General features: G+C 69.0%; 57 protein-coding genes, 1 tRNA gene and 1 riboswitch (2 of these 59 cut by a window edge). Of the genes, 38 read left to right on the forward strand and 20 right to left on the reverse strand.

What is annotated here, in order from left to right; genetic code table 11:
* The 4 genes from ACYBYQ_RS01565 to ACYBYQ_RS01580 form a co-directional block, all read left to right on the forward strand.
* Positions 1 to 581, forward strand: the 3' portion of a protein-coding gene (locus ACYBYQ_RS01565; RefSeq protein WP_459616646.1) for a TetR/AcrR family transcriptional regulator. The gene continues 100 nt to the left of window position 1, outside the view; only the last 581 of its 681 coding nucleotides appear in the window; its start codon lies beyond the left edge, outside the window; its stop codon occupies positions 579 to 581.
* Positions 565 to 1,713, forward strand: coding sequence for an acyl-CoA dehydrogenase family protein (locus ACYBYQ_RS01570; protein WP_459616647.1), 1,149 nt, complete (start codon positions 565 to 567; stop codon positions 1,711 to 1,713). Before ACYBYQ_RS01565 ends, ACYBYQ_RS01570 begins: the two co-directional genes overlap by 17 nt.
* 111 nt (positions 1,714 to 1,824) lie before the next feature.
* Positions 1,825 to 3,051, forward strand: a complete 1,227-nt coding sequence (locus tag ACYBYQ_RS01575; protein ID WP_459616648.1) for a CaiB/BaiF CoA transferase family protein — start codon at positions 1,825 to 1,827, stop codon at positions 3,049 to 3,051.
* Positions 3,052 to 3,100: 49 nt separating this feature from the next.
* Complete coding sequence (locus tag ACYBYQ_RS01580) at positions 3,101 to 4,627, forward strand: 3-hydroxyacyl-CoA dehydrogenase (RefSeq protein ID WP_459616649.1); 1,527 nt, start codon at positions 3,101 to 3,103, stop codon at positions 4,625 to 4,627.
* Positions 4,628 to 4,818: 191 nt separating this feature from the next.
* Here ACYBYQ_RS01580 and ACYBYQ_RS01585 read toward each other — a convergent pair whose 3' ends face one another.
* The gene (locus ACYBYQ_RS01585; RefSeq protein WP_459616650.1) at positions 4,819 to 5,598 is read right to left on the reverse strand and encodes an AraC family transcriptional regulator; all 780 of its coding nucleotides are present in this window, start codon (positions 5,596 to 5,598) and stop codon (positions 4,819 to 4,821) included.
* 119 nt (positions 5,599 to 5,717) lie between these two features.
* Between ACYBYQ_RS01585 and ACYBYQ_RS01590 the strand changes: the two genes are divergently transcribed.
* On the forward strand, positions 5,718 to 6,935 hold the full coding sequence (locus ACYBYQ_RS01590) for an MFS transporter (protein WP_459616651.1): 1,218 nt from the start codon (positions 5,718 to 5,720) through the stop codon (positions 6,933 to 6,935).
* Between the two features lie 7 nt (positions 6,936 to 6,942).
* Here the strand turns inward: ACYBYQ_RS01590 and ACYBYQ_RS01595 are convergent, their stop codons facing one another.
* The gene (locus ACYBYQ_RS01595) at positions 6,943 to 7,866 is read right to left on the reverse strand and encodes a c-type cytochrome (protein WP_459616652.1); all 924 of its coding nucleotides are present in this window, start codon (positions 7,864 to 7,866) and stop codon (positions 6,943 to 6,945) included.
* Positions 7,867 to 8,072: 206 nt separating this feature from the next.
* Between ACYBYQ_RS01595 and ACYBYQ_RS01600 the strand changes: the two genes are divergently transcribed.
* Positions 8,073 to 8,147 (forward strand) — tRNA-Arg (locus tag ACYBYQ_RS01600).
* Between the two features lie 138 nt (positions 8,148 to 8,285).
* Entirely contained in the window at positions 8,286 to 8,930 is a 645-nt protein-coding gene (locus ACYBYQ_RS01605; protein WP_459616653.1) for a tetratricopeptide repeat protein, read from the forward strand.
* Positions 8,931 to 9,194: 264 nt separating this feature from the next.
* Here the strand turns inward: ACYBYQ_RS01605 and ACYBYQ_RS01610 are convergent, their stop codons facing one another.
* Positions 9,195 to 10,103, reverse strand: coding sequence for a LysR family transcriptional regulator (locus ACYBYQ_RS01610; protein WP_459616654.1), 909 nt, complete (start codon positions 10,101 to 10,103; stop codon positions 9,195 to 9,197).
* A gap of 156 nt (positions 10,104 to 10,259) precedes the next feature.
* Between ACYBYQ_RS01610 and ACYBYQ_RS01615 the strand changes: the two genes are divergently transcribed.
* The 7 genes from ACYBYQ_RS01615 to ACYBYQ_RS01645 all read left to right on the forward strand — a co-directional run bounded on the left by ACYBYQ_RS01615 (position 10,260) and on the right by ACYBYQ_RS01645 (position 16,392).
* A complete protein-coding gene (locus ACYBYQ_RS01615) occupies positions 10,260 to 11,360 on the forward strand; it encodes a hypothetical protein (protein ID WP_459616655.1) in 1,101 nt (366 codons plus the stop codon).
* 13 nt (positions 11,361 to 11,373) lie between these two features.
* Entirely contained in the window at positions 11,374 to 11,970 is a 597-nt protein-coding gene (locus tag ACYBYQ_RS01620) for a UGSC family (seleno)protein (RefSeq protein WP_231501732.1), read from the forward strand.
* 94 nt (positions 11,971 to 12,064) lie between these two features.
* Positions 12,065 to 13,291, forward strand: a complete 1,227-nt coding sequence (locus ACYBYQ_RS01625; RefSeq protein ID WP_028354610.1) for a CaiB/BaiF CoA transferase family protein — start codon at positions 12,065 to 12,067, stop codon at positions 13,289 to 13,291.
* A 53-nt stretch (positions 13,292 to 13,344) separates the two neighbouring features.
* Entirely contained in the window at positions 13,345 to 14,325 is a 981-nt protein-coding gene (locus ACYBYQ_RS01630) for a Bug family tripartite tricarboxylate transporter substrate binding protein (protein ID WP_028354611.1), read from the forward strand.
* A 13-nt stretch (positions 14,326 to 14,338) separates the two neighbouring features.
* Complete coding sequence (trxB, locus tag ACYBYQ_RS01635; protein ID WP_459616656.1) at positions 14,339 to 15,304, forward strand: thioredoxin-disulfide reductase; 966 nt, start codon at positions 14,339 to 14,341, stop codon at positions 15,302 to 15,304.
* A 345-nt stretch (positions 15,305 to 15,649) separates the two neighbouring features.
* On the forward strand, positions 15,650 to 16,243 hold the full coding sequence (locus ACYBYQ_RS01640; RefSeq protein ID WP_459616657.1) for a fused MFS/spermidine synthase: 594 nt from the start codon (positions 15,650 to 15,652) through the stop codon (positions 16,241 to 16,243).
* The gene (locus tag ACYBYQ_RS01645; RefSeq protein WP_459616658.1) at positions 16,240 to 16,392 is read left to right on the forward strand and encodes a hypothetical protein; all 153 of its coding nucleotides are present in this window, start codon (positions 16,240 to 16,242) and stop codon (positions 16,390 to 16,392) included. The genes ACYBYQ_RS01640 and ACYBYQ_RS01645 overlap by 4 nt, the downstream gene beginning before the upstream one ends.
* A gap of 55 nt (positions 16,393 to 16,447) precedes the next feature.
* On the opposite strand, the gene ACYBYQ_RS01650 is transcribed toward ACYBYQ_RS01645, so the two are convergent.
* Entirely contained in the window at positions 16,448 to 17,278 is an 831-nt protein-coding gene (locus ACYBYQ_RS01650) for a class I SAM-dependent methyltransferase (RefSeq protein WP_459616659.1), read from the reverse strand.
* A 93-nt stretch (positions 17,279 to 17,371) separates the two neighbouring features.
* Positions 17,372 to 17,995: an FMN-binding negative transcriptional regulator gene (locus ACYBYQ_RS01655; protein ID WP_459616660.1), complete on the reverse strand. Its 624-nt coding sequence runs from the start codon at positions 17,993 to 17,995 to the stop codon at positions 17,372 to 17,374.
* 83 nt (positions 17,996 to 18,078) lie between these two features.
* Here ACYBYQ_RS01655 and pdxR (ACYBYQ_RS01660) point away from each other — a divergent pair, with 83 nt between their 5' ends.
* A complete protein-coding gene (gene pdxR, locus ACYBYQ_RS01660) occupies positions 18,079 to 19,560 on the forward strand; it encodes a MocR-like pyridoxine biosynthesis transcription factor PdxR (protein WP_459616661.1) in 1,482 nt (493 codons plus the stop codon).
* A gap of 21 nt (positions 19,561 to 19,581) precedes the next feature.
* Here pdxR (ACYBYQ_RS01660) and ACYBYQ_RS01665 read toward each other — a convergent pair whose 3' ends face one another.
* Positions 19,582 to 20,217, reverse strand: a complete 636-nt coding sequence (locus ACYBYQ_RS01665; RefSeq protein ID WP_459616662.1) for a helix-turn-helix domain-containing protein — start codon at positions 20,215 to 20,217, stop codon at positions 19,582 to 19,584.
* Between the two features lie 167 nt (positions 20,218 to 20,384).
* On the opposite strand from ACYBYQ_RS01665, the gene ACYBYQ_RS01670 reads away from it, so the two are divergent.
* Together ACYBYQ_RS01670 and ACYBYQ_RS01675 are read left to right on the forward strand one after the other, a co-directional pair.
* Positions 20,385 to 21,173, forward strand: coding sequence for an aldolase (locus tag ACYBYQ_RS01670; RefSeq protein WP_459616663.1), 789 nt, complete (start codon positions 20,385 to 20,387; stop codon positions 21,171 to 21,173).
* Positions 21,174 to 21,186: 13 nt separating this feature from the next.
* Entirely contained in the window at positions 21,187 to 22,272 is a 1,086-nt protein-coding gene (locus tag ACYBYQ_RS01675; RefSeq protein ID WP_459616664.1) for a TRAP transporter substrate-binding protein, read from the forward strand.
* 70 nt (positions 22,273 to 22,342) lie between these two features.
* Here the strand turns inward: ACYBYQ_RS01675 and ACYBYQ_RS01680 are convergent, their stop codons facing one another.
* On the reverse strand, positions 22,343 to 22,762 hold the full coding sequence (locus tag ACYBYQ_RS01680; RefSeq protein ID WP_459616665.1) for a GreA/GreB family elongation factor: 420 nt from the start codon (positions 22,760 to 22,762) through the stop codon (positions 22,343 to 22,345).
* A 269-nt stretch (positions 22,763 to 23,031) separates the two neighbouring features.
* Positions 23,032 to 24,501: a MocR-like pyridoxine biosynthesis transcription factor PdxR gene (gene pdxR, locus ACYBYQ_RS01685; protein WP_459616666.1), complete on the reverse strand. Its 1,470-nt coding sequence runs from the start codon at positions 24,499 to 24,501 to the stop codon at positions 23,032 to 23,034.
* Positions 24,502 to 24,664: 163 nt separating this feature from the next.
* Between pdxR (ACYBYQ_RS01685) and ACYBYQ_RS01690 the strand changes: the two genes are divergently transcribed.
* Positions 24,665 to 25,144 carry a carboxymuconolactone decarboxylase family protein gene (locus tag ACYBYQ_RS01690; RefSeq protein ID WP_459616667.1) on the forward strand — a complete coding sequence of 160 codons (480 nt, stop codon included), beginning with the start codon at positions 24,665 to 24,667 and terminating at the stop codon, positions 25,142 to 25,144.
* A gap of 58 nt (positions 25,145 to 25,202) precedes the next feature.
* Here ACYBYQ_RS01690 and ACYBYQ_RS01695 read toward each other — a convergent pair whose 3' ends face one another.
* Positions 25,203 to 26,216, reverse strand: a complete 1,014-nt coding sequence (locus ACYBYQ_RS01695; protein ID WP_459616668.1) for a zinc-binding alcohol dehydrogenase family protein — start codon at positions 26,214 to 26,216, stop codon at positions 25,203 to 25,205.
* A gap of 105 nt (positions 26,217 to 26,321) precedes the next feature.
* Between ACYBYQ_RS01695 and ACYBYQ_RS01700 the strand changes: the two genes are divergently transcribed.
* The 13 genes from ACYBYQ_RS01700 (at position 26,322) to ACYBYQ_RS01760 (ending at position 37,238) form a co-directional block, all read left to right on the forward strand.
* On the forward strand, positions 26,322 to 27,233 hold the full coding sequence (locus ACYBYQ_RS01700) for a LysR family transcriptional regulator (protein ID WP_459616669.1): 912 nt from the start codon (positions 26,322 to 26,324) through the stop codon (positions 27,231 to 27,233).
* Between the two features lie 317 nt (positions 27,234 to 27,550).
* On the forward strand, positions 27,551 to 27,898 hold the full coding sequence (locus ACYBYQ_RS01705; RefSeq protein WP_459616670.1) for a RidA family protein: 348 nt from the start codon (positions 27,551 to 27,553) through the stop codon (positions 27,896 to 27,898).
* A gap of 16 nt (positions 27,899 to 27,914) precedes the next feature.
* Complete coding sequence (locus ACYBYQ_RS01710; RefSeq protein WP_459616671.1) at positions 27,915 to 29,159, forward strand: D-amino acid dehydrogenase; 1,245 nt, start codon at positions 27,915 to 27,917, stop codon at positions 29,157 to 29,159.
* Complete coding sequence (locus tag ACYBYQ_RS01715) at positions 29,156 to 29,944, forward strand: maleate cis-trans isomerase family protein (protein ID WP_459616672.1); 789 nt, start codon at positions 29,156 to 29,158, stop codon at positions 29,942 to 29,944. The genes ACYBYQ_RS01710 and ACYBYQ_RS01715 overlap by 4 nt, the downstream gene beginning before the upstream one ends.
* Positions 29,945 to 29,954: 10 nt before the next feature.
* Complete coding sequence (locus ACYBYQ_RS01720) at positions 29,955 to 30,659, forward strand: GntR family transcriptional regulator (RefSeq protein ID WP_459616673.1); 705 nt, start codon at positions 29,955 to 29,957, stop codon at positions 30,657 to 30,659.
* 33 nt (positions 30,660 to 30,692) lie between these two features.
* A complete protein-coding gene (locus ACYBYQ_RS01725) occupies positions 30,693 to 31,820 on the forward strand; it encodes an ABC transporter substrate-binding protein (RefSeq protein ID WP_459616674.1) in 1,128 nt (375 codons plus the stop codon).
* A gap of 59 nt (positions 31,821 to 31,879) precedes the next feature.
* A complete protein-coding gene (locus ACYBYQ_RS01730; protein ID WP_459616675.1) occupies positions 31,880 to 32,773 on the forward strand; it encodes a branched-chain amino acid ABC transporter permease in 894 nt (297 codons plus the stop codon).
* Positions 32,766 to 33,653 carry a branched-chain amino acid ABC transporter permease gene (locus ACYBYQ_RS01735; RefSeq protein WP_459616676.1) on the forward strand — a complete coding sequence of 296 codons (888 nt, stop codon included), beginning with the start codon at positions 32,766 to 32,768 and terminating at the stop codon, positions 33,651 to 33,653. Before ACYBYQ_RS01730 ends, ACYBYQ_RS01735 begins: the two co-directional genes overlap by 8 nt.
* On the forward strand, positions 33,650 to 34,492 hold the full coding sequence (locus ACYBYQ_RS01740; RefSeq protein WP_459616677.1) for an ABC transporter ATP-binding protein: 843 nt from the start codon (positions 33,650 to 33,652) through the stop codon (positions 34,490 to 34,492). Before ACYBYQ_RS01735 ends, ACYBYQ_RS01740 begins: the two co-directional genes overlap by 4 nt.
* Entirely contained in the window at positions 34,492 to 35,211 is a 720-nt protein-coding gene (locus ACYBYQ_RS01745; RefSeq protein ID WP_459618679.1) for an ABC transporter ATP-binding protein, read from the forward strand. Before ACYBYQ_RS01740 ends, ACYBYQ_RS01745 begins: the two co-directional genes overlap by 1 nt.
* Positions 35,208 to 35,498 carry a helix-turn-helix domain-containing protein gene (locus ACYBYQ_RS01750; protein WP_459616678.1) on the forward strand — a complete coding sequence of 97 codons (291 nt, stop codon included), beginning with the start codon at positions 35,208 to 35,210 and terminating at the stop codon, positions 35,496 to 35,498. The genes ACYBYQ_RS01745 and ACYBYQ_RS01750 overlap by 4 nt, the downstream gene beginning before the upstream one ends.
* A complete protein-coding gene (locus ACYBYQ_RS01755; RefSeq protein WP_459616679.1) occupies positions 35,495 to 36,433 on the forward strand; it encodes a DMT family transporter in 939 nt (312 codons plus the stop codon). The genes ACYBYQ_RS01750 and ACYBYQ_RS01755 overlap by 4 nt, the downstream gene beginning before the upstream one ends.
* Before the next feature lie 274 nt (positions 36,434 to 36,707).
* A complete protein-coding gene (locus ACYBYQ_RS01760; RefSeq protein WP_459616680.1) occupies positions 36,708 to 37,238 on the forward strand; it encodes a hypothetical protein in 531 nt (176 codons plus the stop codon).
* 18 nt (positions 37,239 to 37,256) lie between these two features.
* Here ACYBYQ_RS01760 and ACYBYQ_RS01765 read toward each other — a convergent pair whose 3' ends face one another.
* From ACYBYQ_RS01765 to ACYBYQ_RS01775, 3 genes are all read right to left on the reverse strand, one after another.
* A complete protein-coding gene (locus ACYBYQ_RS01765) occupies positions 37,257 to 37,775 on the reverse strand; it encodes a lipocalin family protein (RefSeq protein WP_459616681.1) in 519 nt (172 codons plus the stop codon).
* Positions 37,776 to 37,874: 99 nt separating this feature from the next.
* A complete protein-coding gene (gshA, locus tag ACYBYQ_RS01770) occupies positions 37,875 to 39,452 on the reverse strand; it encodes a glutamate--cysteine ligase (RefSeq protein ID WP_459616682.1) in 1,578 nt (525 codons plus the stop codon).
* Positions 39,453 to 39,485: 33 nt separating this feature from the next.
* The gene (locus ACYBYQ_RS01775; RefSeq protein WP_459616683.1) at positions 39,486 to 40,394 is read right to left on the reverse strand and encodes an alpha/beta hydrolase; all 909 of its coding nucleotides are present in this window, start codon (positions 40,392 to 40,394) and stop codon (positions 39,486 to 39,488) included.
* Between the two features lie 45 nt (positions 40,395 to 40,439).
* Here ACYBYQ_RS01775 and ACYBYQ_RS01780 point away from each other — a divergent pair, with 45 nt between their 5' ends.
* The gene (locus ACYBYQ_RS01780) at positions 40,440 to 40,979 is read left to right on the forward strand and encodes a hypothetical protein (protein WP_459616684.1); all 540 of its coding nucleotides are present in this window, start codon (positions 40,440 to 40,442) and stop codon (positions 40,977 to 40,979) included.
* On the opposite strand, the gene ACYBYQ_RS01785 is transcribed toward ACYBYQ_RS01780, so the two are convergent.
* Complete coding sequence (locus ACYBYQ_RS01785; RefSeq protein ID WP_459618680.1) at positions 40,963 to 41,184, reverse strand: response regulator transcription factor; 222 nt, start codon at positions 41,182 to 41,184, stop codon at positions 40,963 to 40,965. The genes ACYBYQ_RS01780 and ACYBYQ_RS01785 overlap by 17 nt on opposite strands.
* A gap of 119 nt (positions 41,185 to 41,303) precedes the next feature.
* Here ACYBYQ_RS01785 and ACYBYQ_RS01790 point away from each other — a divergent pair, with 119 nt between their 5' ends.
* Positions 41,304 to 42,197, forward strand: a complete 894-nt coding sequence (locus ACYBYQ_RS01790; RefSeq protein WP_459616685.1) for an AEC family transporter — start codon at positions 41,304 to 41,306, stop codon at positions 42,195 to 42,197.
* Between the two features lie 94 nt (positions 42,198 to 42,291).
* A complete protein-coding gene (locus ACYBYQ_RS01795) occupies positions 42,292 to 43,920 on the forward strand; it encodes a thiamine pyrophosphate-binding protein (RefSeq protein WP_459616686.1) in 1,629 nt (542 codons plus the stop codon).
* A gap of 24 nt (positions 43,921 to 43,944) precedes the next feature.
* On the opposite strand, the gene ACYBYQ_RS01800 is transcribed toward ACYBYQ_RS01795, so the two are convergent.
* From ACYBYQ_RS01800 to ACYBYQ_RS01820, 5 genes are all read right to left on the reverse strand, one after another.
* Positions 43,945 to 44,949, reverse strand: a complete 1,005-nt coding sequence (locus ACYBYQ_RS01800; protein ID WP_459616687.1) for an Ldh family oxidoreductase — start codon at positions 44,947 to 44,949, stop codon at positions 43,945 to 43,947.
* A 58-nt stretch (positions 44,950 to 45,007) separates the two neighbouring features.
* On the reverse strand, positions 45,008 to 45,940 hold the full coding sequence (locus ACYBYQ_RS01805) for a hydroxyacid dehydrogenase (RefSeq protein WP_459616688.1): 933 nt from the start codon (positions 45,938 to 45,940) through the stop codon (positions 45,008 to 45,010).
* 16 nt (positions 45,941 to 45,956) lie between these two features.
* Positions 45,957 to 46,973: a Bug family tripartite tricarboxylate transporter substrate binding protein gene (locus ACYBYQ_RS01810; RefSeq protein ID WP_459616689.1), complete on the reverse strand. Its 1,017-nt coding sequence runs from the start codon at positions 46,971 to 46,973 to the stop codon at positions 45,957 to 45,959.
* Between the two features lie 163 nt (positions 46,974 to 47,136).
* The gene (locus ACYBYQ_RS01815) at positions 47,137 to 48,312 is read right to left on the reverse strand and encodes a UxaA family hydrolase (RefSeq protein WP_459616690.1); all 1,176 of its coding nucleotides are present in this window, start codon (positions 48,310 to 48,312) and stop codon (positions 47,137 to 47,139) included.
* Positions 48,313 to 48,341: 29 nt separating this feature from the next.
* Complete coding sequence (locus tag ACYBYQ_RS01820) at positions 48,342 to 48,623, reverse strand: UxaA family hydrolase (RefSeq protein WP_459616691.1); 282 nt, start codon at positions 48,621 to 48,623, stop codon at positions 48,342 to 48,344.
* A 195-nt stretch (positions 48,624 to 48,818) separates the two neighbouring features.
* On the opposite strand from ACYBYQ_RS01820, the gene ACYBYQ_RS01825 reads away from it, so the two are divergent.
* From ACYBYQ_RS01825 to ACYBYQ_RS01840, 4 genes are all read left to right on the forward strand, one after another.
* Positions 48,819 to 49,568, forward strand: coding sequence for a GntR family transcriptional regulator (locus tag ACYBYQ_RS01825; RefSeq protein WP_459616692.1), 750 nt, complete (start codon positions 48,819 to 48,821; stop codon positions 49,566 to 49,568).
* 38 nt (positions 49,569 to 49,606) lie between these two features.
* Positions 49,607 to 49,686, forward strand: a riboswitch (SAM riboswitch).
* Positions 49,676 to 50,962 (forward strand): homoserine O-succinyltransferase MetX, encoded by a 1,287-nt coding sequence (gene metX / locus ACYBYQ_RS01830; RefSeq protein WP_459616693.1) that lies wholly within the window; start codon positions 49,676 to 49,678, stop codon positions 50,960 to 50,962. Its footprint overlaps the riboswitch before it by 11 nt.
* Positions 50,959 to 51,573 carry a methionine biosynthesis protein MetW gene (gene metW, locus ACYBYQ_RS01835; RefSeq protein ID WP_459616694.1) on the forward strand — a complete coding sequence of 205 codons (615 nt, stop codon included), beginning with the start codon at positions 50,959 to 50,961 and terminating at the stop codon, positions 51,571 to 51,573. The genes metX and metW overlap by 4 nt, the downstream gene beginning before the upstream one ends.
* A 116-nt stretch (positions 51,574 to 51,689) precedes the next feature.
* Entirely contained in the window at positions 51,690 to 52,910 is a 1,221-nt protein-coding gene (locus ACYBYQ_RS01840) for a muropeptide transporter (RefSeq protein WP_459616695.1), read from the forward strand.
* Positions 52,911 to 52,945: 35 nt separating this feature from the next.
* Here ACYBYQ_RS01840 and ACYBYQ_RS01845 read toward each other — a convergent pair whose 3' ends face one another.
* Both ACYBYQ_RS01845 and ACYBYQ_RS01850 read right to left on the reverse strand, forming a co-directional pair.
* Complete coding sequence (locus ACYBYQ_RS01845; RefSeq protein WP_459616696.1) at positions 52,946 to 53,728, reverse strand: enoyl-CoA hydratase/isomerase family protein; 783 nt, start codon at positions 53,726 to 53,728, stop codon at positions 52,946 to 52,948.
* Between the two features lie 15 nt (positions 53,729 to 53,743).
* Positions 53,744 to 53,785, reverse strand: the 3' portion of a protein-coding gene (locus ACYBYQ_RS01850; protein ID WP_459616697.1) for a CaiB/BaiF CoA transferase family protein. The gene runs 1,191 nt beyond the window's last position; 42 of the gene's 1,233 nt are visible here — the last part of the coding sequence; its start codon lies beyond the right edge, outside the window — the gene reads right to left on this strand; the stop codon is at positions 53,744 to 53,746.

Below are 53,785 nucleotides of genomic sequence, written 5' to 3' on the forward strand. Positions count from 1 at the left end.
ATTTCGCGCACAGCGGCTACGAAAACAGTTCGGTGGCCGACCTGGCCACGGCGGTAGGCGTGTCCAAGGCCGCCATCTATCACTACTACCCCACCAAGCAGGACATCTACGACGCCATCATCCTGGACGTGCTGCAGGGCCTGTACGACGCCGTGGGCGCGCAGGTGGCGCAGGCCGCGCCCGGCCTGCCGCGCCTGCGTGCATTCATGCTGGCGCATGCGCGCTATTTCGCCGCGCACCACGACAAGTTCGTCACCATGCTGGTGGGCTATTCCGGCATGCGCCTGCCCGAGCGCGAGGATGCCTCGCGGCTGCGCGACGCCTATGAAGGCCTGCTGCGCGGACTGCTCGCCGAAGGCATGGCCCAAGGCCATTTCCGGAAGCTGGACCCGGCGGCCACGGGCCGCGCGGTGCTCTCGATGCTGAACTGGATGGTGCGCTGGTACAAGCCCGGGCAAGGCGCCAGCGCGGAGCAGGTGGCCGACGATTATTTCCAATTGATCACCCAGGGCGTGCGCCCCGCCGATGCGGGCGCTTCCCCGTCTATTTCACAGGATATTCCCCATGGCTCTGGACAATGAAACCCTCACCCTGCTGGTCGACGCGGTGCGCCGCTTCGTTACCGAACGCCTGGTGCCGTCCGAAGACGAACTGGCCCAGACCGGCGAAATGCCGGCCGGCATCGTCGAGGAAATGCGCGAGCTGGGCCTGTTCGGCCTTTCCATCGCCCCGGAGTACGGCGGGCTGGGCCTGAACATGGAAGAGGAGGTCCGGGTGGTGTTCGAGCTGGGCCAGACCTCGCCGGCCTTCCGTTCGCTGGCCGGCACCAACATCGGGATAGGCTCGCAATCCATCGTGCTGGCCGGCACCGACGCCCAGCGCCAGGCCTACCTGCCGCGCCTGGCCAGCGGCGAGCTGGTCGGCTCCTTCGCCCTCACCGAGCCCGATGCCGGCTCCGACGCCATGGCGCTGCGCACGTTGGCCGTGCGCGACGGCGATCATTACGTGATCAACGGCACCAAGCGCTTCATCACCAATGCCCCCATCGCGGGCCTGTTCTCGGTGATGGCGCGCACGGCGCCCGAGCGCCGCGCCGACTCGATCTCGTGCTTCCTGGTGGAGGCCGGCACCCCGGGGCTGGTCATCGGCAAGCCCGACAAGAAGATGGGCCAGACCGGCGCGCTCACCAGCGACGTGGTGTTCGACAACTGCCGCGTGCCCGCCTCGGCCCTGCTGGGCGGGCAGGAAGGCAACGGCTTTCGCACCGCCATGCGCGTGCTGGACAAGGGCCGGCTGCACATCGCGGCGCTGTGCGTGGGCATCGCCGAGCGGCTGCTGCGCGACGCCGTGCGCTACGCGCTCGAGCGCAGGCAGTTCGGCCAGCCCATTGCCGAGTTCCAGCTGGTGCAGGCCATGCTGGCCGACAGCCAGGCCGAGCTCTATGCCGCGCGCTGCATGGTGCTGGATGCCGCGCGCAAGCGCGACCGCGGCGAGAACACCACGATGGAGGCCGCCTGCTGCAAGATGTACGCCACCGAGATGGTGGGCCGGGTGGCCGACCGGGCGGTGCAGATCCACGGCGGGGCGGGCTACATGGCCGAGTATGCGGTCGAGCGTTTCTATCGCGACGTGCGCCTGTTCCGCATCTTCGAGGGCACCACGCAGATCCAGCAGCTGGTCATCGCCCGCGAAACGCTCAAGGCCTATGGTTGAGCCGCGCGGGCCTTGTGCCCGCCGCGCACAAGATCGTGCGCAAAACGGAAAATCCCGCGCCATGCGCGCGGCTAATATGCCGGATTGTCCTTTTCTTTTCACGACCCCGACATGTCGCAACGTCCCGCTCCCCTGACCGGCATACGCGTGCTGGATCTCACCCGCGTGCTCGCGGGGCCCTGGTGCACCCAGAACCTGGCCGACCTCGGCGCCGAGGTGGTCAAGATCGAGCGCCCGGGCGCCGGCGACGACACCCGGGCCTGGGGGCCGCCGTACCTGCGCGACGCCGAGGGCAACGAGACCACCGAAGCGGCCTACTACCTGTCGGCCAACCGCAACAAGCTGTCCGTGGCGCTCGACATCGCCACCCCGCGCGGTGCCGAACTGGTGCGCGAGCTCGCGGCGCAGAGCGACATCCTGGTGGAGAACTTCAAGGTCGGGGGCCTGCGCAAGTATGGGCTCGACTACGAAAGCCTGCGCGAGGTCAATCCCGGCCTGATCTACTGCTCGATCACGGGCTTCGGCCAGACCGGCCCGTATGCCAGCCGGCCCGGCTACGACTTCATGATCCAGGGCATGGGCGGGCTGATGAGCATCACCGGCGAACGCGACGACCTGCCCGGCGGCGGCCCGCAGAAGGCCGGCGTGGCCGTGGCCGACCTCATGACCGGCATGTACGCCACGGTGGGCATCCTGGCCGCATTGCACGAGCGCGCCCGCAGCGGACTGGGCCAGCATGTCGACATGGCCCTGCTCGACTGCCAGGTGGCGATGCTGGCGAACCAGAACCTCAACTACATGACTTCCGGCAAGGCGCCCCGGCGTGCCGGCAACGCGCACCAGAACCTGGTGCCGTACCAGGTGTTCGCCGCCAGCGACGGGCACCTCATCGTGGCCGTGGGCAACGACAGCCAGTTCCGCAATTACTGCAGGGTCATCGGCATGCCCGAGCTGTCGCAGGACCCGCGTTTCGCCACCAATCCGCAGCGCGTGCAGAACCGCGACGCGCTGGTGCCGCTGCTGGCCGAACGCATGGCCACCGGCGAGCGCGACATGTGGCTGGCCCGGCTCGAAGAGGCCGGCGTGCCGGCGGGCCCCATCAATACGCTGGACCAGGTCTATCAGGATCCGCACGTGCTGGCGCGCGGGATGCGCCGCGAACTGCCGCATCCCGCGGCGGGCACCGTGCCCATCGCCGCCAGCCCCCTGAAGCTGTCCGGCAGCCCGGTCGAATACCGGCGCGCGCCGCCCATGCTGGGGGAACACACGCGCCAGGTGCTCGCCGAGCGCCTCGGGCTGTCGGACGACGAGATCGACGCGCTGGCGCAGGGAGGCTGAGCCCGCCGGCTGCGCCGCTTCATTCCATCAGAACCAGGCAGGAGGACAGATGAAAGACATCCAGACCCTAGGCGTCGTAGGCGCCGGTGCGATGGGCCGCGGCATCGCGCAGATCGCTGCGCAGGCCGGCCTGACGGTGCGCCTGTACGACACGCGCCCCGAGGCCGTGACGGCGGCCCGTGATTCGCTGCAGCAGATCTGGGACAAGCTGGCGGCCAAGGGCCGGATGAGCGCGGCCGAGATGCAGGCCGCGCTGGCCTGCGTGCAGCCGGCCGACGGGCTCGAGGCGCTGGCCGACTGCCAGCTCGTGATCGAGGCCGTGGTGGAACGGCTGGACGTCAAGCGCGAGCTGTTCACCACGCTGGAGGGCATCGTCGCCGACGACTGCATCCTGGCTTCGAACACCTCCTCGCTGTCCATCACCGCCATCGCCGCCGCCTGCGCGCGCCCGCAGCGGGTGGCCGGCTACCACTTCTTCAATCCGGTGCCGCTGATGAAGGTCGTCGAAGTGATCGACGGGCTGCGCAGCGATCCCGCCGCCGGCGACGCGCTGGTGGCGCTGGCCCGCCGCATGGGCCACACGCCGGTGCGCGCCAAAGACATGCCGGGCTTCATCGTGAACCATGCCGGGCGCGGCATGAACATCGAGGGCCTGCGCACGGCCCAGGAAGGCGTGGCGGCGTTCAGCCAGATCGATGCCATCATGCGCGAGCAGGCCGGTTTCCGCATGGGTCCGTTCGAGCTGCTGGACCTCACCGCGCTGGACGTCTCGCATCCGGTGATGGAGTCCATCTACCGCCAGTTCTACGACGAGCCGCGCTTCCGTCCTTCGCCCATCACCGCGGTGCGCCTGGCCGGCGGCCTGCTCGGCCGCAAGGCGGGGGCGGGGTTCTATGTGTACGAGAACGGCGAGAAGCAGGTGCCCGACGAGGCGCCGGTGCCGGCGGCCCGCCCGGGCCTGTCGGTGTGGGTGAGCCCCGCGCACCCCGAGGGCCATGCGCGCGCCGTGGCGTGCCTGCGGCAGCTCGGCGCCGCGCTGGTCGAAGGCGAGGTGGCGCCGGCGGATGCGCTCCTCATCGTCACGCCGTACGGGCAGGACGTCTCGAGCTGCGTGGCCGAGCATGGCCTGGACGCCGCCCGCACCGTCGGGCTCGACACGCTCCATGGCCTGGAGGCGGAGCGCCGTCGCACGCTGATGGTGTCGCCCGCCACGCAGCCCGCCTGGCGCGACGCCGCGCACGCGCTGCTTGCGGCCGACGGCGCGCGCGTGAGCGTGATCCAGGATTCCGCGGGCTTCGTGGCCCAGCGCATCGTGGCGGCCATCATCAACGTGGCCTGCGACATCGCGCAGCAGCGCATCGCCACGCCGCAGGACATCGATCTCGCCGTGCGGCTGGGCCTGGGCTATCCGGCGGGGCCGCTGGCCATGGGCGATGCCCTGGGCGGCGCGCGCATCCTCGAGATCCTGCGCAACATGCAGCGCGTCACCGGCGACATGCGGTACCGGCCCAGCCCCTGGCTGCAACGGCGGGTGCAGCTGGGGATGTCGCTGCTGGACGACGACGCCAGCCGCTGATCCGGCCGAGGCGTCAGCCTGCCGCAAGGCGAGGGGCGCCGCGCCGGCCACGTCGGTCGGCTCGGGCGCGCCATCCGGCGCCCTCGGCCTTCGGCTTCCCTCCCGCCGGACTGGCCGGCGCGGCGCCCCTCGCCTTGCGGCAGGCCGGCATCTGGCGGCGCGATGCCAGGGCGCGCCGTGTGCCCGCGGGCTCAGCCTGGCCGGAAGAACCGGCTGGGCGGGCAGCCGAACTGCCGGCGGAACATGGCCGTGAAGGCGCTGGGGCTCTCATAGCCCAGGTCCAGCGCCACGTCGATGATGCGCTCGCCCGCGGCCAGGCGCTCCAGGCTGCGCAGCAGCCGCACCTGCTGCCGCCATTGCCCGAAAGTCATGCCCAGTTCGCGGCGGAACAGGCGCTGGATGGTCTTCACGTCCAGGCCCAGCCGTGCCGACCAGTCTCCCAGCGTGGCTGGATCCGCAGGCTCATCCTGCAGCGCGCGGCAGATGCGCTGCAGGCGCGGGTCCGAAGGTTCGGGCAGGTGCAGCGGCAATGCCGGCAGGGCACGCAATTCGTCCAGGATGAGGCGCATCAGCCGTCCGTCGCGCGAATCGGGCCCATAGCTCCACGGAATCTGCGCGGCGTGCCGGATCAGTTCGGACAGCAACGGCTCGACTTCCACCACGGCCACTTCCGCCGGCATGTGCTCTATGGTGTCGGGCAGGATGTAGAGGCTGCGCATGCGCACGGCGCCGACGCATTGCACCGCATGCACGGTGCCGGCGGGCATCCATAGCGCGCGCGTGCTGGGCACGACCCAGCGTCCCTGGCCGGTCATCACCACCATCAGGCCCTGCATCGCATAGACCAGCTGGTGCCGCATGTGGCGATGCGGCGCGATCAGGCTTTGCGGCGGGTAGTCCACCGGCCGGCAGACTACGCCGGCGGCGGCCTGGTCCACGTCCAGGGTGGTCGGCGCAGAAGAAGGGGGCATGTCCGTTTTTCGATGGTTGTTGGGCATATCGCGCAGGAAGGCCCGGCGGGTACAGCCTACCATGGCGCATTTCCGGCCTGGCCGGACACGCCGATCCGCTGTCATCCTCCCCCGCTGCCATGTCCCATACCGCTACAGCCTCCACGCCGGCCATCGCCACGCGTCCGTTCGCCCCGGGCGTCCTGTCGGCGCTCACCGCCTCGCATCTGGTCAACGACATGATGCAGTCGCTCATCCTGGCGCTGTACCCGGTGCTCAAGGGCCAGTTCGCGCTCAGCTTCGCCCAGGTCGGCCTGATCACGCTGACCTACCAGCTTACGGCCTCGCTGTTCCAGCCGCTGGTGGGGCTGCGCACCGACCGCCGGCCCGCGCCCTATTCGCTGCCTGCCGGCATGGCCTGCACGCTGTGCGGCCTGCTCCTGCTGGGCTACGCGCCCACCTTCGGACTGGTGCTGGCCGCGGCGGCGCTGGTGGGCGTGGGCTCGGCGATCTTCCATCCCGAGTCCTCGCGCATCGCACGCCTGGCTTCCGGCGGGCGGCATGGGCTGGCGCAATCCGTCTTCCAGGTGGGCGGCAATGCCGGCACGGCCCTCGGCCCGCTGATCGCCGCGCTCGTCATCGTGCCCAATGGCCGCCACAGCGTGGCGTGGTTCGCCGGCGCCGCACTGGCGGGCATCGTGCTGCTGGCGTGCGTGGGACGCTGGTATGCGCAACACCTGGCTCAGGCCCGCAGCGCCCGCCGCGCGGCCCCGCCTGCGCCGCCCCTGCGCCGCGCCCATGTGGCCGGCGTCATCGGCGTGCTGCTGGTGCTGATCTTCTCCAAGTACTTCTACATCGCCGGGCTCAGCAGCTTCTACACCTTCTATCTGATCCAGCGCTTCGGCGTCTCGGTGCAGGCGGCGCAGATGCACCTGTTCGCCTTCCTGCTGGCATCGGCGGCGGGCACGCTGATCGGCGGCCCCGTGGGCGACCGCATCGGACGCAAGCCGGTGATCTGGGCGTCGATCCTGGGCGTGGCCCCGTTTGCCCTGGCGCTGCCCCACGTCGGCCTGCACGCCTCGGTTGCCCTCACCGTGCTGATCGGCTTCATGCTGTCGTCGGCGTTCTCGGCCATCCTGGTCTACGCGCAGGAACTGATGCCGGGCCGGGTGGGCATGGTGTCCGGCCTGTTCTTCGGCTTCGCGTTCGGGATGGGCGGCCTGGGCGCGGCCGTGCTGGGCCTGCTGGCAGATCACATCGGCATCGTGGGCGTGTACCGCGCGATTGCCTACCTGCCGCTGCTGGGCATCGTGGCGGCCCTGCTGCCGCCCGGGCGACGGGGCGCCCAGGCGTCGTGAGGGCAGCCTACTTGGCCGCGTTCACCATGTATTCGACCGCCGCGCGGATGTCGGCCTCGGACGCCGTGGCGGCGCCGCCCTTGGGCGGCATGGCGCCCTTGCCCTGCATGGCGACCTGCACCATGGCATCCATGCCGGTGGCGATGTAGGGGGCCCAGGCGGCCTTGTCGCCGAACTTCGGCGCGTTGGCCACGCCGGTGCCGTGGCAGGCAAAGCAGGTGCTCTTGTAGAGCTTCTCGCCGGCCGGATTGACGGCGGCCTGCTGCTGCGGGGCCGCAGCCCGGGGCTGCTGCTGTTGTTGTGGCTGCGGCTGTTGCTGGGCTTGCTGCGCGGGAGCGGGGGCAGGAGCGGGTGCGGCGGCAGGCGCTGCCGGCGTGGCGGCCGGGGCCGCCGCAACCTGGGCCTGTCCGCCCTGCTCTTCGGGCGCGGCCGGCTCGGGCAGGTCGCCGCCCGACTGGTTGGCCATGTACACCACGGCGCGGGCCACTTCGTAGTCGGACAAGGCAGGATTGCCGCCCTTGGCCGGCATCGCGCCCTTGCCATGCAGGGCCACCTGCATCATGGATTCGAATCCCGCCTTGATGAACGGCGCCCAGGCCGCCTTGTCGCCCACCTTGGGGGCGCCGGCGACGCCCGCGGCGTGGCAGGACGTACAGACTTGCTGGAACACTTGTTCGCCGGTCTTGAAGACCTTGGGCGCATTGGCATCGACCAGTTCGAAACCGGCCACCGGCGCGATGCGCTTGCTCACCGCCTCGGCGGAGAACGCGTCGGACCCCGCGGCGGGCTTGGTCGCCGTGCTGACGACGTGCACCAGCAGGAGGATGACAACGATGGGAATCAGGAACGCCAGCACGATCGTGACGATCAATTGCTTGGGCGTCTTGATGGGCGACGCATGTTCTTCGTGTTGTGCCTGCTCGTTGCTCATATCCTTTTATCCTGCAAGTCGGGTACCAGGGGCGCCTGACGGCGGCAACAGAACTACAACTTCAGGGACAGGCCTGTCTCCCAGAACTACAAGTGGCCTCCCCTCCACATGTAAACATCTGATTATATACAGGAGCCCCCGGCGCGCTCGCCGTGTTGCGCCGCGCCGGGGCAAAGTCATGAAAGTCCGGTACAATCTATGGCTTCGCGCCCGTAGTTCAATGGATAGAATGAGAGTTTCCGAAGCTCTTGATACAGGTTCGATTCCTGTCGGGCGCGCCAGAAAATCAATGGGTTGCGTGGGCTTCGTGCCCGCGTTGCACCCCAGGCGCGCAGATCTGCGCGCTGTCTTGCGGGCGGCTTCGTAGGCGGCTTCGGAGCCGCTGCCCCCACGCTGCAGCCGCCACCGAAGAGGCCCTTGTGCTCACCCTCGTCAAGGCCCATGCGGGCGCAATGCTGTTGTGCATGGCGGCCTGGGCGCAGGCCGCGCAGGCGCCCGCCGATCCCCCGAAAGCTGAAATCGACGCGCTGGGCCGCGGGTTTGCGGCGCTGGAGGCGGAGAAACCGGATGCCGCCCTGGATGCGTTCCATGGCCTGTCGGCTTCGGCCAATCCGGATATGGCAGCGCTGGCCCTCGAGGGCATGGCGAGTGCCTACAGGCAAAAGCTGGAATTCGCCAAGACGGTCGCAGCATACGAGCAGTCGCTGGCCTTGCCGACGACGATGCCCAGGGACCTGCCGGCGATCCACCGGCAGATCGGCATGGCCGCTGTCCTGGCAGGAAGCTACGACACCGCCGTCAAGCACCTGACGATCTGGAAGAACGCCTGGGCATCCGGCCAGGGCAGCAAGCCTGACGAGCACACGCCGACCGTTCTGCTGTACATGGCGGTTGCGCTTGCCGAGCAACGCCGGTATCCGGAGGCGATGGAAGCCATAGGGCAGTCCGCCGCATTGAAACCCAGGCCAAGCGCCGATGCGGTCCGGGCGGCCATAGATTCCGCGGCGAAATCCGGAAACGCCAGGCCCGGGGCGATCGGGGCCTTGCTGAAGTCCGGGCGCTGAACCGCCCCGGCCCTCTGCAGCGGAACATGGGCCCGTGTTGCCCGGCTGCGCGCCGCATCGTCCTTTCGTCCAGAGCACCGGCATGCGCCGCTCGCTGCATTTCATGTCGCAGGAAATCCAGAGCAGCATGTCGCTGCATCAATCCCGATGCGCTCGAGATCGAGTACACCCCCATGATGATGGGCTCCTGCTCTTCAAGTGATCCCGATTTCGATCAGATTGAACAGTCGTCGAGGACGTCCATCGGGGGGAACCTGGGAGCCATTATCGCCGCCACTCCCGCTCAACTTGCTCTACCATCGCCCCAGCCGCCGGCGTTTGCTCCCTGGCCTTCAAGGTGACCATCCCCAATACCCGACTCACTCTGGGCTTCACCAGCGGTCTGATCACCAACCCCAAACTCAATGCATCCGCCAGCGTTCCCTCTGGCACGATGGCTATTCCCACGCCTTTCGCCACAAACTGCATCATCGTGGTGAACTGCGTCACGGTAATTGTGTGCGCCAGGTTCAACCCTGCCGTTACCGCTGTTGCATCGATCAACCGCCTGGTACGCGAATCGGACGGTAGCGACACCATCTGTTCGTTCTGAACCGCGCTCCAGGGCACCTGCTTGCGCTTTTCCAGCGCATGTCCCTTGGGCAGCACCACATGAAAGTACTGCGTGCTTAATGGTTTTTGCGTGAAGATCGAAGCAATATCGTCCAGGTAGGTCAGTCCGATATCCGCCACCCCTGACCTGACGCTTTCAATGACATTGCCGTGCACGCCTTCGTAGACGTGGATATTCACCCCGGGATGTTCGCGCTTGTAGCGCGCCACGATGGACGGCAGCACCGTGCAGGCTACCGACATCACGGACGCAATCACTACCTGCCCCCGCTGCTCGGTAGACCGCCCTTGTACGGCTTTCAGGTAGATCTGCATATCGTTCAACACCCGTTCGGCTAAGGCGACGAATTCTTTGCCGGCCTCGGTGATTTCCACGCTGCGGGTGGTGCGGTTGAACAGGGTCAGGCCGACCAGGCGTTCCACGCGCTGTACCGTGCGCGTCAGCACGGGTTGGGAGATTTCCAGTGCAATGGCGGCGGCGTTGAAGCTGCCGTAGTCGGCCACGGTTTTAACGGCTAGCAGTTCCTTGGCGCTAAGGTCGAGCTGGTCGGGATGGATCATGGCGGTCACTCGCAAGGCAGATGTCGACGAGCAAGGCAGCGCCTGCCGCATTTCCTATTTATGCTGATTCGACAATTATCATAGTCAATAGATTCCAATGGGAAATAATAAGCGCAATCTCTAAGATCAGCTCATCCCCTTCACGGAGCAGAAGAGATGAGCGCAGCCATGCAGGAAGATCGGGTCGATGCGGGCGTTGACCTGGTGGAGTACTACTACGAAAAGGGCTTTAGCGACGGTCTGCCGGTAGTGCCGCCGACGCAGGAAAAAATCGACGCCGTGGTGCGGGCGTTGGGCGGGGATCCGGAATTCGTTGAATGCAAAGTGGCGCCGCGTTGGGGAGAACTGACGCGCGAGGTGCTGGCCATCAATATGGTGATGGCGGGCTGCAAGCCGGAATACGCGCCGGTGGTGCGGGCGGCCATGCTGGCGTTGACGGATGCGGCATTCAACCTGAATGGCGTACAGGCCACCACGCATGTGGCTTCGCCGCTGATCGTGGTGAATGGGCCGCTGGCGCAGGCGCTGGGCATGAACGGCGGGGCAAATGCGTTTGGGTCGGGCAACCGGGCCAATGCGACGATCGGGCGGGCGGTGCGCCTGGTCATGCTGAATGTGGGCGGCGCCTGGCCGGGAGACTTGGACAAGAGCACGTTGGGGCATCCGGGCAAATACACATATTGCGTGGCCGAGAACGAGGCGCAGAGCCCGCTGGCGCCGTATCACGTGGAACACGGCTATCGGCCGGAAGATTCCACCGTGTTCGCCATTGCGGCCGAGGCGCCGCATAGCGCGACCAACCACGTGTCGAATGATCCGGAAGGTATCCTGGACACGATCTGTTCCGCCATGAGCACGATCGCATCGAATACGGCGGTGCTGGGCGGTCATATGGCGGTGGCGCTGGGACTGGAGCACGCGCGCACGATTGCGCAGCATGGCTGGAACCGGGCGGATATCCGCAATTACATCTTCATGAATCACGGCAATCGGTTCATCGATCTGGCGTACGGCCATCGCTACGGCAAGGTCTACAACCGCAATTTACCCAAGTGGTACAAGCGCCGGGACGACACGCGCATTCCGATTATCCACAGCCCGGACAACATCCATTTGTTTGTGATGGGCGGCGAGGCGGGGCGGTTTTCGGCCGTGATTCCGGGGTGGGGACACATGAGTACGCCGGTGTTGCGGCCGGTGGATGTGGCGGCCGCGCCGGAAGGGCCGGATTGTTCCAGCGGCACTTGCACGCTGTAATCGGGAGACCACGATGTTGATGAAAGCAGAAAATGGCCAGGTCCGCGTCTATGATCCACGCGGCGCGATTCGGTCCGTGGCGCTGCCCACGGCGCCGCGGCGGCAACGTCTGGATGGCTTGCGCCTGGGCGTTCTGGACAACTCCAAATGGAATGCCAACAAACTGTTGCGCGGTTCGATCGAGGCACTGCGCAAAGAGATCGATTTTGCCGCGGTGAATTATTACGTGAAGCACAGCTTCTCGAAGGACGCGGCGCCAGAACTGATCGAACAGATCATCGCCGAGAACGATATTGTGCTGACCGCAATAGGCGATTGCGGCTCGTGCACCTCCGGTTGCTTGCGCGACGCGATTGCGTTGGAGCAGCAGGGTGTGCCGACCGCGGTGATCGTGACGACCGAGTTCGTGAAGGAAACGGTGCTGACGCGCCAGGCGCTGGGTATGCACGAACTGGAGCCCATCATCATTGCGCATCCGGTCAGCTCGATCACGATGGAAGAGGTGGCGCACCGGGTGTCGCAGATTCTGCCGCAGGCGCAGGCAGTTTGGCAGGGTTTGCAAAGCGGTGCGGCACAGGAATACCTGAAATCCCATAGAACGCCCGACTGATTGCCGGGTTGCGGCGGCGGTGCCGCCAGGCTGCGTATGCGGCCTGGCTGGACCGGCGGGTTTATTGACGTAGGTTCATGGGCGGGGGCGGGGCATGGGCGCGCTATCCGGATTGCGGGTGCTGGATCTTTCGCGGGTGCTGGCCGGCCCTTGGTGCGCGCAGACGCTGGCGGACCTGGGGGCCGAGGTGGTCAAGGTGGAACGTACCGGCGCGGGGGACGATACCCGGGCCTGGGGGCCGCCTTGGCACAGTACGCCGTCGGGCGGCGAGCGGGATTCCGCTTACTTTCTCAGCGCGAACCGCAACAAGCAGTCGATCGCGGTGGATTTCTCGCGGCCAGAGGGCGCGGCACTGGTGCGCCAGATGGCGACGCGCTGCGATGTACTGGTCGAGAACTTCAAAGTGGGCAGTCTGGCGCGTTATGGCTTGTCGTACGAAGACCTGGCGCCCTTGAACCCGCGTCTGGTGTATTGCTCGATCACGGGTTTCGGGCAACACGGGCCTTATGCGCAGCGCGCGGGCTACGACTTCCTGATCCAGGGCATGGGCGGGCTGATGAGCATTACCGGCATTCCGGATGGACAGCCGGGCGCGGGCCCGCAGAAGGTGGGCGTGGCGCTGACGGATCTGCTGACAGGAATGTACGCTGCCACGGGCATTCTGGCCGCGGTGATGGAAAGCCGGGCCACCGGGCAGGGGCAGCACCTGGATGTGGCGCTGCTGGATGTACAGATCGCCAGCCTGGCCAACCAGGCCATGAATTATCTGGTGGGCGGCACGGCGCCGGGCCGCTTGGGCAATGCGCATCCCAATATCGTGCCGTACCAGGATTTCCGGACCCGCGATGGCTATCTGATTCTGGCGGTGGGCAATGACCTGCAGTTCCGGCGGTTCTGCCAGGTTTGCGGGCAGGCGGCATGGGCGGACGATCCGCGCTTCGCGACCAACCCCGCGCGCATCGCGCATCGGGATGAGCTCGTGGCCTCGATCGCCGCGGCCATGGTGCGGCACGACACGGCGGACTGGATAGCCAAGCTGGAAGCGGCGGGCGTGCCGTGCGGACCGATCAACACCATCGCCCAGGCGTTCGCGGACGAGCACGTGGTGCAGCGGCAGGCTCAAGTGTCGATTGCATCGGCCCGGAAGGGCCAAGTGCCTTCGGTGGCGAATCCGATCCGGTTGTCGCGCACGCCGGTGGAGTACCGCCATGCGCCGCCGGGGCTGGGACAGGATACCCGGCAGGTGCTGGGAGAGCTGTTGGCCATGACTCCCGGAGATATCGATCGATTGATGGAGCAAGGGGTGGTGGCAGGCAGCTAAGCCCCCTTCAGGCAGGCGCATCACCATAACCATAGCCTTCAAAGGAGCGAGACATGAAAGCCATTCAATTAGCGGCGGGACTGCTGCTGGGCGCGGCGACGGCGGTGCAGGCCGCGCCGGCATCGGCCGCGCCGGTGTATCCCAACAAGCCGATTACCCTGATCGTGCCGTTTCCGGCGGGCGGGCCGACAGATATCGTGGCGCGGGTGGTGGGGCAGAAACTATCCGCAGACCTTGGCCAGACCGTGGTGATCGATAACAAACCGGGAGCCAGCAGCGTAATCGGTGCGGGCCAGGTGGCGCGGGCGCCGGCGGACGGTTATACGCTGCTGCTGAATTATTCGGGGCACGTGATCAACCCATATTTGAAGGCGGATTTGCCTTTCGATCCGCTGAAGGATTTTGTGCCCATTGTGGGACTGGCATCCACGCCGCAGATTCTGGTTGTGTCGCCCAAGATAAAGGCGAAATCGCTGGCGGAGTTGATCCAGCAGGCCAAGACCTCGAAGGAGCCGCTGAGTTTTGCCTCATCCAGCGTGGGCGCGCCGGGACATTTGGCAGGCGAGCTGTTCGGCCAGATGGCCGGCGTGCGGCTCATGCACGTGCCCTACCGGGGTAGTGCGCCGGCGCTGACGGACTTGATAGGCGGGCAGGTGGACATGATGTTCGATAGCGCGCCGTCGTCGATTACCTTCGTGCGCTCCGGCAAGCTGCGCGCGCTGGGCGTGACTTCTACTGACCGTTCGGCTGTCGCGCCGGAGCTGCCCACCTTGAATGAGTCCGGGCTGAAGGGTTTTGCAATTACCACCTGGTATGGCGTGTGGGCGCCCAAAGGCACGCCGGCGGACATCGTGGCCCAGTTGAACCAGGCGTTGAACAAGGTATTGGCCGACCCCGCCGTCAGGGAAAAGCTGCTGCAGGCCGGAGCGGATCCGCTGGGCGGCTCGCAAGAAGGCTTCGCGGCATTTTGCCAGTCGGAATCGGAACGCTACGGCGCCATTGTGAAAGCCGCGCATATACAGCCTCAAGCGTAAAACGGAGAAAGGCGTGAGCAAGCATGCCAAGGTGTTGATTCTGGGTTCCGGGCCGGCGGGCTACAGCGCTGCTATTTACGCGGCGCGCGCCAATCTGCGGCCGGTGTTGATTACCGGCATGGCGCAGGGCGGGCAGCTGATGACGACCACGGATGTGGAGAACTGGCCCGGCCACGGGGCCGGAATCCAGGGGCCGGAACTGATGCAGCACTTGCAGGCGCATGCCGAACGCCTGGATACCGAGATCATCCTGGACCATATCGTCCAGGTCGATGTGTCGCGGCGGCCTTTCTCGCTGATGGGCGATGGCGGGGCCCGTTATACCTGCGATGCGCTGATTATCGCCACCGGCGCGGCGGCACAATACCTGGGCCTGCCATCCGAGCAAGCATTCATGGGGCGCGGCGTGTCGGGCTGCGCGGTGTGCGATGGATTCTTTTATCGCGACCAGGACGTGGTGGTGGTGGGCGGTGGTAATACGGCGGTGGAAGAGGCGCTATACCTGGCGGGGTTATGCCGTAGCGTGACGCTGGTGCATCGGCGCGACAAGTTCCGCGCCGAACCGATTCTGGTGGACCGGCTGATGGCGCAGCAGGCGACCGGCGTGGTGCGGCTGAAGCTATTTTACGAGCTGGACGAAGTGTTGGGCGACGCGTCGGGGGTGACGGGCGTGCGCCTGCGCCAGGTGCAGACGGGAGAGCGGGAAGCCATGGATACGCGTGGCGTGTTCATTGCGATTGGTCACAAGCCGAACACCGCCATCTTCCAGGGACAATTGGCGATGGAGAACGGGTATATCCAGACGCAGGGTGGCGCACTGGGGCTGGCCACGCAAGCTTCAGTGGCCGGCGTGTTTGCCGCGGGCGATGTGCAGGATCATGTATACCGCCAGGCCATTACCAGCGCGGGCACGGGGTGCATGGCGGCGCTGGATGCGCAGCGCTGGCTGGAAAGCCAGGTCGACGTAGCTCAAACGTGAGGTCAAGCTTGCTCCAGCACGCCTGCGAGGCTCGTGCCAGATCTCGAAGTAGATTCGCGGCAGCGGCTGCCGGCGAAGACGCGAGGTGCCGGTTGCGAATGGAAATGACGGGACTTGCCCATTTGTCGATCTATGCATGAGGCCAATCAGGCACATTTCCAACCGTTGGCTGATAGCAGGGCCCCATGCGCCTGTCTGCACTATGGTTTGAGTAGTTCGATCGCGTGAATGCTTGCAGCATGTGCATGGAACGGCGCATGGTGTGGGGCGTCGTTGGTGGCCAGTACGACATGGCTTCTGCCGCAACGCGGTAACCTATCCCTACAAGCCCGTACGCAACTTCCCATGTTCCGCTCCCGACCGCCCGCCGCGCCGCATCGTCCTTTCGTCCAGAGCACCGGCATGCGCCGCTCGCTGCATTTCACGTCGCAGGAAATCCAGAGCAGCATGTCGCTGCTCAATCCCGATGCGCTCGAGATCGAGTACACCCGCATGATGATGGGCTTCCTGCTGTTCAAGCCCATGCCCCAGCACATCCTGATGGTGGGCCTGGGCGGCGGTTCGCTGCCCAAGTTCTGCTATCGCTACCTGCCGCAATCGCGCATCACGGTGGTCGAGATCGACCCTGCCGTGATCGCGCTGCGGGACACCTTCATGGTGCCGCCCGACGGCGAGCGCTTCCAGGTGGTGCAGGCCGATGCCGCGCAGTACATGCGCGAACGCGATGGCGATGCCGACGTGGTGCTGCTCGACGGCTACGTGGCGGGCGGCATTCCGGCGCCGCTGTGCACAGCCGGGTTCTATGCCGATTGCCACCGCGCGCTGCGCGCCGACGGCCTGCTGGTGGGCAACTTCCACGTCAATCATGCCGACCACCATCGCTATCTGGAGCGGCTGCGCACGGTTTTCGGCAATGCCATGTGGTCGACGACGACATGACCAACAGCATCGTGTTCGCCTGCAAGGGCGACCTGCTCGAGGATCCGGCGGCGGCCGAACTCAGGCGCCCGCCCGCCATGGCCAAGGAAGCCTGGCGGCAGCTGCTGCCGACCTTCCAGGTGATCGGCGCCACGCTGGAATTGCGCTAGGGTCCTGCGCGGGCCTGGCGCCGTTGGTGCAGGCCGGGCCAGCCGGCCCGCAAGGCTAGGTTCCTTCCCGCGTCGCTTCCCAGGCGCCCGAGCCGTTGACGGTGCCGTGCATCTTCCCGTTACCGACCTCCCCGGTGTAGCGGTCGGCGCCGATGGAAAACGTGATCCGCGCGCCATCGAGACGGGCATCGCTGATGGGCTGCGCCGAAGCGCCGTCGCCCAGCGAGCCCTCGAGCATCTGGAAGCGCTGCTTCAGTTCCAGTGTCTTGCCGTCCAGCTGCCATCTGCCCTCCACCTTGGCCGGCACGATCCATTTCAGGGCGCGGCAATAGGTGGTGCAGCCTTCGGTGACCTGCGCGGTTTCGTCAGGTTGCCATTCGCCCATGTCGAAAGAGTTGGCGACGATCCGCGTGCCGGGCGGCATGTCCAGCAGGGTGGGGCGCAGCTTGACGTTCAGGCTGGGCAGCAGGAAGAGCGTGACGACGGTTGCGTCGGAGAAGTCGGATTCGAAGATGTCGGCCTGTTCGAACGTGGCGCGGTCCGAGACCCCTTCCGCCTCGGCCTGGCGTTTGGCCAGCGCCACCATGTCGGGGTTGAACTCGATGCCCCGGGCGACGGTGCCGCGCTTGGCCGCGGTGATCACCGTCCTGCCGTCGCCCGAGCCCAGGTCCACGAGGCGGTCCTCGGGCGTGACCTGCGCCATGTCGAGCATGCGGTCGACCAGGGCCTGCGAGGTGGGGACCCAGACCACGTCCTTGCCTGCCTGGCCGATCTCCGGGGTGTAGGTGGGGGTTGCGGATTGGGCATGGGCTTGCGTGCCAGCCATGCTGCCGAGCGCCGCCGTGACGACGGCGGCGGTCAGAAAGCGTCTGGGAAGGGACATCATCGGCGTTCTCCTGGGGACGAGGGGGGACGTGCTCAGGAGAATGTAAGGCGTGTTCGTGAATCTAGCTAGACAGCCTGGCCGGAACGACCCGCCTCAACCCGCCTCGCGCATGGACTGCGCCAGCGTGGTGGCGCCGCGCACTTGCAGCGCGGCGGCTGCGCCCAGGCGGTCGCGCGCTTCCTTGTTCTGGCTCAGCTTGACCTTGCCCACCAACGAGGTGACGGCGATCTCGATGCCCACGATATGGCGCAGCAGCTCGTCGATGAATTCCGGTGCGGAGTCGCCCATCTTCCAGGGCCTGGGTTCCCCCGCCTCATGCCGGCGCGTGAGGCGCGCCACGATGCCGCGCACGAAGCGTTCGTCGTCGCGCACGGTGAGCACCCCGTGGGCGTGCACCACTTCGTAGTTCCAGGTCGGCACCTGGCGATGCGCTTCGTGCTTGCTGGGGTACCAGTTCGGCGAGATATAGCCTTCGGCGCCGCGGAACACGACCATCACCGGCGTGCCGGTGGGGCAGCGCTGCCATACCGGATTGGCACGCGCCACGTGGGCCGAAAGCAGGCCGTGCGTTCCCGTGCCGGGATCGAACTCGAACGGGATGTGGTCGGCGTCCAGGCCGGATTCGCCGTGGGTGACCAGCATGCCGAGCGGATGCGCCTCGATGATGCGGTGCAGTGCCTCGGGCCGGGTTTCGGCAAAGTGCGCGGGAACGTACATGGCGGATGTGCAGGCAGGGTGGGGGTGCCGCCACTATTGCGTAAAACAGGCACAATTAGAAGGTCCAGTTTCGGGATTTTCATATGGTCCAGTTGGCTGCCGGACAGGGTCGCGGCCCCACCGGCGCAGGGCGGCGGGTCTATGAGCTGCTGCGCGCGCAGATCGCCGACGGCACGTTGCCGCCCGGCGCAGCGGCGCCCTCCACGCGCGCGCTGGCCGCCGAGCTGGCCATATCCCGCACCACCGTGACTTCGGTCTACGAGCAGCTTGCGGCCGAGGGTTTTCTCGTCACGTCTCCGGGGCGCGCGGCGCGCGTGGCAAGCCCGTTCGCGACGCCGGCGCCGCTTCCGGCGGGCAGGCCGCGGCGGCTGCGCGCCGCATTGCCTTTGTCGGCCTATGGCCGGCGGCTGGCGCAAGCCGGCATGCCGCAGGCCCTGGCCACGGCCACGGACATGCCTGCCATCGACTTCCGCTACGGCTCCGTGGCCCTGCGCGACTTTCCCGCGCAAGTCTGGCGACGCGCGTACCAGGCCGAACTGCAGCGCCAGGAGCACAGCCTGGGCTATGCCGCGCCCGAGGGCGATGCAGCGCTGCGCCGGGCGCTGCAGGGCTATCTGAGGCGGGCCCGCGGCCTGGCGTGCGACGCGGAGCAGATCCTGATCGTGCAGGGCTCGCAGCAGGCCATCGACCTGTGCGCCCGCCTGCTGCTGGATGCGGACGACGGGTTCGTCTTCGAGGAGCCCGGCTATGTGATGGCCCGGCGCTGCTTCGAGGCCACCGGCGCCACGCTGCATGCCATCCCCGTGGACGAGCAGGGCCTGGACACGGCCCGGCTGCCCGGCGATGACCGGGTCCGCCTCGCCTACGTGACGCCGTCGCACCAGTTCCCGCTCGGCGGAGTGCTGCCCATAGGCCGGAGGGTGGAGTTGCTGCAGTGGGCCAGCCGCCGCGACGCCTGGATCGTCGAAGACGACTACGACGGCGAGTTCCGCTATGGCCAGCGCCCCATCGACGCGCTGCAGTCCATCGACGCCGACGGCCGCGTCATCTACGTCGGCACTTTCTCCAAGGCGCTGTCGCCGCAGCTGCGGCTGGGCTACCTGGTCCTGCCCGCGGAGCTGGTGCCGGTGTTCCGGCAGGCCAAGCGCCTGGCCGACCGCCATGCTCCCGTGCTGGAGCAGCGCGTGCTGGCCTCGCTGATGGAAAGCGGCGCCTATGAGCGGCACGTGCGGCGCGTCCGCCGGGAGAACGAGCGACGGCGCAGCGCGCTGCTCGATGCCGTCGCCCGCTACCTGCCGGACGGCGCGCAGATCGTGGGCACGGCAGCCGGGCTGCATGCGGTGCTGTGGCTGCCCGGCCTGCGGCCGGAAGACGAGGACGGTTTCGTGGCGGCCGCCCACAGGATGGGCGTGGGCGTCTACCCCCTGTCGCCGCTGTTCGCTCGGTCCGGCCGGCCTGCCTTGTTCCGCCGGGCGGGCCTGATACTGGGGTATGCCAGCCTCACGCAGGAAGACATCCGGAAAGGGGTGCGCGCGCTGGGTGCGATCCGGATGCGCGCGGCGTAGCGTCCGCAGGGACGCGGGCGCTCAGCGCCTGTCGCTGGCGATGACGATCAGCGCGCGGGCCGTCTTGCGGCCTTCGGCCTGCAGGCTGTGCGGCAGATAGCCGGGGAAGCGCACGCTGTCGTCGCGTTCGAGCAGCACCGTGTGCCCGCCGAAATGCACGCGCACCCGGCCCTCGAGCACGAAGATCAATTCATCGCCGCCATGGTTGGCCACCGTGCGTTCGCCATGCGTGCCCACCTGCACCACCATCACCGACAGGCCGCTGCCGGCGCCGCCCAGCGTGATCGCCTCGTACGCATGTTCGCCGGGCGTCGAGTCCACCATGCGATGCCGCTCTCCGGCCCGGACGATATGGATCTCGTCCTGGGGATCGGCCTCGCCCAGCAGGGCCGACAGCGAGGTATCCAGCGCAACGGCCACGGTGTGCAGCGTGCCGACGGAGGCGGACTTTTCGCCGCGCTCCAGGCGCGACAGAAAGCCCTTGTCCAGTCCGGTGTGCTCCGACAGTTGCGCCAGGGTCAGTTTTCGGCGCCGCCGCGTGGCCCGTATCCGCAGGCCGACGTGCAGCGGGTCCGGTGCGGAGGGGGCGGGCGGCGGCGGGCGTTTGGGTGGCATGGACGACGGCAATCGGGGCGTACGGAGGCTGCATGATGCCATTTTTGCGCCGGGCCGGCATTCGCGGCCGCGGGTTTCCCCTTGTTGAAGGGGAGGGCAATAGTTTGTACTTTGGGCAACAAGTTGCCTGAAAGGCAACAATGCAGAGAACCCGGCAAGACGACACACGGGCAGGGGCCGCTCCCTGCCGCTACACACGGATGAACACCATGCAGGCCTACGTGAATCAGGACAAGAACGCTTTGCGCGACCGGGTCGATCGCGAGATCGACGAACGGGCACCCGCCCCGGCCGACTGGAGCGCGGCACAGAAGATGGCGCTGGCGTGCCGCATGCTGGCGGAGCAGGGCCATTGGAACGGCGGCCTGGCCGGCCAGATCACTGCGCGCGGCGAGCAGCCGGGCACCATCTGGACGCTGCCGTTCGGGCTGGGCGCCGACGAGGCCCGGGCCAGCGAGCTGATCCTGATCGACGAGGACATCAACCCGCTGGACGGCAAGTCGCTGCCCAATCCCGCCAATCGCTTCCATGCCTGGATATACCGGCATCGCCCCGAAGTGCAGTGCATCGTGCACACGCATCCTCCGGCGGTCTCGGCGCTGTCGATGGTGGGCGAGCCCCTGGTAGTGGCGCACATGGATGCCACGCCGTTCTTCGATGATTGCGCCTATCTGCCGGAATGGCCGGGCCTGCCCATCGGCGACGACGAAGGCGAGATCATTTCCTCGGCATTGGGCGACAAGCGCGCCATCCTGCTGGCCAACCACGGCATGCTCACCGCCGGCAAGTCGATCGAGGAGGCCACCGTCATGGCCATCTGGCTCGAGCAGGTGGCGGCGCTGCAGCTGCGCGCGCGGGCCATCGGGCCGGTCAAGCCGGTGCCGGCCGAGCTGGCGCGCGAATCGCACGACTTCCTCGTCAAGCCCAAGATCCTGGCCCTGACGTTCGCCTATTTCGCCCGCCGCGTACTGCGCCAGGCGCCCGACTGCATCGCCTGAAAGGAGCCCCGCCATGCAACGCCGTCGTTTCCTCACCCTGGCCGGCACGGGCGGTGCCGTGCTGGCCGCGCCCGCGGTGGCGCAGGATGCTCCCGCCGTGAACTGGCGCATGCCGAGCAGCTTTCCGCGGTCGCTGGATACGGTGTGGGGGGCGGCCGAATTCGTGGCCGGGAAGGTCGCCGCGCTGACCGACGGCAAGTTCTCGATCCGGCCGTTTCCCGCGGGCGAGATCGTGCCGCCGCTGCAGGTGCTCGACGCCGTGCAGAACGGCACCACCGAATGCGGACACACGGCGGGCTTCTACTACCTCGGCAAGGAGCCGGCGCTGGCTTTCGACACCGGCGTGCCGTTCGGCCTCACGCCGCGCCAGCACACGGCCTGGCTGCTGCATGGCGGCGGGGCCGCGCTGATGGACGAGCTCTATGCGCAATTCAATGCGCTGGCGATTCCCTGCGGCAATACGGGCGCCCAGATGGGCGGCTGGTTCCGCAAGGAGATCAATACACCCGACGACCTCAAGGGCCTGCGCATCCGCACGCCCGGCATGCTGAGCATGGTCTACGAGAAGCTGGGCGCGATTCCGCAGCAGATCGCCGGCAGCGACATCTATCCGGCCCTGGAGAAGGGTTCGCTGGACGCCGTGGAGTTCGTCGGCCCGTACGACGACGAGAAGCTGGGCTTTGCCAAGGTGGCCCGCTACTACTATGGCCCCGGCGTGATGGAGCTGGGCGCCAGCCTGTGCCTGGCCATCAACCGCGACAGCTGGCAGAAACTGCCGCCGCGCTACCAGGAAGTGCTGCGCGCCGCATGCACCAGCGCAGCGGCCGACCTGCTGGCCAAGTACGACGCCAACAACATCCCGGCCCTCAAGCGCCTGGTGGCGCAGGGCGCCCGGCTCAAGCGCTGGCCGCCCGCCGTCATGGACGCCATGCAGCAGGCGAGCTGGCAGGTGCTGGACGACTATGCCGCGAGCCGCCCGGCCTTCGCCAAGGTGCTGGCGTCGTGGCGCGCCTTCCGCTCGGACCAGCTGCTGTGGGGCAGCGTCAACGACGGCGCGGCGGAGAACTACCTGCTGGCCACGCGCGAGCGCACCCAATAGCGCAATCCGTGGCGCGCCCGCCCGGCCCGCCCGGACTTGCCCGCGGCGGGTTCTGCGGCCTGCCCGCGGCTCAGCTGCCGTAGTCGCCGGCCGCTTCGGGCTGGTAGAGGATCTGCTCCACGGTGGCCTGGTGCACGACGCGGTCGGGCCCCTGCCACTGGACGGCCTGTCCTGCGCGGCGGCCGATCAGGCTGAGCCCCAGCGGAGACAGCACGGAGATCCGGCCGGAGCCGGCGTCGGCCTCGGCGGGATACGACAGGGCGATGTCCAGCTCGCTGCCTCCGGCATGGCGCAGCCGCAGGCGCGTGCGCATGGTGACGACGTCCGCCGCAATGGAGCGGGCCGGTACGGTCTGGGCGGAATCGAGCAGGTCGATGGCGGTATCCGCGGCGCCGGCCGGCAGCCCGGCGGCCGTCATGCGTGCCAGCAGGCTGGCCAGGCGGGTATGGTCGAGTTCGGTGAGCATCCGCTCGGGGGTCGAGGCTTGCATGAAAGACTCCTTGAGGGCGAGCGCCGCCGATACGGCGGCGCCGTGCATCGTGCGCGGGGAGCGGCCCGGCGACCTGGAGTAATGCGCTATGGAAATGCGGGGGGCGGTCGCCGGGCTCAGGCAAGTGCGGCAAAAGCCGCCACTGGCCCGGTCGGACGGACGCGTGCGGCACGCGCGGGCGCGCGGCCCGGTCGCCGGAGCGACCTGGCGCTGGATTCGGAAGCGCGCGCGGCATGCCAGAAGATCATTCGGGCATTGTAGGCGGCCCGTCAGGCACCGTCCAACGGGGCGGCGGCAACCGTGCGCGACCTGCGCGCCAGAGCCTCGCGCAGGTGTCGGCCCAGCGACGCAGCCATGGCGGCGCTGTCGACGTTGGTGAAGCCCACGAGCAGCGCCGGATCGGTGGGGGCCTGTATGGCCCAGTCGGATAGCGCCTGGGCGTACAGGCCCTCCGCACGCAGCGTGCGCGCGAGTTCGCGGTCGCAGGCATGCGCGGACAGGCGCAGCACGAGGTGCATGCCCCCGGGGCGCAGCAGCACCTCGGCCAGCCCGTCCAGCGCACCGGCGAGCGCGGCCGCCGCCATGCGGCGCCGCTCGGCATAGAGCCGACGCATGCGCTGGATGTGCCTGACGAAATGTCCCTCGGCCATGAAGGCGGCCACGATCGCTTGCGTCAGCCCCGGCTGGCCGCCGCCGAACACGCGGCAGGCCGCCTCGAAGCGCCCGACCTGCTCATGCGGCACCACCAGGTACGCCAGGCGGATGCCGGGGAACAGGACTTTGGTGAAGGTGCCGGCATACAGCACGCGACCGTTGCGGTCCAGGCCCTGCAGCGCGGGCAGGGGGCGGCTGGCATAGCGGAATTCGCCGTCGTAGTCGTCTTCGAGGATCCACGCATTCTGCCGGGCGGCCCATGCCAGCAGCGCCAGGCGCCGGGGAAGCGACAGCGCCACGCCGGTGGGGCTCTGGTGTGCCGGCGTGACGATCGCGGCAGCTGCGTCCGGCGCCCGGGCGATGCCTGCGTCCACGCACAGGCCCTGTTCGTCCACCGGCACGGGCAGCGGCACATGGCCGGCCCGGGCCAGCCAGTCGGGGGTGGGCGGGTAGCCGGGATCCTCGTGCCACACCTGGCTGCCCGGGACGAGCAGGGTGCGGGCCATGAGGTCCAGCGTCTGCCGGTAGCCGGCGGTGACGAAAACCTGTTCCGGCGTGCAGGCGATGCCGCGCGCCACCTGCAGGTAGGCGGCGATCTCGCGGCGCAGCGCCGGCAGTCCGCATGCGGGCGGATTGATCAGGTCGGCCGGCTGGGTGGCCCGGGTGCAGCGGGCCGCCAGCCGCGCCCAGGACTTGCGGGGGAACGCATCCAGTGCCGGTACGCCCAGCTGGGTGGGCAGCAGCGTCTGGGTGTACCAGCCTCCGGGGTCGGCCGGGGCCGGGTCGGGCGGGGCTGCGGGGCGGGCCTGCGGGCCCGGCAGCCGAAGGCCCGGCGCGACGAAGGTGCCCGCCTGGCCCCGCGGCTGCACGTAGCCCTCGGCCACCAGCAGCGCGTAGGCGGCCTCGATGGTGCCGCGCGCGAGGCCCAGTTCGCGCGTGAGGGCGCGCACCGACGGGATGCGGTCTCCCGGCCGCAGCGTGCCCACGGCGATGGCCTCGCGCAGGCGCTGATAGACCTGGCGATACAGAGGCTGGTCGTGCGCCGCATCCAGCGGCGGCAATTCGAGTCTCGGCGTACGGGGCATGGCCGTTGCGGTCATGGAAAGGGGCGTCCGATTGTGCCATGCCGCGGCCATGACCCAGTCGCAAAGCCGATTCTTGACGCTGTCGCCGCGGCGGGCAGGGCGGCAAGATAGCGGCGTGCCGGCGGGTCAATGCCGGCTTCTTCGGATCCTCATGGAACACATCATGACCCAGCGCATCGACTATTCCGCTGCCGTACCGGAACTCTTCAAGAAATATGGCGCCTTCCAGATGGCCGTCGGCCAGACGGGCGTGGCCCGCGAACTCGGCCACCTGGTGGTGCTGCGCGCCTCGCAACTGAACGGCTGCGCCTTCTGCGTGGACATGCACGTGAAGGAGGCCAAGCTGCACGGCGAGCGCGAGCTCAGGCTGCACCACGTGATCGTATGGCGCGAGTCGCCGCTGTTCTCGCCCCGCGAGCGCGCCGCGCTGGCCTGGACCGAGCTGCTCACGCAACTGCCGCCGCACGGCGTGGCCGATGCCGACTACGAGGCGGCGCGCGCCGAGTTCTCCGACGCCGAATTGAGCGAGCTGTCGTGGCTGGTGGTGGCCATCAATGGCTGGAACCGCATGGGCGTGGCATTCCGCCGCGAACCCGGCTCGGCGGACGCGGCCTTCGGCCTGGACAAGGCCGGGCTGCGGTAAGCGAAGGCGTGAAGGCGGCGGGGGCGTTGCCGCAGCTGCCGCCCCGCCGCGGGTTTCCTCAGAACCCTTCCAGCACGATCTTGCCGCGCGTGTCGCCGCGCTCGATGGCGGCGTGGGCCTCGCGCAGCGTGGCGGCGTTGATGCCGGCGATGCGGCGCGTCAGGGTGCTGCACACGATGCCCGCGTCCACCAGGCCAGCCATGCGCCGCAGGATGTGGTGCTGGCGCTCGAGGCTGGCCGTCTGGAACAGCGGGCGGGTGAACATCAGTTCCCAGTGCACCGACAGCGACTTGAGCTTGAAGGGCACGATGTCGAAGCTGGCCGGGTCGTCGATCAGGGCCAGCTGGCCTTCGGGGCGCAGGACGTCCACGATCTGCTGCAGGTAGCTGTCGGTGTGGTTCAGGCCGATCACGTGGCTCACGTCGGCATAGCCCAGCGCGGCCAGCTGCGGCGCCCAGGGCTGGTGATGGTCGATCGTGTGGTGCGCCCCGTTCTCCAGCGCCCAGGCCTGGGTTTCGGGCCGAGACGCGGTGCCGATGATGGTGAGCCCCGTCAGGTTGCGCGCCAGCTGCAGCAGCACCGAACCCACGCCGCCGGCCGCGCCGACGACCAGCAGGCGGTTCTCGCGCACGGGGTCGGCGTGCTGCACGGCGAGCCGGTCGAACAGCAGTTCCCAGGCCGTGAGCGCGGTCAGCGGCAGGGCGGCCGCCTGGGCGTCGTCCAGGCTGTCCGGCGCGGGCCCGGCGATGCGCTCGTCCACCAGCTGCAGTTCGGCATTGCTGCCGGGCCGGTTGATGGCGCCGGCATACCAGACGCGGTCGCCGGGCTTGAAGCGGCTGACCTTGTCGCCCACCGCGCGCACCAGGCCGACCGCGTCCCAGCCGAGGATGCGCGGCTCCCCTTCGGGCGGCCGGGCGCTGCTGCGCACCTTGACGTCTACCGGGTTGACCGAGACGGCGCGCACCTCGACGAGCAGGTCATGGCCGGCGGGCACGGGGTCGGGCAGGACCAGGTCTTCGAGGGCCTGCGGATGGTCGATCGGCAGGGGCTGGCGGAAGCCGATGGCTTTCATGGGACGATTCCTTCAGGAAAGAGAGCAACAGGACGACATGATGATTCATCGCGCTATCAGGAAAAACGGGCGAAAATCGGAAAGACTTTCGCCAAAACACTGAAAATGATCCGGCTCGACGATCTCCAGGTATTCGTGCACACGGCCGACGCCGGCAGCCTTTCGGCGGCGGCTCGGCGCCTGGGCATCACGCCGGCGCTGGCCAGCAGCGCCATGCAGCGGCTCGAGCGCGCGCTGGGGGTGCGGCTGCTGGTGCGTTCCACCCGCCGCATGCGGCTGTCCGACGAGGGCGAGCGCTACCTTCCGCATGCCCGGGCCACGCTGGCGGCCCTGCGCAACGGCCAGCAGGCGCTGGACCTGGGCCGCGCCGGAATTACGGGCGTGCTGCGCCTCTCCGTGCCTTCGGACCTCGGGCGCAACGTGCTGCTGCCCTGGCTGGATGCTTTCCAGGCGCTGCATCCCCGCCTCGCACTGCGCCTGCACATCAGCGACCGCACGGCCGATTTCTTCGAGCGCCCGCTGGATGCGGGCATACGCTATGGCCTGCTGGCCGATTCAGGGCTGGTGGCGCTGCCCATCGCGCCGTCGAACCGGCGCACCCTGTGCGCGTCGCCGGAGTACATCGCACGCCATGGGGCGCCGCGCACGCCGCCGGCCCTGCGCGGCCACAATTGCCTGCGCTATGTGATGGGCGAGCACATCCACGAGCGCTGGACCTTCCATCTGCCGGATGGCGCGGTCACGGTGGCGGTGGAGGGCGACCGGGTCAGCGACGATGCCGACGTGGTGCGGCGCTGGGCCGTGGCCGGCCAGGGGCTGCTCTACAAGTCCCGGCTCGACGTGGCGGCGGATCTGGCCGCCGGCCGACTGGTGGAGCTGTTCCCGCCCGAGTACGGCGAGCCTGCGCCCCTGCAGCTGGTCAGCGCACACCGCGCCTCGCTCACCCCGGCGATCCAGCAGTTGCGCGAATTCCTGGCCGCGCGTTGCGCGGAAGTGGATTTCGGCGGGGCATCCTGAAGCATGGGCACCGACATGGTGCCGGCACATCCCCAAGGCGGCGCATGGGCGCGCAGCCGCGGTAGCGCGCAGCGTGGGCCCGTCTGCGCTTGCGCCCTTTCTGGAATGGAAAGTCATGTCATGCAGCAGGGAGCGGAATGGACCGGAATTCTGCCATCGTGCAATTTCCCCGACTGACACGACTTTTCCGAAACCCGCGACGGCATTGGGTTTCCGGCCGATATGGCATGGCTTTTGCTTTGGATGGAAGTGAATATGGAAGTGTATTCACTTGCCCCAACATCGCGCCGCCGGCGTGCCTCACCAAGGAAAAGACCATGTCCATCCAGCGCTTGCAGTGTTCCAGCCGCATGAGCCAGGCAGTGATCGCCAACGGCTTCGTCTTCCTGGCGGGCCAGGTCGCCGGCAATACCGACGACAACGTGGCGGGCCAGACGCGCCAGATCCTCGCCAGGATCGACGCCCTGCTGGCCGAGGCCGGCACCGACAAGACGCGCATCGTGTCGGCCTCGATCTGGCTGGCCGACCACAAGACCTTCAACGAGATGAACGAAGTGTGGGACGCCTGGGTGCCTCCCGGCGCAGCGCCCGCGCGCGCTTGCGTGGAATCGGCGCTGGCCTTCCCGCCCTACACGGTGGAAATCGCCGTGATTGCCGTCGCTTGAACGGCAGGCGGCCATCATGCATACCGTCGTACTGGGCGCGGGTGTCGCGGGGATAACCACGGCATGGTATCTGGCGGCACAGGGCCGGCAGGTCACCGTGGTCGACCGCCGCGCGCTGGCGGCGTCGGAAACGAGCTACGCCAATGCCGGGATGGTGGCGCCAGGGCATTCCTATACCTGGGCCTCGCCGCGTGCGCCGGGCATCCTGTGGCGCTCGCTGCGCGACGACAGCCAGGCCTTGCGCCTGAAGCTCAACGCCGATCCGCGCATGTGGCGCTGGCTGTGGCAGTTCCTGCAGAACTGCACGGCCGAGAAGTCGCGCCTGAACACCCGTCGCAAGCTGGTGTTGTGCCGCTACTCGCAGGCCGAGCTGCAGGCGCTCACCGACACGCTGGGGTTGCAGTACGAGCGCCTCAGCCGCGGCGCGCTGTACGTATACCGCGATGCGGCCTCGTTCGCGCGCGGCAGCGCCAACATGCGCATCCTGGCCGATGGCGGCATGCCCATGGAACTGCTCGATCCCGATGCCGTCGTCGAGCGCGAACCGGCGCTGGCCGCGGCGCGCCGGCACCTGGCCGGGGCCATCCATTGCCCTACGGACGAGAGCGGCGACGCGCGGATGTTCACACGGCACCTCGCGCAGAAATGCGAAGAAGCGGGCGTGCGCTTCCTGATGGACACGCGCATCGAGCGGCTGCGCGCCGAACGCGGACGCATCGTGGGCGTGGACACCAGCCAGGGGCCCCTGGCTGGCGACGAATATGTGGTGGCGCTGGGCAGCTACTCGCCTCTCGTGACGCGCAGCCTGGGCTACCGCCTGCCCATCTATCCTGTGAAGGGATACTCCGTGACCTTCCCGATAGGGCCCGGTCACGTCTACCCGTCGCTGTCGGGCGTGGACGAGAACAACCTGGTGGCCTGGGCCCGCTTCGGCAGCCGCCTGCGCTTCACGTCCACGGCCGAATTCAGCGGCTACGACACGGGCCATCGCCCCAGGGATTTCGCGCCCATGCTCAAGGCCGCCCGCGAGCTGTTCCCTGAGGGCGCCGACTACGACCAGCCCGAATACTGGGCCGGGCTGCGCCCCATGACGCCGGAGGGCACGCCGATCCTCGGCGCAAGCCGCCACGCAAACCTGTATCTGAATACAGGCCATGGCCACATGGGCTGGACCATGGCCTGCGGCACGGCGCGCATCGTCGCCGACATCATGGATGGCCGCCAGCCCGCCATCGACATCACCGGGATGACCCTGCAATGATGAGCGCACCGCAAGCAGGCGGCCTGGCGGAAGACCGCTACCGCATCGTGCCCTTCACCATGGACGAGGGCCTGATGGCCCGCGCTGCCATCGGCCTGGTGGTGCTGGCCACCGACCAGACGCTGGAGTACGAATGGCGGTCCATCATGCAGCTGTCCGGCGTGGCCTTCTTCGAGGCGCGGCTGCACAACTCCCCGGACATCACGCCGGAATCCCTGGCGCTGATGGAGCAGGACATCCGCGCCGCGGTTGCGCTCATCGTTCCGGGCCTGCCGCTGGCCGTGGTGGCCTTCGGCTGCACGTCGGGCACCATCGTGATCGGCGAGGAACAGGTGTTTGCCCGCATACGCGAGGCCCGGCCGGACGTTGCCTGCACGACCCCGATCACCGGCGCCGTGGCAGGCCTGCGCCGGCTGGGCGCGGCGCGCATCGGGCTGGTCACGCCTTATGTGCGCAGCATCAACCAGATCTTTGCCGACCACATCGAGGCGGCCGGGATCGCGGTGAACCGGGTGGTGACCTTCAATCATGCCAACGATCCGGAAGTGGCGCGCATCGACCGCGCTTCGCTGAGGGCGGCCGTGCTGGAGGCGGGGCGCCACGATGACGTGGATGCCGTGTTCGTGTCCTGCACCAGCCTGCGGATGGCGGAATGTACTGCCGGCTTCGAAAGCGAGCTGGGCAAGCCCATCGTGTCGAGCAACAGCGCCATGGCGTGGCACGCCCTGCGGCTGGCCGGCATCGACGACGCGCAGCCGCAGTTCGGCCGCCTGTTCACCCTCTGAGGAGCAACACGTGGGGCGTCCGTCCGCCATTGCCGACCCGCGCGAAGGACGCCGCGCCGGCGTCACCGTCAGCGAGGTGTACAAGCACCTCAAGGAGATGGTGGTCCTGTATCGCATCAAGCCGGGCGAGCGCGTCAACGAAGTCGAGCTGGCCGAACGCCTGGGCGTCAGCCGCACGCCGCTGCGCGAGGCGCTGCACCGTCTGGTGGCCGAAGACATGCTCACCATGGTGCCCAACCGCGGCTTCTACGGCAGGCGGCTCGAGCGCCAGGAGGTCTTCGAGCTTTACGAGCTGCGCAGCGCGATCGAGCTGGCTGCCGTGAACCTGGCGCTGGTGCGCGCCAGCGACGCCGACATCCAGGCCATGCGCGACGACTGGGTCGGGGTCATGCGGCAGTCCGAGCGCCTGTCCACATACCAGTTGCTGATCGAGGACGAACGGTTCCACCTGTGCTTGGCCCGCCTCTCGGGCAACCGCGAGATCGCCAAGTCGCTGCGCGCCATCAACGCGCGCATCCATTATTTCCGCTGGAGCGACCTCGAAGACCGGGGCGCCGAGATGGGCCGCGATCACCTGGCGCTGGCCGATGCGCTGCTCGCCCGCGACCACGATACCTGCCGGCGCCTCATCGATGCGCACATCGCGCGCCGCATGGACGAGATCGTGCGGTTCATCCAGAACAGTGTCCTGCGCCTTTATGCGGGCGACATCTGAGCGCCCATCCCACGTCCTTCAACGGAGCACACCATGAGCACTCCTACATTCCGGCGTACGCGCATCATCCTGGTCGGGCTGGCTGCCGCCCTGCTGTCATGGACCGGCGCGGCCCGCGCCCAGGAAACGGTCGACATCGGCGCGGTGCTTTCGCTCACCGGCGCCAATGCGACCGTGGGGGAGGACGTGCGCCGCGGCGTGATGCTCGGCGTGGAACACGTCAACGCCAAGGGCGGTGTGTTAGGCAAGAAACTCAATGTGATCGTCGAGGACTCCGGCGGCACGCCGACCACCGCGCTGAACGCCGCCCGCAAGCTGGTGAGCGTCGACAAGGTGCCGGTGGTGATGGGCGAGTATTCGTCGGGCATCACGCTGCCCATGGGGCAGTACCTCGTGAAGGAGGGCGTCACCCACCTGAACATCGCGAGCAGCAGCGTGAAGATCCGCGACCTGGGTCCCAGCTCGTACAGCCTGGTGGGCCTGGAGAATTTCGGCAATAAGTTCTCGGCGGCCGACACCTATGCGCTGGGGTATCGCAAGGTGGCCATGATCGCCCCCAACAACGCCTACGGGCAGGGCGTGCTGGAGGGCTACAAGCACGAGTTCGAGAAGCTGGGCGGCAAGGTCATTGCCGAGGTGCTCTACACGGCCGGCCAGTCCACCTATCGCCGCGAGCTGCAGCAGCTGTCGCGCAGCAATCCGGACGCATATGTCTATACCGCATACGGGCAGGAGTCGGCGGTGCTGAACCGCGAGGCGTTCGAGCTCGGCCTGCGCAAGACGCCCTGGTACGCCATCCTTCTCAGCATGAGCCTGTCGGACACGGCGCCCGATATCGCCAACGGCCAGCTCGGCATGGAACTGGGCTCGGTGCAGGGCGAGCCCGGGCGCTTGTACGGGGAGGCGTTCGCGGCCAAATACAAGGAAGGATTCAAGACCTCCTACACGGGCTATGGCTACGACGCGGTGCTGATGACGGCCGCCGCCATCGACGCGGCCAAGTCCACCGAGTCGGGGGCCATCCAGGCGGCGCTGCGCCAGCTCGGCGAAGCGGGCTATGTCGGCGTCACGGGACCGATCCGCTTCGACCAGGACGGCCAGCGCCTGGATCCGCCCTACGACAAGCTCAAGTACGAAGGCGGCAAGATCGTCGTGCGCTGAACTGCGCCTGTAGCCCGCGGCGGCGCGCCGCCGCGGCCGGACCGTCCTGGAGATTAGCCATGCTGCAATTCCTGGTCGATACCCTGCTGCGGGCTGCAGACCTGGCGCTCATCACGCTGGGCCTGAGCCTGCTGTACGGGCTGGTGAAGTTTCCCAACATCGCGCACGTGCAGTATGCAATGTGCGGAGCCTATGCCACCTACGCGCTGCATGCGGCCGGCGTGCCGCTGGTGGGCGCGCTGATCGTGGCCGCGCTGCTCACGGGCCTGCTCACGCTGGCCTTGCACCTGGCGGTGTTCCGGCGGCTGCTGGCCGGCGGACCGGCCATCGCGATGATAGGCTCGCTGGCCGTCTCCATGCTCATCGTCGCCGTGACGCAGGGCCTGGCGGGTTCCTTTCCCCGCATGTTCAACCTGCCGGTGGTCGAGTCGCTGGCCATCGGCCAGGCGCGGCTGTCGCATGCGCAACTGGCCTTCGTCTGCACGAGCGCCGTGCTGCTGGCGCTGTTCGCGCTGCTGCTGTTCCGTACCCGCATGGGCCGCGCCATGCGCGCGCTGGCCAGCAATCCGGCGCTGGCCCATGCGTCCGGGCTGAACGCCGAGCACATCACCTACATGGTCACGGTGCTGGCCGGCGCCGTGGCCGGCCTGGGCGGCGGCATGCTGGCGCTGTCCACCGGCGCCCACATCAACCTGGGCCACGACCTGCTGCTGCCGGTTTTCGCCGCAGCCATCCTTGGCGGGCTGGGGAATCCGCTGGGCGCGGTGGCCGGCGCGACGCTGATCGCGCTGACCGAGACCGCGGTCACCAACCTGAATTTCGGCCCCCTGCTGGGGCGCGAACTCTGGTTCATGCCCGTGGCCTACATCAGCGCGGGCTCGTTCCTGATCCTGCTGCTGGCCCTGCTGTTCAAGCCCTATGGGCTGTTCGACCGACAGGTGCGCCGTGTTTGAGTTCCTGATCTCCATGGCGACCATCGCCGGGCTGTACGCCATCATGGCGCTGGGCCTGAATCTGCAGGCCGGTTTGGCGGGGCTGCTCAACTTCGGCCATATTGCCTTTGCAGGCCTGGGCGCCTATGCCGTGGGCATCGCCACCCAGGCCGGGTGGCCGCTGGCCGCCGGCATGGCGGCAGGGGTGGCGGCCGCCATGGTGCTGGGCTGGTGCATCGCCCGCCTCGGGCGCCAGCTGGGCTCGGACTACTGGGGCATTGCCACGCTGGCCGTGGCCGAGATCCTGCGCACCGTGGCCACCAACGAAGGCTGGCTCACCGGCGGCGCGAACGGCATCGCGGGCATACCGGCCTGGTTCGCCGGCCTGGGCCGGCCATGGAGCGCCCTGGCCTTCCTGCTGCTGGTGCTGGGGGCACTGGCTGTGTGCGCCGGAGCCAGCCGCCGGCTGGCCGATGGTCGCTTCGGACGGGCATTGCGCCTGATGCGCGAGGAGCCGCAGCTGGCCGTCTGCATGGGATACGACCTGCGCGCGCTGAAGGCGCGCGCCATCATGAGCGGGGCGGCGATCACCGCCTTTGCCGGAGGCCTCTATGCGCAGTACATGAGCTTCGCCGGGCCGGAATACCTGCTGGCCAGCGAGACCTTCCTGCTCTGGACCATGCTGATGATAGGCGGCGTGGGCAACACCGCCGGCGTGCTGGTGGGCGTGGTGGCGGTGCAGGCCGCCTACGTGACCGTGCCTTTCGCCAAGGACGCGCTGGGGTTCAGCTCGGACCTCGCCGGCGCGCTGCGCATCGGGCTGGTGGGCCTGCTGCTGCTGGCATGCCTGCTGTGGCGTCGCGAAGGCCTGCTGCCCGAACCCTTGAGGAGAGTGCCATGAGCCAGAACGGCAAGTCTTCCTTCCTGGAGGAAGCCGCGCAGCGGCAGGAGGGACGTCAAGGCGGCCCCCTGCTGGCGTTGGAGGGGGTGGCCAAGGCCTTCGGCGGTCATCGCGTGCTGGAGGACGTCCGGTGCACCGTGCAGGAGGGCGAGATCGTGGGCCTGCTGGGTCCCAACGGTTCGGGCAAGAGCACCCTGCTCAATATCGTGACCGGCTTCGAGACGCCCGGCGCCGGCCGGATCCTGCTCGAAGGCCGGCGCATCGATGCGCTGCCGGCCCATCGCATCGTGGCCGCGGGCGTGGCGCGCACGTTCCAGCTGCCTTCCATGCCGCGCAAGATGTCGGTGATGGAAACCGCGATGGCCGCGGCCACCGGCAGCCACGGCGCCTGGGCTACGCTGCTGGGGCTGCCGGCGGCCCGGCAGGCAGAGGCCGAGGCCCGCGAGAAGGCGCAGCGCCTGCTCGACGAGCTGCTGCTGACGCCGGTGCGCGACCTGCCCGCCGCGGCCCTGTCGGGCGGACAGAAGAAGCTGCTGGGCATCGTGTGTGCGCTGATGGGCCAGCCCCGGCTGCTGATGCTGGACGAACCCACCGCCGGGGTCCATCCCAACCTGCGGCGCGATATCGTGGCCGTGCTCAAGCGCCTCAATGCAGCCGGGATGACCCTGGTCGTGGTGGAGCACGACATGCATTTCATCCGCGAAGTGTGCACGCGCTGCATCGTGCTGGACCGCGGGCGCATCGTGGCGAGCTGCCCGCCGGCCGAACTGGCGTCCAACGAGCATGTGGTGCAGGCCTATCTGGGCGGCGCGGCGCCGCAACTCGCGGAGGTCGCGTGATGATACGCATCGAGGAGGTCGTGGCGGGGTACACGCCCGAGGTCGACATACTCAAGGGGATTTCCGTGGAGGCCGCCCGTGCCGAGATCGTGACCCTGCTGGGCCCGAACGGCTGCGGCAAGTCCACGCTGCTCAAGACGATCGCCGGCTTCCTGGCGCCGCGCAGCGGGCGCGTGCTGCTCGAGGAGCAGGACACGTCGGCCATTCCGGCCCATGAGAAGATCCGCCGCTGCAGCGTGGGCTTCGTGCCCCAGACCGACAATGTGTTCAGCGCCCTGTCGGTACGCGAGAACCTGCAGATAGGCGGCCATTACCTGGCAGGCACCGAGTGTGCGCGCCGCATGGCCGGGCTGTGCGAGCTCTATCCGGTGCTGGGGCGCAAGCTGCGCGACCCGGCTGCGTCCCTCTCGGGAGGGGAGCGGCAGATCCTGGCGCTGGCCCGGGCGCTCATGCCCGCGCCGCGCATGCTGCTGCTGGACGAGCCCTCGGCCGGCCTGTCGCCGAAGATGCTGCATGAAGTGTTCGACGCCATCGCGCGCGTGCGCGATGCCGAGGGCGTCACGGTACTGATGGTGGAGCAGAACGCCATGGAGGCCATGCGCATGTCCGATCGTGCCTATATTCTTTCGCTCGGCACCGTGGCCTTGTCGGGCCGCACGCATGAGCTGATCGACGATGCACAGGTGCGCGAGCTGTACCTCGGCGGGAGAGCAGCATGACAGCCGCGGGCAAGGCGGCCGGGCGGTCCCCGCTGGCCGGGGAAGTGGAAAGAGCGCTGCGGCTGCATGCCGTGCAGGCGGTGGCGCGGGGCTGCAGCGTGGCCGAGGTGGCGGCAGTCTTCGGGCGGCATCCGCGCACGGTGTTCCGCTGGGTGTCGGCGTTTGCCGCGCGCGGGCCGGATGCCCTGCTGGCCAAGCCCAGGCCGGGCCGGCCGCGCAGCGCCCGCCCGCCCGCGCAGGGCGAGGGTGCCGGCGTCGCGCCGGCACGGCCTGCGGCTGCGCCGTGAGCGCCCGCCTGCCCACGGCCGGCGCCCTGCACCTGCTGGTGGTCTACCTGGTCTGGGGCAGCACCTACTTCGCCGTCAAGCTGTGCGTGTCCGGCACGGCGCCGATCGCGGCAGTGCCGCTGCAGGCGGCGCGCATGGCGTGCGCGGCCCTGCTGCTGGCCGCCGTGGCGCGCGTCGTGGGCGGTCCGCCGGGGCGGGTCGACGGCCGGACGCTGCTGCTGTGCGTTGTTTCCGGCCTGCTCATGTGGGTGGGCGGCAATGGCCTCGCCACCCTGGCGTCGCCGTACGCCAGCTCGAGCTTCATCGTCATGGCGATGGGTACGATTCCCTTGTGGAGCGTTGCCATCGCCTGCGTGGCGGAGCGCCGCAGGCCCGGTCCGCTGGTACTGGGCGGATTGCTGGCGGGCCTGGTGGGGCTGGCCATGGTGGTGGCGCCGGCGCTGGGCCGCGACCATGCGGCGGCGGTGCTGCCGGGCCAGGCGTGGCTGGCGGTGGGGCTGCTGTGCGCGGCCAGCATCACCTGGGCGCTGGGCACCCGGTTGCAGCGCAATGTGGGGCCGGGCCTGCATCCTGCCTGGGTCTCCACGCTGCAGGTTGCGGCGGCGGCCGCCGTGCTGGTGCCCGTGGCGGCGTGGCGCGGCGTGTCCTGGCCGGCCGCGCCCGATGCGTTGCAATGGACTGCGTTTGCCTATCTGGTGGTGTTCGGCTCGGTGGTGGCCATGCTGTCGTACCTGGCCGCGGTACGGCAGCTCGGGGCGGTGGTGGCTTCCACTTTCGCCTACGTCAATCCGCTGGTGGGCATGGCACTGGGGTGGCTGTTCCTGCGCGAGCGCATCGCCCCGCTGTCGCTGGCAGGCTTTGCCGTCGTGCTGGCGGGGCTGGCCCTGGTGCTGCATGCCAATCGTCCCGGTTCACGCCGACATCCCCGCATTTGAAGTGAATTTGGGGGCAGATGCTGGCAGACCGCCGCGTTCTTCAACGTTTATTCACTTTCTCTTACAACTGTGCGGCCGCGCGCGGCTATGCTGGCGACCCACAGTCATTCATTCCCACGGGAGAGGAACCATGGACACGGATACTACGCCGGCCACCCCCGTCCCGCAGCCGCGCCGTTGGCCGTTCGGCTACGCGGGACCCGACGCCGACTGAAGCGCCGGGCTTGCGCTATGCTCCTGCCTGCGGCGCGTCAGGCGCCAGGCAGGACAACTCATGCAAGACACATCATCCCAGCCACGGCACGGCCGGGGCAGGCGGGTGCGGCGCGTACTCGTCACCATCGCCCTCCTGGCACTGGGCTTCGCGGCTGCATCGCCCGACGCGGTGCATGACTGGTGGCGGCAGCGGTTCGGGGCATCCGAGCCGCAGCCCGTCACCGTGTATCCCTACAACTTCACCGGCCGCCCGGTCGAGTACCTGATCAGCCCCGGGCTGCTGGGATATCTTCCGGCCGGTGCCGCCGATGGCCGTACGGTGTTGAAGGATGCCTACGTGCCCGCGGCCGACGGGGCGCCGCTGCCGGTGCGCTGGCGCTATGCCGGCGAAGGGCAGGGCGGAAGCGCGTATCGCTATGCCGTCACGCTGCCTGCACCCGAGCGCCCGGCCGGCGATGTGGTGCTGACCGTGCGCTTCTATCCCGATGGCGAGGTCGCTGCCCGCTATACCACCGCGCCCGAGACTGCCGCGGCAGGCGGGCAGGTGCCCTATTCGCTGCCGGGCCCGGGCTGGCAGCGTGCCAAGTAGCGCCGGCCGCCCCGGCCGCTATTGCTGCGGCGTGTCGCGCAGCTCGGCCAGGTCGTAACCCTGTTCGCGGGCGGCGGCCAGCGCCTGTTCGCGCTCTTCGGGGGTGAGGCCGGCGGCACGCGACAGGATCCACAGGTATCGGCGGTCGGGGCTGCCCACCACGGCCCAGCGGTATTCCGGATCGAGGCCGATCACCCAGTATTCGGCCTCGCCCAGGTCGGGGAACGACACCTTCAGCTTGGTATTGTTGCTGCCTTCGATCACCGTGGCCGAGCCCGAGGCCGAGCCGATGCGGCCGTTGCGGACCTGGCAGCGGTGGTGCACGGCGATGCTGCCGTTCTCCTGGACGTATTCGACCGTGGCATCGCTCACGCAGTGGTGTTCCAGCGGCATGGGGAGCCGGGCCACTTCATACCACTTGCCGGCGTAGCGCGAGAGGTCGACCGCCGCCACGGTGCTGACCGGAGGTGCGGCGGCAAGCACGGCGCCGGCCCAAAGCGCGGCGCCGGCGAGCAGCAGACGCGGATAGCTTGTCATGGAATGTCTCCTTCATGGCGCGCGGCATGAAGCCGCGCTCCCGATCTCCCGTTTCTCGGGGAGATATGGGCAAACGATACGCCGGGCGCGCCGAACTGGCTACCGCGGCGCCAGCGGGTTCTTCAGCGCGGCGTGGAAGCGCGCCACGTAGGTGTCGAAGTCCACGTCGTCGCCTTGTTCCAGCTGGCGCTGGGCCTCGAGCGACTGCTGCGCGGCCTGCGCGTAGCGCGCCGCCGTTTCGGCGGGCAGCGGGGCGGCGCGCAGCGCCTGGGCGTGCTTGCGGCTCTGCGCCAGCACGTATTCGTGGAACGAGGCGCCGCTTGCCCGCAGCGCCTCGAGAAAGCGCGCCGACGGCGTGAGCTGCGGGTCGGCCAGCTTGGCGCGCTGCCGCGACAGCGCCTCGGCATAGGCGCCGCCGCCCAGTGCGCTGTCGTAGAGCGCGGCATAGGGCTCGATCTGGTCGAGCAGCGCGTTGCCCCAGTCGGCCAGGCTCACGGGCGTGCCTTCGCGGTCCAGCATGAGGCCGGGCTGGCGCCCTTGCTTCACCACGGCCGCGAAGTTGTCGGCGCTGTGCTGGCAATAGCCGTCGTCGGCGAAGTAGGGGCTGTCGGACGCGGCACAGAACAGCAGGAAGGCGTCGACGAAGCGCGCCGTCTCGGCGGCGATGCCCACCGAAGACGTGATGTCGATGTCCAGGCAGCGCACCTCGACGTACTGCACGCCGCGCTCGGCCATGGCGGTGATCGGCCGCTCGCACCGGCCCGTGGCGCGCTTGGGGCGGATGCTCGAGTAGTACTCGTTCTCGATCTGCAGCACGTTGGTGTTCAGCTGGATCCATTCGCCGTTGCGATGGGTGCCCACCGCCTGGTAGGCCGGCCAGGGCCGGGTCACCGCTTCATACAGCCGTCCGAGGAAGGTGTCGAGGTCGTTGTAGCAGAGCTTGAGCTGCGACTGCGCCTTGTTCTGGTAGCCAAGATCGCTCATGCGCAGGCTGGTGGCGTGGGGCAGGTAGAGCGTCTCGGCGTCCAGGGACTGCAGGCTGTGCGGCTGCCCGCGCAGGAAACCGCGCGACAGGGCAGGGGCCGAACCGAACAGGTACATCAGCAGCCACGAATACCGCGTGAAGTTGCGGATCAGGGCGATGTAGCCGCGCGAACGGCGCCGCTGCGGATCCGTGTCGTGAGGGTCGAGCACCTCCCAGAGGGCTTCCGGCAGCGAGAAGTTGTAGTGCACGCCGGCAATGCATTGCATGGTCTTGCCATAGCGTTCCGCCAGGCCGCGCCGGTACACGTGCTTCAGCATGCCGGTATTCGACGTGCCGTACCAGGCGATGGGGATGTCGGCCTCGGGCGGCAGGCTGGCCGGCATGGACTGGTTCCAGATCAGCTCGCCATCGAGCACGCCATAGACGTAGCGGTGGATGTCGGAGAGCTCGCCGAGCAGGGCGTCGACGTTGCCGTGCGTGCCTGTGATCAGCTCCAGCAGGGCCTCGGCATAGTCCGTGGTGACGTGCTCGTTCGTCAGGGCGGAGCCCAGCGCGGCCGGATGCGGCGTCAGGGCCAGCGCGCCGTGCTGGTCCACGCGCAGCCCTTCTTTTTCGATGCCGCGCAGGGTCTGCGCAAGCAGGGCGGCATTGGCCTCGAGACGGGCGTAGCGGGCGGAGGCGGTATCGGTCACGGTGTAGGCAATTGAGGCTTCGATGGCGCGATTTTACGGGGTGGCGCCCACCGCCGCTTGGGGAGCCAGTACGGGTTGCAGGGACAATGTGTCCGCCAGCCCGTCCAGCCAGACGTCCAGGTCGGCATGCACCTGGCCCGACAACGTGGCGATTTCGTTGAACAGCTCGTGCCAGGCCTCGTCGTACCAGCGCAGCGTGAGCAGCCCGGCCGGCGCCCGGGCGGCGAAGCGCCGGCTGCCTGCGGCGTCGACGATGCGGTCGTCGCCCGCCACCAGCAGCAGCGTGGGGCAGGCAAGCAGGGGCGCGTCGCGCACCGCGGCCTGGCTGGCCCGGTCGATGAAGCGGGCCAGGCGACCGGTGATGCAGCGCCGCACCAGCGGATCGGTGCGGAACGCCGCCACGATGCCCGGATCATGCGAGATGCACGAGGGCGCCAGCCCGTGCGGCACGCGCAGGTCGGGGCAGCGTTCGGCCAGCCAGCGCAGCGGCGGCAGCGCCCATGACGGCACCCGCAGGGCGAATGGCGGAGAGGCCAGCACCAGGCCGCTCAGCGGGGCGAGGCGCTGCTGGGCGATGCGCGCGGCCACCAGGGCGCCGAGGCTGTGCCCCAGCAGCACCGGCGGGCGGCCGTGCTCCGCGGTCCAGGCGCGCAGGCAGCGGGCCGCGTCGCGCACCAGGTCGTCTTCTCCGGCGAGCGTGGCGGGCTGGCCGCCCGAGCGCCCGTGGCCGCGGTGGTCGTGCGCGCCGACCAGCCAGCCGCGTGCCGCCAGGCGCCGGGCCAGCAGGTCGTAGCGGCCGGCGTGCTCGCTCAGCCCGTGCAGGAGATAGATGCTGGGCGTGCCCGGCCCCGGCATGGGGGCGGGACTGCGCGGCGCCGGCGGCCACAGGTAGCTGGCCAGCAGCACGCCGTCTTCGGCAGTGACATGGGAAATCGGCGACAATTTCGGCTTCCTGCAGGATGATCGGCCGCATCGGCCCGGGAAACCATGATTTCAGCGCGGTTTCGTTTCATGCTCAAGAAGGCCCTGATTTTGCTGGCGCTGCTGGGCCTGGCGGCCTGCTCGCCGGAATACGACTGGCGCGAGCTGGACGTGGCCGAGGGGCGGGCGCAGGCGGCCTTTCCGGCCCGGGTCCAAACCGAGACCCGCGAGGTGCCGCTGGGCGGGCACACGCTGCGCTTCTCGCTCACGGCCGCGCAGGTGCGGCGCGCGGTGTTCGCGGTGGGCTATGCGCCCCTGCCCGCCGGGGTGGCGGGCGATCCGGCCGCCAGCCGCGCGCTGGGCGAAGCGCTGATGCAGTCGCTGTACGCCAACCTGGGCGCCGATGCGCCGCAGTCGCTGCCGGCTTACGGCGAGCCCATCGAGGTGCACGGCCAGGTGGACGAACGGCGCAGCTGGCTGCTGGCCCGGGTGTGGGTGGCCAATGGCATGCTGATCGAGGCCGTGGCGGCAGGCACCGAAGAGAACCTGCCCGAACGGCAAGCCCGGGAATTCGTGCAGGGGGTAAGGCTCAGGTCGCCGGATTGAAGGCCGGCAGCAGGCCCCGCTGCAGCGCCTGGGCAACTGCGGCGCGCCGGTTGTGCACCTGCAGCTTGGCGCAGGCGTTCTTGAGGTGGAAATTGACGGTGTGCTCGCTGAGGCCGAGAATCGCCGCGATTTCCCAGCTGGTCTTGCCCAAGGCCGCCCAGTACAGGCACTCGCATTCGCGTCCGGAGAGGATTTTCTGTGACATAGTGCGGCGAGGAAGGGAGGAGACACGGCGGATGTTGTCCGCCGCAGGCGCCGCACGACAAGCATTCATGTCGGGCGGCATTGTCGCTTCAATTTTTCCCTGGATAGGGGCGGAATTTCATGTTTGCCGTCGTGCAGTTCTATGGGTCGGCCGTGCTGTTGATGCTGCCGTTGTTGTCGTGCGTGGGCATAGGCGTGTTCTGGGGCAAGCGCGACTACCCCTTCGGCGGCGCCTTCGTCACCATGCTGGTCACCTCGGTGACCACGCCGGCCCTGGTCTTCCATACCTTCGCCACCACGCACCTCGACGACGGCGCCCTGGTCGACATCGCGCTGGCGTCGCTGCTGGCCCTGCTGCTGTGCGCCGTGGGCTGCGCGCTGCTGCTGCGCCGCCTGGGGCTGCCGGTGCGCCAGCTGCTGCCCACGGCGTTCCTGCCCAATGCCGGCAACCTGGGCCTGCCCATGTCGCATCTGGCCTTCGGCGATGCAGGGCTGTCGGTGGCCGTGGCTTTCTTCGCGGTGAATTCCTTCGTGATGCACACGGTGGGCGTGCGCCTGGTGGCCGACACCAGCACGCGCGGCAGCTGGCGCAGCCCCGTGCTCATCGCCGCCGTGGCGGCGGTGACGCTGCGGGCGCTCCATGTCCCCGTGCCGCAATGGGTGATCGAGACCTGCGCGCTGCTGGGCGGCGTCACGGTGCCGCTGATGCTCATCAGCCTGGGCCATGCCCTGGCCCTGATCCCCGCCAGCGGGCTGCGCACGGGTTCCATGCTGGCGGCCATGCGCCTGGGGGTGGGCTTGCTGGCCGGCGCGCTGGTGGTGTGGCTGCTGGACCTGCCAGCCGAGCTGGGCGGCTCGCTGGCGCTGCAGATGGCCATGCCGTGCGCGGTCGTCAGCTACATGTATGCGCGCCGCTATACCGACCAGGGCGATGCCGTGGCCGGCGCGGTGCTCGTGTCCACCGTGGTGTTCCTGGCGCTGGCGCCGCTGGCGCTGTGGCTGGCGCGAGGCTGAGGACGGCCGGCGATATGCCGTACAGTGTGAGGCTGCTGCTCCTGCGAGGATCCCGGCAAGGCCGTGGTCCTTTCCACCGACGAGGAACCCACCCATGACTGCCTCCCTGCGCGGCGCCGACCTGCTGGCGCGGTCCCTGCGGCAAGCCGGCGTGAGCCGGATCTTCTCGCTGTCGGGCAATCACATCATGCCGGTGTACGACGCGCTGATCGACACGGCCCTGCCGCTGCTGCACGTGCGGCACGAGGGCGCGGCCGTGCACATGGCCGATGCCTGGGCCCGGCTCACCGGCGAGGTGGGCGTGGCGCTGGTCACGGGCGGGCCCGGCCATGCCAACGCCGTGTCGGCCCTGTATACCGCTGCCATGTCGGAGTCGCCGGTATTGCTGCTGTCCGGCCATGCGCCGCTGAGCCAGGCGGGCTGGGGCGCTTTCCAGGAGATGGACCAGGTCGCCATGGCGGCGCCGGTGACGAAGGCGGCATGGGCCGTGCGCGACGCGGCCTCCATGGCCGCCGACGTCGCGCGCGCCTGTCGCCTGGCGCGCAGCGGCAGGCCCGGCCCGGTGCATCTCAGTCTGCCGACCGACGTGCTGGAAGCGCGCACGGAAGCCGCGTCGCTGCCGGCGCCACAGGACTTCCTCGCCGTGCCGCAGGGCCTGGGCGCGGCCGGCGCGCAGGCCCTGGTGCAGCGCCTGCGCGAGGCGGCGCGGCCGCTGGTGCTGGTGGGCCCGCAGGGTCTCACCCATGCCGGGCGGCGCGCCGTGGCTGCCGCGCAGGACGCGCTGGGGCTGCCGGTGGTGGCCACCGAGAGCCCGCGCGGCAGCAACGATCCGGCGCTGGGCGCCTTCGCCCAACTGCTGGGCCAGGCCGACTGCGTGCTGCTGCTGGGCAAGCGGCTGGATTTCACGCTGAAGTTCGGCCAGCCGCCCGTGTTCGATCCCGCCTGCGCATTCGTGCAGGTGGATCCGGACGGCACTGAGCTCGCCCGGACGCGGCGCGCGGTGGGGCCGCGCCTGGAAACCGCCTTGTGCGCCGATGCGCTGCCTGCGCTGGAAGCGCTGGCGCAAGCGGCCGGCGCCCCGTTGGCGCGGCATGCGGGCTGGCTTGCGGAGGCTGCGCAGGCGCTGGCCTACCGGCCGGCGCAATGGCGCGCCGCGCCGGTGGACGCGACGCCGGTGCATCCGGCGCGCCTGTGCGAACCGATACAGGCGCTGCTGGACAGCCATGCGGAGTCGGTGCTGGTGGTCGATGGCGGCGAGTTCGGCCAATGGGCCCAGGCCTGCCTGCGTGCGCCGCATCGGCTCGTCAACGGCCCTGCGGGCGCCATCGGCGCCGCGCTGCCCATGGCCGTGGCGGCGCAGCTGGCGCGGCCCGGCGCGCCGGTGGTGGCCATGATGGGAGACGGCACCTTCGGATTCCATTGCGCCGAATTCGATACCGCGCTGCGCGCGGACGCGCCCATGATCTGCGTGGTCGGCAACGACGCGCGCTGGAACGCCGAATACCAGATCCAGCGCAACAGCTATGGCGCCGACCGGCTGATGGGCTGCGAGCTCCTGCCTACGCGCTACGACCGGGTGGCGGCCGCATTCGGCGGCTACGGCGCCCATGCCGACACGGCGCTCGAACTCGAGCAGGCCTTGCATGCCGCGCGCCGCAGCGGCCTGCCCGCATGCATCGACGTGGCGCTGGAAGGCCTGCCGGCGCCCACGGTGCGCCGCTGAGGTTCCAGGGCCTTGTTGACAGGCCTAGCTGCCTGCCAGGTTGCGCAGCTGGGCCAGCAGCGCATCGGGCAGCGTCACGCCTTCCGACCCCGCCTGCCGCGCCAGTGCGGCCCGGCGCGCGCCCGGCAGGCGCACGTCGGCATCCTGCAGCATCGCGGCCACCAGCGTCTCGACGCGTTCCAGGAACGCGTCGCGGCCGGCCAGGGCATCCGGGTCCAGCACCAGGAAAGCCTGGCCGATGCGTGGCTTGTTGCCCTCGTCCGTGAAGAACGAGTCGGCCTCGAAACCGAATTGTGCGCCGCCCAGCGCGCAGACCAGCAGCTCCACGACCAGCGCCAGCATGGCGCCCTTGACGCCGCCCATGGGCAGCATGCTGCCGGCCAGGCCGGCCTTGGGATCGGTGGTGGGCCTGCCCTCCGCGTCCAGCGCCCAGCCCAGGGGGATGGGCTGGCCGTCGCGGGCGGCCACCATCAGCTTGCCGCGCGCCACCTCCGACAAGGACAGGTCGATGACCAGCGGATCGGCCTCGCGGCGCGGGAACACGGCCGCGATGGGGTTGGTGCCGAACAGGGCGCGCCTGCCGCCCCAGGCCGGCATGGCGGCGGGGGAATTGCCGAATGCCAGCCCCACCATGCCGGCGCGCGCCACCGGTTCGAGATGCAGGGCCATCACGCCGGCGTGATGGCTGCGGGTGACTGCAGCATAGGACACGCCGTGCGTGCGCGCCCGCGCCACCGCTTCCGCCACGGCCAGCGCGCAGGCCGGGAAGGCCAGGCCGTCGCCCGCGTCCACCAGCAGGGCCGCGCCGCGCTGCGCCAGGATGGCCGGGCGTGCCGAGCCGTCTGCGCGGCCGTTGCGCAGGTGCGCCGCGTACGAGGGCACGCGCGATACGCCGTGCGAGGACAGGCCTTGCGCGTCGGCGCGCACCAGGGCCTCGGCGGTGGCGCGGGCCATGTCGGGGGAGGCGCCGCTGGCCGCGAGGGCCTGCGCAGCCAGTTCCTGCAGTTCGTCTATCGTGATCTTTGCCATGGAAGCGTGTCGTTTCGGATCGGGAATGGGCGGCATGCCGCCTGCCGGCGCAGCCGTCTCACAGCGGCTGCCCCAGCGCCTCGGCCACGCGCTGCGCCACCAGGCTGGAGACGCGCTGGTTGGCCTCCTGCGTCAGGCCGGCGATGTGCGGGGTGAGGATCAGGTTTGGGGCGTCGGCCAGCGGGCTGCCCGCCGGCAGCGGTTCGTCGGCGAAGACATCCACTGCCGCGCCGCGCAGCGCGCCGGCCCGCAGCGCCTGCGCCAGCGCCGCTTCGTCGACGATGCCGCCGCGCGCCGTGTTGACCAGGATGGCGCCCTGCTTCATGCGGGCCAGGCGCTGCGCGTCGAACAGGCCGCGTGTTTCCGGCGTGAGCGGGATGTGCAGGCTGACGGCGTCGGCCTCGGCCAGCAGCGCATCCAGCGGCATGGGCCGCACGCCGGCCTCGGCCCAGTCGGGCGCGTCATCGGGCAGCATGGGGTCGTGCGCGGCAACGCGCATGTCCAGGCCCCTTGCCAGGCGCGCCGCCAGCCGGCCTATGCCGCCGAAGCCCACGATGCCGAGCACGCGGCCCTCGGCCTCCAGGCCCGCCGACAGCGCCGTGCGCGGCCAGTCGCCGGCGGCTACCGCGGCGCCATGGCCATAGGCCCCGCGCAGCAGCATCAGCACGGTGGTGACGACATACTCGGCCACGGCCCGCGCATTGGCGCCCGTGGCCGGCAGCACGGCGATGCCGCGGTCGCGGCAGGCCTGCACGTCGATGTTGTCCAGGCCCACGCCCAGGCGGCCCACCGCGCGCAGCCGCGGCGCAGCCTCGAGCAGGGCGGCGTCGACCTGCGTGCGGTTGCGGACGATCAGCGCCTCGGCCTGCGCACAGCCGGCCAGCAGCGCGTCGCGCCGATCCACCAGGGCGGGGTCGTAGTGCACGGCGTAGCGGCGCGCCAGCGCGGCGACCGCGGCTTCGTCCATGAACTCGGCGATTACGACAGACATGTATGGGCTCCCTGCGTCAGGCGGTCTGGATGCCGGCCTCGCGGATGATCGTACTCCAGCGCTGCACCTCGGAACGCACATAGTCGCCGAACTCCGCAGGCCCGCGCGGGCGCGGGATGAAGCCCAGTTTCGCCAGGGTCTGCTGCATGGCGGGCTTGCGCATCTCGGCCACGATGGCGTCGCCGGCGCGCTGGATCACCTCCTGCGGCGTGCCGGCCGGCGCCATCACCCCGGTGAAGTTCTCCACCACCAGCTCGGGCAGGCCTGCCTCGGCCACCGTGGGCACATCGGGCAGGTCCGGGCTGCGCTCCCGGGTCGTGACGGCGAGGGCGCGCAGGGCGCCGCTCTGCACGTGCGGCAGCGATTCGGGGTAGTTGGAGAAGATCACGTCCACATGGCCGCCCATCAGGTCGGTGAGCGAGGGCGAGCCGCCCTTGTAGGGGATATGGGTGATGCGCGTTCCGGTCAGTTTCTGGTACAGGGCCAGCGTGAGATGCGGCGGCGTGCCGTTGCCGCTGGAGGCCGCGGTGAGCTTGCCGCCGCGCGCGGCTTCCTGGAGATCGGCCATGCTCTTGACGGGGCTTTTCGCGTTCACCACCACCAGCATCGTGGACGAGGCCAGCCCCGCCAGCGGCGTCAGGTCCGTGAGCAGGTCGTAGCCCGCCTTGCCGGCATAGAGCGTGGCGTTGGCGGCGTGCGAGAGCGTGATGGCCAGCCAGGTCAGGCCGTCGGCCTTGGCGCGCGCCACGTAGGTGGCGCCGATGTTGGCGTTGCCGCCGGGCTTGTTCTCCACCACCACGTTCCAGCCCTGGGTTTCGGTGATGGCCTTGGCCACCGTGCGGGCGGCCACGTCGGTGAGGCCGCCGGGGGGAAAGGGCACCACATAGTTGATGGCATGCCCGGGCCAGCCTTCCTGCGCCGCCAGTGCGCCGGCCGCGGGCAGCACGGACAGCAGGCCTGCGCCACCGGCTGCGCGCAGCACGCGGCGGCGCAGCGGGTCGGCAGGGCTATGCATCGTCGTCTTGCGGATCATGTCTCGGTCTCCTCTGGATGGCCGGGCTGCAGGACTGCTCCGCTGTGCTGCCGCGGGGCATGCGCGCCCGGGACTGCGGCCGCCTGCCGGGCGGAATGCCCGTGCGGCGGTCTTGGTGTGGGGGCGAGGCAGGCCGGCGGACGGCCTGCCTCGCCGGGTGTGGTCAGGCGCTTTCGAACAGGCGCGTGAGCACGAACTCGCGGTGGCCCAGCGCCTCGGCCGCGGTCCAGCGGCCGTTGGCGGTGGCCAGCATGCATTCCAGCAGCTTGTCGCCGGCCTGGTCCAGGTCGATCTCGCGCTGCAGCAGGCCGGAGGTGTCCACGTCGATGTGCTCGGACATCGTGCGCACCGTGCGCGGGTTGGCGCAGATCTTGATCACCGGCAGGATCGGGTTGCCGATGACGTTGCCCTGTCCGGTGGGGAAGAAATGCACGGCAAAGCCCGACGCGGCGCACAGGGTCACCATCTCGGCGGCGGCCGACGACGAATCCATGAACCACAGCCCCTTGCCGGTGGGGATCTCGGCCTTGTCGAGCACGCCGTCCACGCGGCATTTCTTGCCGATCTTCTGGATGTTGCCCAGCGCCTTTTCCTCGATGGTCGTGAGGCCGCCGGCGATGTTGCCCTTGGTGGGCTGGGACTCGGACAGATCGCTGGTCTTCCAGCGGTCGATCATGGCCTGGTAGCGGTTGAACATGAACATGAAGCGCTCGCGCACCGCGTCGTTGGCGCAGCGCTGCGCCACGATGTGCTCGCCGCCGGTGAGTTCCGAGGTTTCGCCGAACACCAGGGTGCAGTCCAGCCCGTACAGCTTGTCGAAGGCGTTGCCCACCGTGGGGTTGGCCCCGCAGCCCGAGGTCGTGTCCGACTCGCCGCACTTGGTGGAGACCCACAGCTCGGAGAGGGGGCATTCCTCGCGGCGCAGCGCGGTGGCGTAGTGCACGTATTCCTTGGCCTGGCGCGAGGCCCGCATGATGGTGTCGTGGTCGCCGTGCAGCTCGATGCTGAAGCCGGCCACGGGCTTGCCGGTGGCGGCGATGCCGTCGACCACCCGCTTGGTCCAGCCTTCTTCGATGCCGATCACGATCACGGCGGCCACGTTCGGGTTGCAGCCGGTGCCGATCAGCGTGCGGAAATGCAGTTCCAGGTCTTCGCCGAACTGCAGGCGGCCATAGGGGTGGGGCAGGGCCAGGGTGCCCTTGATGTTGTTGGCCACGGCTTCGGCCGCGGCGTTGGAAATGTCGTCCACGGGCAGCACGATGACGTGGTTGCGCACGCCGACGCGGCCGTTGTCGCGACGGTAGCCGAAGAAGGTGGTCGAGGAAGAAACGATGGCCATGGTGGGTGTCCTTTGAGTGGCGAAGACGCTTACCAGCGCTTGGTCTTGATGTTGTGCACGTGCGCGTGCTCGCCCGCCTTGATCGGTGCGACCACCTTGCCGATGTCGACGCCGTACTTGTAGACGGTGTCGCCGACCGCCATGTCGGTCAGTGCCACCTTGTGGCCGATGGGGATGTCCTGCTGGGCGCGGACCTGGATGACGCGGTCCTCGTCCATGATCCAGGCGTTGAGCTGGGTGCCGGCGGCCAGTCCCTCGACCACGGCGACGGCCACGGTGTCCTTGGCGTCGTGCAATACGGCGTGAATCATTTGTGTCCTCCTTGTGGTTCCGGCGTCGCGGCAGCCGGTCGTGGATGCATCTTATGTGCCGCTTTCCTCCATGTCAACCAAATCATATATATGAATTAAATGACTTGAGCGGACGCCATGCCGGCCGTTACACTGCAAGGCGTCCGCCGTCGGCCCGAAGCGGTGGACGGACCTCACTTGAGTCGGGTAGAGCGAATGAACAACAGTCTGCAATCCGTGGTACCGCTGGGCAGCCCCCTGTACGAGCAGGTCAAGCAGGCCGTGCTTGCCGCCCTCGCGCTGGGCGAATGGAAACAGGGCGAGGCCCTTCCGCCGGAAAAGCAGCTGGCCGAGCGCTTCGGCGTATCCATCGGCACGCTGCGCAAGGCCATCGACGAACTTGCCGCCGAGAACATCCTGGTGCGTCACCAGGGGCGCGGCACCTACGTGGCCGTGCATACGCGCAACGCGCATTTCTTCAAGTTCTTCCGCATCGTGCGCCAGGACGGACACAAGTCCTATCCCACCACCACCCTGCGGCGCTTTCGCCGCGTGCGGGCCACGGCGCTGGTGCGCGAGAAGCTGGGCCTGCCCAGCGGCGCTTCGGTGTTCGAGTTCTCCAACGTGCTCTCGCTCAATGGCGACGTGGTCCAGGTCGACGACATCTGCCTGCCCGAAGACCGCTATGCCGGTCTCACCGAGCAGATCCTGCGCGACCGCCCCAGCACGCTGTACAGCCTCTACCAGGAAGCCTTCGGCGTGAACGTGATCGCCACCGACGAACGCCTGCGTGCCGGGCAGGCCGACGCCGTGCATGCAGGCTGGCTCGGCGTGGCGGTCGGCACGCCGCTGCTCGAGGTGCGCCGCGTGGCGTATTCCTACAGCCGCCAGCCGGTGGAATGGCGGGTGTCGCGCGTGAACACCGAGCGCTACGAATACCTGAGCCAGGAGGCCGGGCCGGCCTGAGCGCGCCGGACCGGCTTCCGGCTGGTGCTAGAATTCCTGCTTCGAACGGCGCCGATTTGCCTGATCCGCTTGCGGGCGCCTCTATAAATCCAGCTAAAGAGGTCCGAATGACCCTCACCGCGCTTCATCCGGCGGGCGTGCCCGTTGCCGGTTCGCCCACCGACGGCCCCGCCGCCGAATCCCTGCCTGGCAGGGCCTCCCCCGTTTCCGACACCATTCCGGCGCCCGCCACCCTGGGGCTGGTCTCGCCCACCGTGCTGCGCTTCGACCAGCCGCTGCCCCTGGCCAGCGGACAGCGGCTCGACGCCTACGAACTCGTGATCGAGACCTACGGCACGCTCAATGCCGCGCGCAGCAATGCGGTGCTGATCTGCCATGCGCTCAATGCCTCGCATCATGTGGCCGGCATCTCGGCCGAAGATCCGAAGGACGTCGGCTGGTGGGACAACATGGTGGGCCCCGGCAAGCCCGTCGACACCGACCGCTTCTTCGTGATCGGGGTGAACAACCTGGGCTCCTGCTTCGGTTCCACCGGGCCGGCCAGCATCAATCCGGCCACGGGCAGGCCATGGGGGGCGGCGTTCCCCGTGCTCACGGTGGAAGACTGGGTGCGCGCCCAGGCCCGCGTGGCGGACCACTTCGGCATCCAGCGCTTTGCCGCCGTGATGGGCGGCTCGCTGGGCGGCATGCAGGCGCTCAGCTGGGCCATCACGTGTCCGGAGCGCGTGGCGCATTGCGTGGTGATCGCCAGCACGCCGCGCCTGTCGGCGCAGAACATCGGCTTCAACGAAGTGGCGCGCCGCGCCATCATCACCGACCCCGACTTCCATGGCGGCGACTACTACGCGCACAACACCGTGCCGCGCCGCGGCCTGTCGGTGGCGCGCATGATAGGCCACATCACCTACCTGTCGGACGACGACATGGCCGAGAAATTCGGGCGTACCCAGCGCGAGCCCGCAGCCGACGGCGCCTACCGCTACGGCTACGACGTGGAGTTCGAGGTCGAATCCTACCTGCGCTACCAGGGCGAGAAATTCTCGCGCTATTTCGACGCCAACACCTATCTGCTGATCACGCGCGCGCTCGACTACTTCGATCCCGCGCGCGACACCGGCGGCGACCTGGCCCGCGCGCTGGCGCCGGCCCAGGCCGATTTCCTGCTGGTGTCGTTCAGCACCGACTGGCGCTTCCCGCCTGAGCGCTCGCGCGAGATCGTGCGCGCGCTGCTCAAGAACGGCCGGCCGGTCACCTATGCCGAGATCGACGCGCCCCACGGGCACGATGCCTTCCTGCTCGACGACGCGCGCTACCACGCGGTGGTGCGCGGCTACTACGAGCGGATCGCGCGCGAACTCGGCCTTCTCGCCACCCTCCCGGAGTGCGCCGCATGACGCCCGTTTCCGCCCGCCCGGAACCCACCGTGCTGCGCCCCGACCTGGCCCGCATCGCCGGCTGGATCGAGCCCGGCAGCCGCGTGCTCGACCTCGGCTGCGGCGACGGCGCGCTGCTGGCCTGGCTGCGCGATCACCGCCAGGTGCGCGGCGCCGGCGTCGAGATCGACGACAACTACGTCATCGCCTGCGTGCGGCGCGGCGTGGAAGTGATACAGCAGAACCTCGAGGACGGCCTGGCGCTGTTCGACGACCGGCAATTCGACACGGTGGTGCTGTCGCAGACCCTGCAGTCCATGCACCGCACCGAGCACATCCTGCGCGAGATGGCCCGGGTGGCGCGCTATGGCGTGGTGTCGTTCCCCAACTTCGGCTACTGGCCCCATGGCTGGTCCATCCTGCGCGGCCGCATGCCGGTGACCGGGCAGATGCCGTACCAGTGGTACGACACGCCCAACATCCACCTGTGCACGCTGCGCGATTTCGAGGACCTGGCCGGCAAGCTGGGGCTGCGCATCCTAGAGCGGGCCACCTTCAACGGAGACCGGGAGGTGCGTGCGCTGCCCAGCTGGCGCAGCACCCTGGCGGTGTACCGCTACACGGCGGACTGAACGGCGAACCGAAGCTCTCCGCGCATTGGTTAATATGCCGTGGACCCTGGCCGGCATGACGCCGGCCATCGCATTCCGGGAGATCGGCCATCACTGACGCGCCGCATGCAATCAGGATGTACTTGAGCCGGCGCGTGGCGCCGCTGCTGGTGCTGGGCTTTGCCAGCGGGCTGCCGCTGGCCCTCACCGGCGGCACGCTGCAGGCCTGGGCCACCGTCGAGAACGTCTCGCTGCAGGACATCGGCTTCCTCACCCTGGTGGGCACGGCATACACGCTGAAGTTCCTGTGGGCGCCGCTGGTCGACCGCTACGTCCCGCCGCTGCTGGGCCGGCGCCGCGGCTGGATGCTGCTGACGCAGCTGCTGCTCGCCGCCGGCATCATGGCCATGGGCCTGCTTTCTCCCGGCCAGGCGCTCGGGCCCCTGGCCCTGCTCGCCGTGCTGGTGGCCTTCTTCTCCGCCACGCAGGACATCGCCTTCGACGCCTATCGCACCGACGTGCTGCAGAAGAACGAGCGCGGCGCTGGCGCGGCGCTGTCGGTGCTGGGGTACCGGCTGGCGATGCTGGTCTCCGGCGGCCTGGCCCTGGTGCTGGCCGACAGCTGGCTGGGCTGGGGCAATACCTATGTGCTGATGGGCGCGCTGATGGGCCTGGCCGCCCTGGTGACGCTGGCCGCGCCGGAGCCCGACGTGCCGGCCCAGGTGCCGCGGACGCTGCGCGCCGCGCTGGTCGAACCCTTCGGCGAATTCTTCCGGCGTCCCGAAGCCTGGACGGTGCTGGCGCTCATCGTGCTCTACAAGCTGGGCGACGCTTTCGCCGGCGCGCTGTCCACCACCTTCCTGATCCGAGGCGCCGGCTTCACGCCCACCGAAGTCGGCGCGGTGAACAAGATACTCGGGCTCAGCGCCACCATCGTCGGCGCGCTGGCCGGCGGCGCCCTGATGGCCAGGCTGGGGCTGTATCGCTCGCTGCTGGCCTTCGGCCTGCTGCAGGCCGTCTCCAACCTCGGCTACTGGCTGGTGGCCGTGGGGCCCAAGAGCCTCGCGCTGATGGCCGCCGTGGTCGGGGTGGAGAACCTGTGTGGCGGCCTGGGCACGGCCGCCTTCGTGGCGCTGCTGATGGGGCTGTGCGACCATCGCTTCACGGCCACGCAGTTCGCCCTGCTGTCGGCCCTCTCGGCGGTGGGCCGCACCTACCTGGCGGGTCCGCTCACCCCGCCGCTGGTGGAAGGCCTGGGCTGGCCAGGCTTCTTCATGCTCACGGTGGCGATTGCCCTGCCGGGCCTGGCGCTGCTGCGCTGGCGCCGCGCCGACGTGGAGCGGGCGGATCGGGCATAGCGGCAGGGCCCACACGCCGATCCGCCTGCGCCGGCTCAGCGCCCGTGAAACACGGGAGGGCGCTTCTCCAGGAAGGCGCGGCGCGCTTCCTGCGCGTCTTCCGTCTTGGCCACCTGTGCCGTCATGTCCTGTTCGTACCGGTAGCCGTCGCGCAGGCTCATGTCTTCGATGGCATTGGCCGTCTGTATCATCAGCTGCACCGACACCGGACTCTTGGAGGCGATCTGGCGGGCGATGTCCTGCGCTTCCCCGAGCAGCCGGTCCGCGGGCAGGCAGGCCTCCACCACGCCCTGCCGGTACAGCTCCTCGGCCGGCACCCGGTAGCCCGTGAGCATCATGCGCCGCAGGCGCGAATGGCCGAACAGCCGCTGCGCATGCTTCACCCCGCCCAGCAGGCCCACGTCGACCTCCGGCAGGCCCAGGCATGCTCCCTCCGCAGCTAGCAGAATGTCGCAGGATGCGGCAATGCCCAGGCCGGCGCCCAGCGCGGGCCCGTTGAGCGCAGCGATCACGGGCTTGGGGCATTCGCGGATCGCGTGGAACAGTTCCCTGGTGCGCCGCGAATGCTGGGGCAGCCCGCCAGGCTGGCCTAGCATCTGCGACCGGTTCTTCAGGTCCGCACCGGCGCAGAACACCCGCCCTTTGCCGGTCAGGACGACGCAACGTACTTGCGGGTCTTCGCCGAAGCAGTCCATGGCCAGGGTCAGGTCTGCGATGAGCTGAGTGCCCACCGCATTGACCGGCGGGTGGTCCAGCCATACGGTCGCGACATGGTCCTGGACCTGCACCTGTAGTGTCTCGAACTGGTAGTCGTGCATGCTTCCCTCCGCTGCTCAAATGACGTGTTCCGAGCGCAGCTCGGCGATTTCTTCCGG

This window comes from Bordetella sp. 2513F2, from assembly GCF_054642735.1.

What these genes read in the sequence shown, in the direction of transcription:
- ACYBYQ_RS01570 (WP_459616647.1), top strand. Translation starts at nt 565, where the DNA reads ATGGCTCTGGACAATGAAACCCTCACCCTGCTGGTCGACGCGGTGCGC.
- ACYBYQ_RS01575 (WP_459616648.1), top strand. Translation starts at nt 1,825, where the DNA reads ATGTCGCAACGTCCCGCTCCCCTGACCGGCATACGCGTGCTGGATCTC.
- ACYBYQ_RS01580 (WP_459616649.1), top strand. Translation starts at nt 3,101, where the DNA reads ATGAAAGACATCCAGACCCTAGGCGTCGTAGGCGCCGGTGCGATGGGC.
- ACYBYQ_RS01585 (WP_459616650.1), bottom strand. Translation starts at nt 5,598, where the DNA reads ATGCCCCCTTCTTCTGCGCCGACCACCCTGGACGTGGACCAGGCCGCC.
- ACYBYQ_RS01590 (WP_459616651.1), top strand. Translation starts at nt 5,718, where the DNA reads ATGTCCCATACCGCTACAGCCTCCACGCCGGCCATCGCCACGCGTCCG.
- ACYBYQ_RS01595 (WP_459616652.1), bottom strand. Translation starts at nt 7,866, where the DNA reads ATGAGCAACGAGCAGGCACAACACGAAGAACATGCGTCGCCCATCAAG.
- ACYBYQ_RS01610 (WP_459616654.1), bottom strand. Translation starts at nt 10,103, where the DNA reads ATGATCCATCCCGACCAGCTCGACCTTAGCGCCAAGGAACTGCTAGCC.
- ACYBYQ_RS01615 (WP_459616655.1), top strand. Translation starts at nt 10,260, where the DNA reads ATGAGCGCAGCCATGCAGGAAGATCGGGTCGATGCGGGCGTTGACCTG.
- ACYBYQ_RS01620 (WP_231501732.1), top strand. Translation starts at nt 11,374, where the DNA reads ATGTTGATGAAAGCAGAAAATGGCCAGGTCCGCGTCTATGATCCACGC.
- ACYBYQ_RS01625 (WP_028354610.1), top strand. Translation starts at nt 12,065, where the DNA reads ATGGGCGCGCTATCCGGATTGCGGGTGCTGGATCTTTCGCGGGTGCTG.
- ACYBYQ_RS01630 (WP_028354611.1), top strand. Translation starts at nt 13,345, where the DNA reads ATGAAAGCCATTCAATTAGCGGCGGGACTGCTGCTGGGCGCGGCGACG.
- ACYBYQ_RS01640 (WP_459616657.1), top strand. Translation starts at nt 15,650, where the DNA reads ATGTTCCGCTCCCGACCGCCCGCCGCGCCGCATCGTCCTTTCGTCCAG.
- ACYBYQ_RS01645 (WP_459616658.1), top strand. Translation starts at nt 16,240, where the DNA reads ATGACCAACAGCATCGTGTTCGCCTGCAAGGGCGACCTGCTCGAGGAT.
- ACYBYQ_RS01650 (WP_459616659.1), bottom strand. Translation starts at nt 17,278, where the DNA reads ATGATGTCCCTTCCCAGACGCTTTCTGACCGCCGCCGTCGTCACGGCG.
- ACYBYQ_RS01655 (WP_459616660.1), bottom strand. Translation starts at nt 17,995, where the DNA reads ATGTACGTTCCCGCGCACTTTGCCGAAACCCGGCCCGAGGCACTGCAC.
- pdxR (WP_459616661.1), top strand. Translation starts at nt 18,079, where the DNA reads ATGGTCCAGTTGGCTGCCGGACAGGGTCGCGGCCCCACCGGCGCAGGG.
- ACYBYQ_RS01665 (WP_459616662.1), bottom strand. Translation starts at nt 20,217, where the DNA reads ATGGCATCATGCAGCCTCCGTACGCCCCGATTGCCGTCGTCCATGCCA.
- ACYBYQ_RS01670 (WP_459616663.1), top strand. Translation starts at nt 20,385, where the DNA reads ATGCAGGCCTACGTGAATCAGGACAAGAACGCTTTGCGCGACCGGGTC.
- ACYBYQ_RS01675 (WP_459616664.1), top strand. Translation starts at nt 21,187, where the DNA reads ATGCAACGCCGTCGTTTCCTCACCCTGGCCGGCACGGGCGGTGCCGTG.
- ACYBYQ_RS01680 (WP_459616665.1), bottom strand. Translation starts at nt 22,762, where the DNA reads ATGCAAGCCTCGACCCCCGAGCGGATGCTCACCGAACTCGACCATACC.
- pdxR (WP_459616666.1), bottom strand. Translation starts at nt 24,501, where the DNA reads ATGCCCCGTACGCCGAGACTCGAATTGCCGCCGCTGGATGCGGCGCAC.
- ACYBYQ_RS01690 (WP_459616667.1), top strand. Translation starts at nt 24,665, where the DNA reads ATGACCCAGCGCATCGACTATTCCGCTGCCGTACCGGAACTCTTCAAG.
- ACYBYQ_RS01695 (WP_459616668.1), bottom strand. Translation starts at nt 26,216, where the DNA reads ATGAAAGCCATCGGCTTCCGCCAGCCCCTGCCGATCGACCATCCGCAG.
- ACYBYQ_RS01700 (WP_459616669.1), top strand. Translation starts at nt 26,322, where the DNA reads ATGATCCGGCTCGACGATCTCCAGGTATTCGTGCACACGGCCGACGCC.
- ACYBYQ_RS01705 (WP_459616670.1), top strand. Translation starts at nt 27,551, where the DNA reads ATGTCCATCCAGCGCTTGCAGTGTTCCAGCCGCATGAGCCAGGCAGTG.
- ACYBYQ_RS01710 (WP_459616671.1), top strand. Translation starts at nt 27,915, where the DNA reads ATGCATACCGTCGTACTGGGCGCGGGTGTCGCGGGGATAACCACGGCA.
- ACYBYQ_RS01715 (WP_459616672.1), top strand. Translation starts at nt 29,156, where the DNA reads ATGATGAGCGCACCGCAAGCAGGCGGCCTGGCGGAAGACCGCTACCGC.
- ACYBYQ_RS01725 (WP_459616674.1), top strand. Translation starts at nt 30,693, where the DNA reads ATGAGCACTCCTACATTCCGGCGTACGCGCATCATCCTGGTCGGGCTG.
- ACYBYQ_RS01730 (WP_459616675.1), top strand. Translation starts at nt 31,880, where the DNA reads ATGCTGCAATTCCTGGTCGATACCCTGCTGCGGGCTGCAGACCTGGCG.
- ACYBYQ_RS01740 (WP_459616677.1), top strand. Translation starts at nt 33,650, where the DNA reads ATGAGCCAGAACGGCAAGTCTTCCTTCCTGGAGGAAGCCGCGCAGCGG.
- ACYBYQ_RS01745 (WP_459618679.1), top strand. Translation starts at nt 34,492, where the DNA reads ATGATACGCATCGAGGAGGTCGTGGCGGGGTACACGCCCGAGGTCGAC.
- ACYBYQ_RS01750 (WP_459616678.1), top strand. Translation starts at nt 35,208, where the DNA reads ATGACAGCCGCGGGCAAGGCGGCCGGGCGGTCCCCGCTGGCCGGGGAA.
- ACYBYQ_RS01760 (WP_459616680.1), top strand. Translation starts at nt 36,708, where the DNA reads ATGCAAGACACATCATCCCAGCCACGGCACGGCCGGGGCAGGCGGGTG.
- ACYBYQ_RS01765 (WP_459616681.1), bottom strand. Translation starts at nt 37,775, where the DNA reads ATGACAAGCTATCCGCGTCTGCTGCTCGCCGGCGCCGCGCTTTGGGCC.
- ACYBYQ_RS01780 (WP_459616684.1), top strand. Translation starts at nt 40,440, where the DNA reads ATGATTTCAGCGCGGTTTCGTTTCATGCTCAAGAAGGCCCTGATTTTG.
- ACYBYQ_RS01785 (WP_459618680.1), bottom strand. Translation starts at nt 41,184, where the DNA reads ATGTCACAGAAAATCCTCTCCGGACGCGAATGCGAGTGCCTGTACTGG.
- ACYBYQ_RS01790 (WP_459616685.1), top strand. Translation starts at nt 41,304, where the DNA reads ATGTTTGCCGTCGTGCAGTTCTATGGGTCGGCCGTGCTGTTGATGCTG.
- ACYBYQ_RS01795 (WP_459616686.1), top strand. Translation starts at nt 42,292, where the DNA reads ATGACTGCCTCCCTGCGCGGCGCCGACCTGCTGGCGCGGTCCCTGCGG.
- ACYBYQ_RS01800 (WP_459616687.1), bottom strand. Translation starts at nt 44,949, where the DNA reads ATGGCAAAGATCACGATAGACGAACTGCAGGAACTGGCTGCGCAGGCC.
- ACYBYQ_RS01805 (WP_459616688.1), bottom strand. Translation starts at nt 45,940, where the DNA reads ATGTCTGTCGTAATCGCCGAGTTCATGGACGAAGCCGCGGTCGCCGCG.
- ACYBYQ_RS01810 (WP_459616689.1), bottom strand. Translation starts at nt 46,973, where the DNA reads ATGATCCGCAAGACGACGATGCATAGCCCTGCCGACCCGCTGCGCCGC.
- ACYBYQ_RS01815 (WP_459616690.1), bottom strand. Translation starts at nt 48,312, where the DNA reads ATGGCCATCGTTTCTTCCTCGACCACCTTCTTCGGCTACCGTCGCGAC.
- ACYBYQ_RS01820 (WP_459616691.1), bottom strand. Translation starts at nt 48,623, where the DNA reads ATGATTCACGCCGTATTGCACGACGCCAAGGACACCGTGGCCGTCGCC.
- ACYBYQ_RS01825 (WP_459616692.1), top strand. Translation starts at nt 48,819, where the DNA reads ATGAACAACAGTCTGCAATCCGTGGTACCGCTGGGCAGCCCCCTGTAC.
- metX (WP_459616693.1), top strand. Translation starts at nt 49,676, where the DNA reads ATGACCCTCACCGCGCTTCATCCGGCGGGCGTGCCCGTTGCCGGTTCG.
- metW (WP_459616694.1), top strand. Translation starts at nt 50,959, where the DNA reads ATGACGCCCGTTTCCGCCCGCCCGGAACCCACCGTGCTGCGCCCCGAC.
- ACYBYQ_RS01840 (WP_459616695.1), top strand. Translation starts at nt 51,690, where the DNA reads ATGTACTTGAGCCGGCGCGTGGCGCCGCTGCTGGTGCTGGGCTTTGCC.
- ACYBYQ_RS01845 (WP_459616696.1), bottom strand. Translation starts at nt 53,728, where the DNA reads ATGCACGACTACCAGTTCGAGACACTACAGGTGCAGGTCCAGGACCAT.